Annotated in this window: 36 protein-coding genes (1 of these 36 running past the window's edge); 13 read left to right on the plus strand and 23 right to left on the minus strand. The window is 39.5% G+C overall.

The features are described 5' to 3' along the window. Window position 1: 1 nt before the first annotated feature. The 3 genes from WH223_RS19700 to WH223_RS19710 form a co-directional block, all read right to left on the minus strand. Window positions 2-730 carry a metallophosphoesterase family protein gene (locus WH223_RS19700; protein ID WP_340049587.1) on the minus strand — a complete coding sequence of 243 codons (729 nt, stop codon included), beginning with the start codon at window positions 728-730 and terminating at the stop codon, window positions 2-4. 11 nt (window positions 731-741) lie between these two features. Continuing rightward, entirely contained in the window at window positions 742-1,908 is a 1,167-nt protein-coding gene (locus WH223_RS19705; protein ID WP_340049588.1) for an MFS transporter, read from the minus strand. 114 nt (window positions 1,909-2,022) lie between these two features. Beyond that, window positions 2,023-2,796, minus strand: coding sequence for a helix-turn-helix domain-containing protein (locus tag WH223_RS19710; RefSeq protein WP_340049589.1), 774 nt, complete (start codon window positions 2,794-2,796; stop codon window positions 2,023-2,025). A 70-nt stretch (window positions 2,797-2,866) separates the two neighbouring features. Here WH223_RS19710 and WH223_RS19715 point away from each other — a divergent pair, with 70 nt between their 5' ends. Then, entirely contained in the window at window positions 2,867-3,535 is a 669-nt protein-coding gene (locus WH223_RS19715; protein ID WP_340049590.1) for a DUF1349 domain-containing protein, read from the plus strand. A gap of 86 nt (window positions 3,536-3,621) precedes the next feature. On the opposite strand, the gene WH223_RS19720 is transcribed toward WH223_RS19715, so the two are convergent. After that, window positions 3,622-4,191, minus strand: a complete 570-nt coding sequence (locus WH223_RS19720) for a TetR/AcrR family transcriptional regulator (RefSeq protein ID WP_340049591.1) — start codon at window positions 4,189-4,191, stop codon at window positions 3,622-3,624. 197 nt (window positions 4,192-4,388) lie between these two features. Here WH223_RS19720 and WH223_RS19725 point away from each other — a divergent pair, with 197 nt between their 5' ends. The 3 genes from WH223_RS19725 (at window position 4,389) to WH223_RS19735 (ending at window position 7,586) form a co-directional block, all read left to right on the plus strand. Beyond that, window positions 4,389-5,276 (plus strand): DMT family transporter, encoded by an 888-nt coding sequence (locus tag WH223_RS19725; protein ID WP_340049592.1) that lies wholly within the window; start codon window positions 4,389-4,391, stop codon window positions 5,274-5,276. Between the two features lie 103 nt (window positions 5,277-5,379). Further along, window positions 5,380-6,291: a helix-turn-helix domain-containing protein gene (locus WH223_RS19730; RefSeq protein WP_340049593.1), complete on the plus strand. Its 912-nt coding sequence runs from the start codon at window positions 5,380-5,382 to the stop codon at window positions 6,289-6,291. Between the two features lie 92 nt (window positions 6,292-6,383). Further along, window positions 6,384-7,586 carry an MFS transporter gene (locus WH223_RS19735; RefSeq protein WP_340049594.1) on the plus strand — a complete coding sequence of 401 codons (1,203 nt, stop codon included), beginning with the start codon at window positions 6,384-6,386 and terminating at the stop codon, window positions 7,584-7,586. A 103-nt stretch (window positions 7,587-7,689) separates the two neighbouring features. Here WH223_RS19735 and WH223_RS19740 read toward each other — a convergent pair whose 3' ends face one another. The 11 genes from WH223_RS19740 to WH223_RS19790 all read right to left on the minus strand — a co-directional run bounded on the left by WH223_RS19740 (window position 7,690) and on the right by WH223_RS19790 (window position 29,952). Next, a complete protein-coding gene (locus tag WH223_RS19740; RefSeq protein ID WP_340049595.1) occupies window positions 7,690-8,448 on the minus strand; it encodes a hypothetical protein in 759 nt (252 codons plus the stop codon). A 594-nt stretch (window positions 8,449-9,042) separates the two neighbouring features. Next, window positions 9,043-10,728 (minus strand): sodium/sugar symporter, encoded by a 1,686-nt coding sequence (locus tag WH223_RS19745; protein ID WP_340049596.1) that lies wholly within the window; start codon window positions 10,726-10,728, stop codon window positions 9,043-9,045. A gap of 393 nt (window positions 10,729-11,121) precedes the next feature. After that, complete coding sequence (locus tag WH223_RS19750; RefSeq protein WP_340049597.1) at window positions 11,122-12,381, minus strand: glycoside hydrolase family 26 protein; 1,260 nt, start codon at window positions 12,379-12,381, stop codon at window positions 11,122-11,124. Between the two features lie 89 nt (window positions 12,382-12,470). Next, the gene (locus tag WH223_RS19755; protein ID WP_340049598.1) at window positions 12,471-13,787 is read right to left on the minus strand and encodes a BT_3987 domain-containing protein; all 1,317 of its coding nucleotides are present in this window, start codon (window positions 13,785-13,787) and stop codon (window positions 12,471-12,473) included. A 22-nt stretch (window positions 13,788-13,809) separates the two neighbouring features. Further along, window positions 13,810-15,531, minus strand: a complete 1,722-nt coding sequence (locus WH223_RS19760; RefSeq protein ID WP_340049599.1) for a RagB/SusD family nutrient uptake outer membrane protein — start codon at window positions 15,529-15,531, stop codon at window positions 13,810-13,812. A gap of 9 nt (window positions 15,532-15,540) precedes the next feature. After that, window positions 15,541-18,444, minus strand: coding sequence for a SusC/RagA family TonB-linked outer membrane protein (locus WH223_RS19765; protein ID WP_340049600.1), 2,904 nt, complete (start codon window positions 18,442-18,444; stop codon window positions 15,541-15,543). A gap of 31 nt (window positions 18,445-18,475) precedes the next feature. Further along, window positions 18,476-20,254 (minus strand): RagB/SusD family nutrient uptake outer membrane protein, encoded by a 1,779-nt coding sequence (locus WH223_RS19770; RefSeq protein WP_340049601.1) that lies wholly within the window; start codon window positions 20,252-20,254, stop codon window positions 18,476-18,478. A 13-nt stretch (window positions 20,255-20,267) separates the two neighbouring features. Next, the gene (locus WH223_RS19775; protein WP_340049602.1) at window positions 20,268-23,552 is read right to left on the minus strand and encodes a SusC/RagA family TonB-linked outer membrane protein; all 3,285 of its coding nucleotides are present in this window, start codon (window positions 23,550-23,552) and stop codon (window positions 20,268-20,270) included. A 231-nt stretch (window positions 23,553-23,783) separates the two neighbouring features. Next, on the minus strand, window positions 23,784-27,992 hold the full coding sequence (locus tag WH223_RS19780; protein WP_340049603.1) for a two-component regulator propeller domain-containing protein: 4,209 nt from the start codon (window positions 27,990-27,992) through the stop codon (window positions 23,784-23,786). A 206-nt stretch (window positions 27,993-28,198) separates the two neighbouring features. Further along, window positions 28,199-28,852 carry a tetratricopeptide repeat protein gene (locus WH223_RS19785; RefSeq protein WP_340049604.1) on the minus strand — a complete coding sequence of 218 codons (654 nt, stop codon included), beginning with the start codon at window positions 28,850-28,852 and terminating at the stop codon, window positions 28,199-28,201. Between the two features lie 44 nt (window positions 28,853-28,896). Beyond that, the gene (locus WH223_RS19790) at window positions 28,897-29,952 is read right to left on the minus strand and encodes a helix-turn-helix transcriptional regulator (protein WP_340049605.1); all 1,056 of its coding nucleotides are present in this window, start codon (window positions 29,950-29,952) and stop codon (window positions 28,897-28,899) included. Window positions 29,953-30,047: 95 nt separating this feature from the next. Here WH223_RS19790 and WH223_RS19795 point away from each other — a divergent pair, with 95 nt between their 5' ends. Next, window positions 30,048-32,510, plus strand: a complete 2,463-nt coding sequence (locus tag WH223_RS19795; RefSeq protein ID WP_340049606.1) for a TonB-dependent siderophore receptor — start codon at window positions 30,048-30,050, stop codon at window positions 32,508-32,510. An 8-nt stretch (window positions 32,511-32,518) separates the two neighbouring features. After that, entirely contained in the window at window positions 32,519-33,694 is a 1,176-nt protein-coding gene (locus WH223_RS19800) for a PepSY-associated TM helix domain-containing protein (RefSeq protein ID WP_340049607.1), read from the plus strand. A gap of 160 nt (window positions 33,695-33,854) precedes the next feature. Here the strand turns inward: WH223_RS19800 and WH223_RS19805 are convergent, their stop codons facing one another. Together WH223_RS19805 and WH223_RS19810 are read right to left on the minus strand one after the other, a co-directional pair. Next, complete coding sequence (locus tag WH223_RS19805; protein ID WP_340049608.1) at window positions 33,855-34,769, minus strand: AraC family transcriptional regulator; 915 nt, start codon at window positions 34,767-34,769, stop codon at window positions 33,855-33,857. 57 nt (window positions 34,770-34,826) lie between these two features. Beyond that, window positions 34,827-36,395, minus strand: a complete 1,569-nt coding sequence (locus WH223_RS19810; protein WP_340049609.1) for an ArnT family glycosyltransferase — start codon at window positions 36,393-36,395, stop codon at window positions 34,827-34,829. Between the two features lie 259 nt (window positions 36,396-36,654). Between WH223_RS19810 and WH223_RS19815 the strand changes: the two genes are divergently transcribed. Beyond that, a complete protein-coding gene (locus WH223_RS19815) occupies window positions 36,655-37,527 on the plus strand; it encodes a hypothetical protein (protein ID WP_340049610.1) in 873 nt (290 codons plus the stop codon). 72 nt (window positions 37,528-37,599) lie between these two features. Here the strand turns inward: WH223_RS19815 and WH223_RS19820 are convergent, their stop codons facing one another. After that, window positions 37,600-38,634, minus strand: a complete 1,035-nt coding sequence (locus tag WH223_RS19820; protein WP_340049612.1) for a clostripain-related cysteine peptidase — start codon at window positions 38,632-38,634, stop codon at window positions 37,600-37,602. Window positions 38,635-38,875: 241 nt separating this feature from the next. Here WH223_RS19820 and WH223_RS19825 point away from each other — a divergent pair, with 241 nt between their 5' ends. The 5 genes from WH223_RS19825 (at window position 38,876) to WH223_RS19845 (ending at window position 47,214) form a co-directional block, all read left to right on the plus strand. Further along, window positions 38,876-40,471, plus strand: a complete 1,596-nt coding sequence (locus WH223_RS19825; protein WP_340049614.1) for a DNA/RNA non-specific endonuclease — start codon at window positions 38,876-38,878, stop codon at window positions 40,469-40,471. A gap of 41 nt (window positions 40,472-40,512) precedes the next feature. Then, window positions 40,513-41,973 (plus strand): fimbrillin family protein, encoded by a 1,461-nt coding sequence (locus WH223_RS19830; protein ID WP_340049615.1) that lies wholly within the window; start codon window positions 40,513-40,515, stop codon window positions 41,971-41,973. Between the two features lie 82 nt (window positions 41,974-42,055). Further along, the gene (locus WH223_RS19835; protein WP_340049616.1) at window positions 42,056-44,788 is read left to right on the plus strand and encodes a TonB-dependent receptor; all 2,733 of its coding nucleotides are present in this window, start codon (window positions 42,056-42,058) and stop codon (window positions 44,786-44,788) included. Between the two features lie 11 nt (window positions 44,789-44,799). After that, window positions 44,800-46,185, plus strand: a complete 1,386-nt coding sequence (locus WH223_RS19840) for a DUF5689 domain-containing protein (RefSeq protein WP_340049617.1) — start codon at window positions 44,800-44,802, stop codon at window positions 46,183-46,185. A 6-nt stretch (window positions 46,186-46,191) separates the two neighbouring features. After that, complete coding sequence (locus WH223_RS19845; RefSeq protein ID WP_340049618.1) at window positions 46,192-47,214, plus strand: endonuclease/exonuclease/phosphatase family protein; 1,023 nt, start codon at window positions 46,192-46,194, stop codon at window positions 47,212-47,214. Between the two features lie 79 nt (window positions 47,215-47,293). Here WH223_RS19845 and WH223_RS19850 read toward each other — a convergent pair whose 3' ends face one another. The 5 genes from WH223_RS19850 to WH223_RS19870 form a co-directional block, all read right to left on the minus strand. Beyond that, window positions 47,294-48,484 (minus strand): metallophosphoesterase, encoded by a 1,191-nt coding sequence (locus tag WH223_RS19850; protein WP_340049619.1) that lies wholly within the window; start codon window positions 48,482-48,484, stop codon window positions 47,294-47,296. A gap of 349 nt (window positions 48,485-48,833) precedes the next feature. Continuing rightward, window positions 48,834-49,130, minus strand: a complete 297-nt coding sequence (locus WH223_RS19855) for a hypothetical protein (RefSeq protein WP_340049620.1) — start codon at window positions 49,128-49,130, stop codon at window positions 48,834-48,836. A gap of 34 nt (window positions 49,131-49,164) precedes the next feature. Beyond that, window positions 49,165-49,812: a SatD family protein gene (locus tag WH223_RS19860; protein ID WP_340049621.1), complete on the minus strand. Its 648-nt coding sequence runs from the start codon at window positions 49,810-49,812 to the stop codon at window positions 49,165-49,167. Window positions 49,813-49,975: 163 nt separating this feature from the next. Further along, window positions 49,976-51,547 carry a RagB/SusD family nutrient uptake outer membrane protein gene (locus tag WH223_RS19865; RefSeq protein ID WP_340049623.1) on the minus strand — a complete coding sequence of 524 codons (1,572 nt, stop codon included), beginning with the start codon at window positions 51,545-51,547 and terminating at the stop codon, window positions 49,976-49,978. 46 nt (window positions 51,548-51,593) lie between these two features. After that, complete coding sequence (locus tag WH223_RS19870; protein ID WP_340049624.1) at window positions 51,594-54,578, minus strand: SusC/RagA family TonB-linked outer membrane protein; 2,985 nt, start codon at window positions 54,576-54,578, stop codon at window positions 51,594-51,596. Between the two features lie 412 nt (window positions 54,579-54,990). Between WH223_RS19870 and WH223_RS19875 the strand changes: the two genes are divergently transcribed. Beyond that, window positions 54,991-57,671, plus strand: the 5' portion of a protein-coding gene (locus WH223_RS19875) for a two-component regulator propeller domain-containing protein (protein WP_340049625.1). The gene runs 1,303 nt beyond the window's last position; the window shows 2,681 of its 3,984 coding nt (coding positions 1-2,681); its start codon is at window positions 54,991-54,993; the stop codon falls past the right edge of the window.

The raw sequence follows: 57,671 nt of genomic DNA on the forward strand, positions 1-57,671 counted from the left end.
TTTATCGTTGCAGTAAGAAATCTCCGTAGAAATCGGGGATTTCACTGCTATAGATAGCCTGTGCGACCTCGTCAATAGCGTAATCTACCTTTACAATAGCTACCTTAATTTCTGTTTCCGTCAATGTTACAATCGTATAGCAGGCCTTTCGGTCTTCTTCGCGACTACGTCCTACGGAACCAGCATTCACAAACAGCACCTCATCAAGCTCCTGCACATACGAAAGGTGGGTATGCCCCATGAAGACCGCATCAATACCACGCGCCTTAAGTCGGGCAGCCATCTCCTGCTTATCGTCTCCTTCATAAACATACTGATCGTTGCTGTCTAAATTCGCATGCACCAAAAGAATAGATTTGAACTGCTCGCCTACTTTAAAACGCAAGGTCATGGTATACGGCAAACTTGCCATCCACTTTTTATTATCGGCGGTGATATGTTCTTTACTGTATTGAATGGCTAAAACACGATTGGCAGATTCATGGGCATCATGATGCGGTAAAGCCACCACAGGTTCATCAAAAGCGATGCGCTCATCATGATTACCTAGCAAGGTTGGTATTCCGCGTTTACGAATGCGCTCAATAACTTCATTTCCCCAAGGGGCAAAATCTACCAGATCGCCCAAACAATAGACGGCTGCAATATGGCGCTGATCAATATCGTGGAGCACTGCTTCTAAAGCCCTACTGTTGGCATGAATATCACTGATTATAGCAATCTGTAGCATACTGTTTAATTTTATAATTTACCTTTTTTTGAAAGAAATACAATGGTTAAAGCGATCACACTCCACAGCAACATTTGCAAGAGTGCAAAATGCCAACCGCCCAATGACCAACTTAGTAGTCCAAAAAATGTGCCTATCCCTGCTCCCATGAAGTAAGTTGTCATATAAACCGTGTTTAGACGGCTATGAGCTTCCTCATCTAGGGCATATATACGTGTTAAATTCGTAATCTGCGTGGCCTGCACACCAATATCAAGAAAGAAGACGGCCCCTATCAATACCCAAATCGAATGCGGAAAGATGAGCATCGCCAGTATACTCACGATAACCAAACCAATGGTAATAAAAAGGTTTTTAAATACCTGCCCTTTATCGGCCAGCTTCCCAAAGTAAGGGGCTACTAAAGCACCACCAATGGCAATAATACCGAATAGGCCAATCGTTGAGGCATCATAATGAAAAGGAGCACCACTTAGGTGAAAGGTCAACGTTGTCCAGAAAGAGCAGAAAATACCAAAGGTGAAAGCCCCCAGCAGGGCCGCTTGTCGCAATGTTTTATAGCGTTTGATTAAAGCCAGCGTTGATTTCAACAAACTTAAGTAGCTACCTTTAAATTTCACCGATACTTCTGGCAAGAATACCCAAAGAAGCAAAATACTTACTAAAATCAATAATGCAGACACCATAAAAACAGCCTGCCAGCCCCACAGGTCGGTCACCCATCCGCTGAGTAAGCGAGAGCCTAATATTCCACATAGAATCCCACTAAACACAATACCTACATTACGCCCACGTTTCTCTTTATTTAAAACAGCAGCCATAGGGAGGATAATTTGTGCCGGACTAGCGCAAGCGCCTACAAAGAAACTAAGCAGCAAAAGTCCGGTTAGATTGGTCGTATTCGCCAGCATCAGCAAACAGGCCAGCAAAGCGAAGCAAATACCTATGATTAGCTTTTTACGATTTACGCGATCTCCCAAAGGGAGCAAGAAAAACATGCCTATGCCGTAGCCTACTTGTGCTAGCATAGCCATCTTCCCTACTGCCGACTCTGACTTCCCTAAGGTTTCGGCAATTTCTTTAAGAATCGGCTGACTATAATACACATTGGCAACAATAGTACCCGCCGAAAAAGCCATCACGGGAATGGCAAATTTATTTTTATCCTCCGTCAACATAAATAATTCCTATAATGCGCTGCAAACTTACGGGCTATTGCTTAGTTGACAATGGTATATTTTGTTAATAAATTGGTAATTATTATTCTTTTAATCTGCTAAAACAAAAGGTCACTAGCTCAGCCAACCAAGATATACCGCTTTGTAGCAAGCTTCTATAGAATTGCTAACTTGTAGTTTCTCTAGGATATTTTGTCGGTGCCTATTGACGGTATGCAAGCTTATGGATAGGTCTTCAGCAATTTCACGACTCTGCTTTCCATTTTTAATCAAACTTAGAATTTCATGCTCTCGATGCGACAAAATAGTATGCTCCTGCTGCCCATGTGTTTTGATGACGGCTCCTGTTTTGGTATGCACCACCTGCCCTTCATACAGCTCCTGCATCCCCGGAGGGAAAGATAGACTATACATGCATAATACTAACCCTACACTTCCATTGGGCATACTATCGAGGTAAAAAATGCGATGCCAAACGGCAAAATACTCACCTTTAACGTTGCACATCCGCACACGACTTGTCACATGGTAGTCTTTACGCTTATCAAGGGGAACGGTTTTCAAAAAATGAAAAAAGTAGAGTTCCATTTTATACTTTTCAAGCAAATCATCGGGATGGACACGGTCTAGCACTTCTTTTTCCCAAATGGACGGAATCTCTGTCTGGTCATTTTCAGCCTTTAGACCTAAGGTATCAGCCATACCTCCATAATAGATATAGCTACAATCTGCGGTAAGGTCGCTCAAAACAATCAATGCATTTTCCGTCTCTGCATAAAGCTGAGCTAATTGCTGACCACGCTGTAGCGACATTGTTGCTTTCTCTTTTTCAGCAAAATCCTGCTGTAGCAGTTGTTCGTTCAAGTCCTTTTGGATGCTTCCTTTCATAAAAATGGCTATTAATCAGTATTGACAGCAATACGCTAGTATGATAGCTTTGCGAAGCTAAGAATTCAAAATGAAAATATTTAAGACGATGCATAAACTACTTTTAAGCTTACTTCTTTTTCTGTGTACCCAAATTACGTTTGCTCAAAAGCTGGACAAGCTACAATGGTTTAATGAACCAGAAAAATGGGAGGTTACAAACAATGCTCTTCAATTCTTCGTTACGCCGCAAAGTGACTATTGGCGAATCTCGCACTACGGTTTCACAGTGGATGATGCTCCTTTTTACTATGGTGTTTACGGTGGTGAATTTGAGGTTAAAGTAAAAATTAGCGGCGATTACAAAGCACGTTTTGACCAAGCGGGTTTGATGCTTCGCATCGATAAAGAAAACTACATAAAAACAGGAATTGAATTTGTCGATGGCAAATATAATGTCAGTACGGTCGTGACACATAAAACTAGCGACTGGAGTATGATAAGTCTGGATAAACCTATTCCTTACATATGGATTAAAGCCGTTAGAAGACTCGATGCAGTAGAGTTATACTACTCATTTGATGATAAAGATTACCAGCTTATGCGCAATGCATACTTACAGGATAATAGCCCTGTAATGGTTGGTCTAATGGCGGCAAGCCCTGATGGAAAAGGCTTCACTGCACAATTTGAAAAGTTTACCGTAAAACATTTGCCAGATCAAAGACGTTTGAAATGGCTTAAAGAAAATGCCGAATAAGCAATAAACCTACACGTTTCTTTAAAGGGTTCTTCGGACTTGGCCGAATGAGCCCTTTTTTACTATTTAATAGGCACAGGTTGAAATTAATACAACAAAGTACCTACTATTTTCTTTGCCTGCACGAGGCTATCTCTTTTTTTCTTAATCCGCACATCTACCGTCGCTCCTTCCATTAAAAAGTAAATAGTCTGTCCTAGCACTTCTTTATGCACAGATACCCCTGTAGCAACCTCATGCTGCCCAAGCAGGTCAACGATGCGGTTCTGTAACCTCACTTTATGCTGACGAATTAATTCAGACACCGCCTGATCATCCGCAGAAATTTCTGCACTTAGCTTCACAAAAGCACATCCGCCGTAATCCTGCTCATCTTGGCGTTCTAGCCTAAAATCAAAAATCCCTAATATTTTATCCTTGGCTGTTTTCTGGAGCGACAGCTTTTCTTCCAAAGCCGCAAACCAAGCCTTATCTTTTTCGAGGACATAGGCATATAGCAAATCAGACTTCGCCGGAAAATATTTATAGAAGGAGGCTTTAGCAATAGCGGCTTCTTCAATTAACTGGTTTACGCCAGTCAAGGCATAGCCCTGTTTATAAAATAAACGAGAGGCTACTTGCAGAATACGTGTCTTGACAGCAGATGGCTTGGACATATAAGTATGCTTTGAAATAAATGATCAACTACGAAGCTAAAAACAAAAAACCAAAACAGACTTATCGTTCTCTATATTATTTATAAAAAACTCATTTGCGATGAAAAAAATTATTTTTAAAAATAAAAACAGACAGACTTGTCTATTTAATATTTTAACTATACTTTTGGTTTTCACCTTATCAATCTAAATAGCACATGGCTTTTCAACAGTTAAGAAAACAACTACCTCTCCTTGTTTTTTGTTCACTTGGTATCATCTGGGGTAGCAACTTTCTATACATGAAATATGCAGCGAAATACATCAGTGCTACGCAGATTGTGTTTTTAAGAGTAGTTTTGGCGCTTATCCCCATTTTGATTTATGCTTGGAGTACCAAGTCAATCAAAAAAGCACACCTGCGCTATACACATCACTTTTTAGTCATGTCGCTTTTAGCCACGGTGATTTACTATTTCTGCTTTGTGAAGGGGGCTTCCCTCCTCTACTCTGGGGTAGCTGGCGCATTAAGTGGCTCTGCTCCCTTATTTACGTTTATACTAGGCTTAATCTTCTTAAAAGAAGAAAAATGCACTTTAAATAAGGTATTCGGACTGATTTTAGGTGCGCTAGGCATTATCCTCCTGGCCAAACCTTTTGACGCCGCAGTAACGACCACGACTTGGCTCGGAATTGCCTATATGCTCGCGGGCTCGTTAAGCTTCGGCGCCTCTTTCATCTATACAAAGAAATATATCAGCCCTTTAAAGATTGCTGGAGAGGCTTTGGTTAGTTACCAACTTTTGGGAGCAGCACTTATCTTAGGCTGTATCACTGATTTTAAGGGAATCATGGCTATACTGCCACATACGGAGGCAGCACTAGGCTTATTTATTGGACTGAGTCTTTTAGGAACGGGCTTAGCTTATTTAATATATTATTACCTCATCGACACCTTTGGAGCAATTAAAGCATCTTCTGTAGCATATATCCCTCCTGTTGTCGCTTTGCTTATTGGTGCACTACTAGCACAAGAACCTATTAGCCTATCTGACCTTCTTGCTACGGCACTTATCCTCTTTGGGGTATGGCTCCTTAAAAAATAAGCCTAACAAAAAATAGGCATCATCCTTGACTACACCTACATACAGGATTAGTACTGCGTTAGAATACGATAAGTATATTATTTGAATTTCGTAGTTTTGCAAGATGGAAAAAGTAGAAAGCTTACGGGAGTATTATGATCGAACTGGCAGACAGGTTCCCAAAGACTTACGTTGCCCTACAGGGCCGACTCGACATTTCAACATCCTGAAAAGGATTAATTGTTGTTCGAGCCTTCCATTCCAGCGTAGAGATTACTACAAGATATGCTTGCTTAAAGCACCAATGAATCTACATACAGAAAACAATATTGTTGCAAGCAATGGTCCGTGTATCATTTTCTCTAATCCACAAACAAAATATGGCTGGGAATCCCTAGGCACTTCTTCTGAAGGATACGTATGCTTGTTTAATGAAAACTATCTTTCCAGTGAGCAGAAGGCTATTTTTGTAAAACTATTTAACCTTTTTGAGCAGGATAGCTATCCGTTAATTCCGCTACATGAAGAAGAGTACACACTCTTTTTAAACTATTTCCAACAGATGGAAATGGAGTACAACAGTCAATTTTCTTATAAAGATGAGGTGCTACATAGCTTGTTACGTCTTATCATTTTTGCTGCTATCAAAATTCGCCAGCAACAAACGCCGCCACAAAATGGGGAGGAATACCCTAACCGACTGAGCACACGTTTCATGGAGCTTCTGGATAGCCAATTCCCTATAGACTCGCCCATCCAATCGCTTCAGCACAAAAGCGCTGGTGACTTTGCTGCACAGCTCTTCGTACACGTCAACCACCTGAACCACAGCCTTAAGGAAACGATAGGGAAATCTACAACTCAGATTATCAATGAGCGTATGACTGCTGAGGCTATTGACATGCTACAGCACACAGATTGGTCTGTTACGGAGGTTGCCTACAGCTTAGGCTTTGATTATCCTCAACATTTTACGACGTTCCTTAAAAAACAAACAGGAAAAAATCCAAGGCAATTCCGAACCTCCTTGGTTTAAAAATATTTGAAATACGTAAAAACTTGTTTGAATAGGGTATTTACTTTCGAGCTAGCGGATTTAACTTTGCATGATCATTTTGATTGCAAAATATGAAAACGCTAAAAAAAGAAAATCACCGCATAAGCAGCATACTGGCTTTCATCCTCATCCCCCTATCGGGATTTGCTATTGACGTATATATACCTTCTTTTCCACACATGGCACAGGAGTTAAATACCACTGCCGACAATATAAAACTTACCATGACCATCTACCTGATTAGTTATGGTATATCGCAATTGTTTGTAGGTGTTTTACTGGATAGTTATGGCCGCTACAAAATTCATATCTGGTCTTTAATTATTTTCATTTTAACTTGTATCGGAATTATTTTCACCTCCAATATTTACGTTATCTTCTTGATGCGGTTTATTCAGGGTTTGGCTATCTCCTTTATTGTTGTTGCCAAAAGAGCTTTATTTATCGACATCTTTACGGGTGAAAAGCGTAAAAACTATACGAGCATGTTGACGGTTGTATGGTCTACAGCCCCTATTCTGGCGCCATTTCTGGGTGGCTATCTACAAACTTATTTCGGCTGGCGCTCTAACTTTATTTTTATGGCTATCTATGCTACAATCATGTTGCTACTTGAACTAAAATATAGTGGAGAGACTATTGTTAAGCGTCAAAAATTGAATTTTGATAACATCATAAATATATACCGTACCTTATTGACTACGAAAGAATATAGCATCGGTATTGTGGTGCTAGGCTTTAGCTATTCAATGGTGATGGTCTTTGGCATGAGTATGCCTTTTATTGTGGAGCATGAGCTTCATCTATCTCCAATTGTAACAGGATATACAGCATTGGCTTCTGGTGTAGCAATTTTCTTTGGCGGATTTCTCAGCAAGCGCACTGTCGACAAGCCCTTATCAAAGAAATTGTGGACGGCCAATTTAATGCAGCTAGCTGCAGTCACCATCATGTTGGCAACAGCGAATAACATTACGAATCTGATTGTGATAGGCGCCTTTGTGATGATGATTCACTTTTGGCAGGGCTTTACCTACAATGCTTATTTCACCTATTCTTTAACCCGTTTTCCAGAATATGCAGCTACTTCTAGTGGCTTAGCAAGTGGTGGCTCGTACATCTTGTTTTCTTTCTTGAGCTACTCTATTGTCAGCAACATCAATATTGATAATCAATTTAACTTGGGCATTTCCTACTTAATTTGTGTGGTCGCCATAAGCTTCATGCTACTTTTACTTGTGCGCATACAACGTCAACAAAGACAACTTGCATAAAACAAAAAAGAACCTCTCTGTGATGGTACAAACCAATTCCATCACAAGAGAGGCATCTGAATTATAAAAAACAAATATGTTGTAGCTGGTTTTCAGTGAAAACCTACTTCCTAAAGTAATAACGAGTGTTTAGCGCAAAGCCCATCTCTCTAAATTCCCAATTGTCACGTCTTGCCCCTACGGACTGTAATTCCAACTGCGGAAGTACATCTGAAAAATACTTTACGTCTACACGCAATTTATTCGTAATTGGGGAATAAAGACCAGCGTTGGCACCTGCTTGGAAACGATGTCTGTAGTTTACCGTATTAAGATAGCCTACTGTTTTTTCTAGCTTGCCTCTGTTGGAAATGTTGGATGATATTTGATAACGCAAATCAATCCCTGCCGTAGCCCCTATCCAGTCGAAAACTCTATAGTTTATAGCCAAAGGAAGCTCAACAGCCCAATATCGAAATGTTGTCAACCCACCGAAGTCCGGTAAAAAAAAGGCATCAGAAAATACTTCAGCTTCATTGGAAGAAGTCACTTTTGCTCCCATTCGAAAACTACTAGACCGTACATACAATCCTACATCCCATCCAAATGAGCTCTCTGGAGAAAATTCGCCTTCTACCCCTACTCCAAAACGAATCAGAGGACCTGAAACTTCATCCAAACGATATGTCAGATAACTATCCCCCTCAACAATCGTATGACTCACATCATTTAAAGAGCTGTTCAATCCCCTAGGGCTACTTAAGCCTACACCCAAAATTGTATAGTAACGTAATGTTGGCTGCGCAAAAGAAGCTTCAACAGTAAGTAAGGTAAAAACTAACATCATAGATAGTAGTTTCCACAGATAATTATATGCTTTCATTTCTCTTTTTTAAAATGATACAGATTGATTGGTGTAGAGAGCCGCTTTGAAGTATTTAAAATGTCGTAATATAAAAGGAAATCTAAATTGTCTCTTGGAGGATTACAGGCTGTTTTCAACACAACAGCAATTGAAGTCATAAAAAAACATAATGAAACGAGTTGTCAAACCATAAAACACATTTCTTTGGTTAAACATAATCGGGCGATTAACTAAAGCTAGATAAAAAAACGGTAACACGTAGGATTATACGCATTTTAAAACTCTCCATTCCTCATAATAAAGTTACTTACAACATTCATTACAAGCTAAGTAAACACAAATAAAACTCCTCTTTTCAATAGCTATAGTTTTTTAAAACCAACTATTTCGAGCTATAAGACAAACATCTATTTGAGTAAAAAAATGTAGTGAGTTGCTAAAAGCAGTACGTATTATTTTCCAACAATTGTATTGGATACATTGCCTTAAGTATAAAGATGATTACACGATAGGGAAGAATATCTTTACTCCGTAGCGTATTTATTAAACGACAATACGCTACGGAGAAAGATTAATAGATAGAAAAGTAGACGTACTACTTTTCCAAAAAGATTACCAATATAAGGTATACAATGCTGCAGTAAGCATGATAACAATTAATGCACCAACAAGAAAACCTGTATGCACTTTAAACATTTTGGTCTCAATGGTTAATCCATTAGGAACAATACCGCGTGCATTTTCCACTTTACTAATAATGAACATACCTACGACACAAATCAGAAAAACAAACCCCATACGATCAATGAAAGGAATTTCGTAAAAGCCCGTCGCTTTGTTTAAAACGGCAAAATTTGTCGAACTTAAAAAGGATAGGTCGACCCATTGCGGTAAGAACTTAAATAGTATGGAAAGAAAAAATCCACCTATCGTAGCAAATAAAGCCGCATTGGAGGTTGTTTTCTTCCAGAAGAATCCTAAAATGAACATGGCGAAAATACCTGGAGATACAAAACCTGTATACTCTTGGATATACTGAAATCCACCTTTTTTGTCAATACCTAGATGAGGTGCTATGATTACCGCTAGCAACATGGAAACGACAATAGTCACTTTGCCGACGCTAACGAGCTTTTTCTCGCTCGCTTGTTTATCGAAAATCTTACGGTACACATCTAAGGAGAAAATTGTAGCAATACTATTGGCTTTCCCCGCTAGGGAAGCTACGACAGCTGCTGTAAGTGCGGCAAAGGAAAGTCCTTTTAATCCGGCAGGCAAAAGATTCAACAAAACAGGATAAGCACGATCAGGATTCACCTCTCCCCCTTGCAACATCTCTGCTTGAAAATGGCCATCTTTCCATAACACATAGGCAGCAATACCTGGCAAAACAACGATAATTGGCATCAACATCTTCAAGAATGAAGCAAACAAAAGCCCATTACGTGCTGTTTTCAAATCGGCACCTAAAGCCCGTTGTGTAATGTATTGATTACATCCCCAGTAGTTAAGATTTACAATCCACATCCCGCCTATCAATACAGATAAGCCCGGTAGGTCTAAGTAACTTTCATTATCGGGCTCAAGAATCATATGGAAATGTTCCGAAGCTTTCTCGGTCATCACCTGATAGCCATACCAAACGCCCTGCCCGTCGCCGTAATTATCGGCCACCAAATTGAGCGCTAAGTAGGTTGTAGCCAAACCACCTAATATTAAGAAAAATACCTGTATAACGTCTGTATAGCCGATAACCTTCATTCCGCCGAGGGTTATAATAATGGCAAAAACAGCAATAGCATACATACAGAAGGTGATACTTAAGCCAGAGATACTGCTCACCGCTAGTGCGCCGAGGTAAAGTATCGATGTCAAGTTTACAACGATGTATAGAGCGAGCCAAAATACAGCCATAATCATTGCTACGGTACCGTTATAGCGCTGATGTAAAAACTGAGGCATCGTAAAAATCTTGTTTTTATGGTATACCGGAATAAAGAAAACAGCAACAACGATAAGCGTAATGGCAGCCATCCATTCATAGGTTGCAATGGCTAGCCCCATCTTAAAGCCTGAACCGCTCATCCCAATAAACTGCTCCGCAGAGATATTAGAGGCAATAAGCGACGCTCCAATAGCCCACCAAGTTAGCGAACCTTCAGCCAGGAAATAATCTTTTGATTCACCACCCGCTAGCTTGGTCCTCTTTTTATAATAGACCCAAAGGCCATAGGAAGCGACGATGACAAAATAAATAAAGAATACAATGTAATCTTTAGTAGATAAAATGTTGTTCATAAATTTTAATATAGGTTTAGACACAAGCGATAAGACAAATGCTATCGATTGTTTAGGTTTTGCGGTGGACAGTTAAATTTGCCCTCCATTGGTTGCTTACATACTACATGTATAACAAGTTTCAAAAGAAGTTATTCAAAAAACCGTTACGTAATGGTAATCAAAAGGATGAAAAACTATCTTTCAATTTTTGAAGATAAGAAGTTTTTTCTAAAAAATAGATGTCTTTAAAAATACTTAATCAATCAGATAGCTACTTTTCTAAGTAGAATAGCGTCGTTAAACCTATTTCGTCGATACAAGATATTACAGGATATAAATCCTAATAATTGGAAAGCGAAAAGCCCTAATAAATCAGGGCTTTTCTATTTTCTATAGGTATGTGTTTTTTATTTACGGCTGTCCCAATTTTGAATCTGTAAGAACCCGACCATTCGATAATCCTTTTTTAAAGGCTTCAACGCTGTTCTGGTTGTCCGTAAAGCGCCAGTCTGTTTCTTTATTAATATTAAACCAAACGAAAGCCTTCACATTAGGAAATTTATGCTCTAGTTGGTAAAACATATCCGTAATCCAAGCTGCTTTATCACCACCTGTCGCAGAGGTGCCCATTTCTGAAATGAAAATAGGCTTGTTAGGGTGCACTTTCTCTATCCATGTATATAGATCCCCAAATACTTCAGCGAAACTTTGCCAACGCGACCAACTTTGCGATGTACCAAAATTATAACCATCCATTCCAATCCAATCGACATAGGCATCGCCAGGATAGTAGTCTCCTAAATGAAGGTTATTTTTACCACCATTAACCACGTTTGGAGCCCACACCCACTGCGCATTCGTTCCACCTGCTTCTTGAATTTTTTGGTGTACATAACGATAGGCAGAAATGTAAGTCGTTGTTGGCACTAGTTTTTCATCTACCATGCTCCATGGGTACCAATCACCATTGAACTCATGTGCAAAGCGCAAAATAATAGGCTTTCCAAACTTTGCTATTGCCTGTCCATATTTTCGAATATCAGCATCATACTTACCCGACATTAACTCAGTTAGGCCCATCATAGGCTCCCAAGTGATATGCGGAATGTAGCCTCCAGCATCTGCCTGTTGACAAAATTCAATAGGGAAATCGCGGTTACCATTCGCATTCCATCCATGAAACATCATGGCCATACTTGGTTTTTTTCCAAAGCCGTTATAAAAAGACATCGCTGTTCCACTATCATCAAAAAATCCCCAATACAAAGGCGTTTTCGCAGCTTCTTTCTTTACTTCAACCTGCACCTGAGCGGTACGCGAACCGAAAGCAACCCCAAAAGTTGCTAGTCCTGAATTTGTAGCAACTCCTGTAAGTTGATATACAAGATGACCGATGCCATTTTCTAATTTCCCTGGCTGAAGAACAGCTGTTAATCCGGTTACACCTGTCGACGCGATAGCTGTAGAAGCTTCGTAATCGGCTCCATTTCCTCCCGAATAGGAGATATATAGTTTCCCAGTAAATGCCGTTCCAGCGATGGGGTCAGCGCTCGTACGTACGGATTCAACGTGCAAGTTAACGACGTCAGCAGACAGTTGAGGGTTTGCTTTATTTTTGGAACAAAAGCATAGTAATGTTGAAAGAACAAGTAAAAAAATATTTCTAACCATAATTATATAATTCGTGATTTCGTAAAAAAATTGAGTTTTAAAAATGTCCGCTAATCACTTATCGACAAACGATTAGCGAGACAAATCATCTATTTAACAAACAGTATATCGTCAAAGTAAACCGTTTCATTTTGGGGTACATTCCAGTTGTTGATGCGCCATCCAAACTTTCGGAATGTATTTCCTTTGCTCCACATAGGCTTACCTGCCGTTGGGCCAATCGGAATTTTATGATAGGTCCATACCGGAGATACCACAATTGGGATTCCTGCAAAGTCGTTACCATAACCATCCGGCATTCCATCGCCCATCAGCGACATCTGAATCCCCTCATTGCCAGTCCCATTGGTACTACTACGCACCCAGAAGGTAATGTATCGATATCCTTGGTTAACGAAGCCTTCTGTATTTAAGATACCACCAGGAGAGTAATTATTACCAAAGTAAGTGATTGCTAAAGAGGAAGTCCCACGTTTAAAGACTGTCGAAGAAACAGCTTGATTAGACCCATAATCATCTCCATCAGTATTAGCTCCGATGTGCGCACCATAATTATCGGTAAACACGTGCAGAGCATTATCTACATTTACAAGCTCAAAGCTACTCTTCGTAACCCCAAATGGTGTAGCTAAATCGATGGTACTCATGGTTAGCGTATTCATGTCTGGAATAGTTACCACAAGACTATTTTGGGATTGACTTACAATAGGAATAGCAAGCGTCGTCCCTGTAAAGTTAAGGGAAGTAACTTTATCTAAATTTTGTCCAGAAATGGTAACTCTTGTTCCTTTGGCGACATTTATTTCAGAAGTTGCAGATGCTACAGGAAATAATCCTGCAATGTTCAAATCCACAATCGTTAGCGCTTTTTTAGCATCTAAATTATATTTAGAAGGATTAACAAGCTGCACAGCTAATACTAAATGTTTACCGAAATAATCGGGATTCACAATTAGCTTATTATCGACTTCTAAATAAAAAGTACCGTCACCACTTTCACTAACGACTAACTGTGCTGGCAACGTAAAACTTGTTGCCGGCATAGCGAGGTAATTTTCGCCGAGCGTACCGGCTTCCAGCAGTTGTCTAACCGTATCTTGATGTACCTTTATATCTACCGTGTAAGCGCCTCTTACTGTTCCGGACAAGGAGGCTCCCAACATGATTTTTATTTTACCATTTTGTTCATCGACAGTATAATTTGAACCTGTCGGACTTACTCCGTTGGAGGAAGCTGGCACGGGATAAATTGCATTTAAGCCTAAAGAAAAGTTGACACTCTGTGGCATATAAATTAAAGAATCACCATAATCTTTTGCGGAGTCATCCTGTTCACAAGCGTTAAAGCCTACTAGCATTAGTATAGCTATGGTGAGCTGTAGGGTTCTGTTTTTAAAACGTTTCATATTGCTATTTTTTATCGACCGTTTACCAACCTGCATTTTGTTTCAGCATACCTTTAGCGATGCTTATTTCAGTTTGCGGGAAAGGATAATAATTCATTTTAGGAGCTGTAAAAACTCTTCTTTGCAAGGTTCTTGGCGTATAAACAATACTTCCTCCATTATTTCTACTTACCTCTACGCCTGTAACAGATTTGTTTAGCACAGTGGCCGCATCGCCCCAACGAATAAGGTCCCAATAGCGGTAATTTTCAAAAGCTAATTCTATTCTACGTTCATGCTTAAGAGCTGTTCTGAATGCATCTTGTCCACTAGCCTGTACCGCAGGCATATTTACGCCCGACCGTGCTCGTAACTTGTTCAAGGCCTCACGTGCCGTAAGCGAATAGCTATTATTTTGGTCAGGGCCAAAGGCCTCATTCATCGCTTCAGCATAAACTAACAGCAACTCGCCATAGCGGAATACAGGCCAATTATGCGGATAGACGGTATTGTTCACAAGGTCAGCATTGTCATTAACAAATTTTTTCAAGTAGTAGCCCGTTTTGCTAGCATTCATCCTCCGCATATCGTCGGGAGCGCCCAGCGACTGATCAATCACACGGTTGTTCCAGGTACTGCCATTTGTTACGATTGTAAAACCTAAGCGCGGATCCCGGTTGGCATAAGGCTGACTAGGGTTCACCGTTCCTATTGTTTCATAGGCCTGTACCAGATCATGGGTCGGCGTAATACCACTATTTCCTCCTGCAGTAGCAATTGGATAGTTGGCGCGTTCTAATACATTTCCTGCTACATAACGAATTGCCAGAATTGTTTCGTTGCTGTTTAATGTATTGTTCCCTAAAAAATAGTTACGATAATCATTATCTAAGCTATTTTTACCACCCGCGTCATCAGTACGTTGTGCAAAAGCTAAGGCTTCATTTGCAGCCTCAGCGGCACGTTTCCATTTCGCTTGATCGTTTGTCGGATTATGCAATGGACTGGCCGCATACAATAAAATACGCGCTTTCAATGCCAGTGCCGCACCTGTGGTAAAACGGCCGTCTTGATTACTAAAGGCTGACGTTTTCCAGTTCGGTTGTAAGCTATTTTTATAACGATCAATCTCTGTCACAGCAAACTGCACAACCTCATCGAAGGATGCTTGCGTGATTGTCTCTTTATCTGCAGGCAGGATTGTTTTAGTAATTAAAGGAACACTACCGTATCTCTTGATAAGTTCAAAATAGAAATAAGAACGTAGGACATGTGTCTCGCCAATAGCCCAGCCCATAAGCTTCACATCATTTAAATAGCGAGTTCTCGACTCCTCGGTGATGGTATCCCTATTTATTGCTAAAAGAGCACGATAATCACCACCTTTTTTCTCTAAATATTCAAGGAAATAATTGGTCGCATAAATACCTGCATAATAATGATTGTAGCGATCATCAGGATTGTTAAACTGATCCCAGTTCCCATTATTGAACAAGTATACATCCCCGGCATTGTTCGTTTGAATAGCCTCATCCGTTACCGCAGCAAATAAGTTTCCATCCAATGCTTGAAACTCATTTTTCTGCTGTAAAAATGCATAAGGCGCATTTGCTAGTTGAATAAGTGTATTGTAGTTTTCATTTATATTATGATCCACCGGCTGGGTATCCAGCTTGGTATCTAAGAAGTCCTTAGCACAACCCATCATGCTTAAGCATAGCAGACCGATTAAAGCTTTAAACGTATTCATATGTATTCTTTTCATAACCAATATTTAAAAGTTTAAGGAAAGCCCCATGTTGTAGGATTTCAATCCTGGGTAACCACTTGTTGTCTCTGGATCAAGCCCATACTCCTTATAAAAGGAAGACCATAACAGCGGATTAACGGCTGTAAAAGACACTTTGAGCTGTTTTAAATGGAGTTGGCGGGTTAATTCTTCTGGAATGGTATAGCTAAGTTGTAACGAACGTAACCTTAGAAAATCAGCATTCTTCATCCAAAAGGAGGAATTCCGGTAGTTATTGGTATTACTTACTGTGGTTAACCGTGGAAAAGTAGCTTGATTCCGCGTGTCTATTCCTTGGTCTGGATAATATGCCCAAGCATTTCCAGCAATAGGATATATTGTTCGATTACCAATAAAAGGGACAACCTGATTGTATGAGGCATCCAAAAGATTTACACTCATGCCTGCCGACCCTTGAAAAAGGGCAGAAAGATCAAATCCTTTATAGGCAACCGACAGATTGAAGGAATAATAGAATTTAGGATAATTCGGATTTCCGATGGCTGTAATATCATTATTATCAACAATACCATTTTTATCTAAATCTTGATATTTGATATCACCAGGCTGTACTGGTCCAAAAGACGGCTTAGCGATACCTTCACGTAAATTGCCTACGGCATCGAAATCCTCGAACTGATAAAAACCGTCAGCAATCAATCCTAATGGAGTCCCGATAGCACGTCCCGTACTATTGGAGAAATCATTCTTATTGGGAATTTCTGCTTGATAATTAATTTTATTCTTAGCGTATGTCCCCATCAGGTCAAGACCGAGTCCGACCTCTCCAACCTGATCTCTATAGCTAACACCAAATTCAAAACCTTGATTGGTTACTTTTCCTATATTTTGGAAAGGTAGCATATCTCCCCCTGTATATCCTAAATGCCCCGGTACAAGATTGTTCTTGCTGATAATACCTGAACGATTATCCTTAAACCAGCCGACATTGATATTCACCTTATTTAGCAAGGCCAAGTCAACACCAAACTCATACTTTACGCTCTGTTCTGCCGTAATATTTTCCGTTGCTAAGCGTCCTAAGCTGATTCCATTATTGTAGTTCAAGCTATTATTTCCTGTCACGCTTCCAGCGACATAACGATAATACTGTTGATATAGGTAACGCCCTTGAAAGGTTTGATCATTACCAACTTTGGCTACGGAGCCTCTAAATTTCAAGTAGCTGATGAGCGTATTATCGCGCAGAAAGTCTTCCTGTGATGCTACCCAACCTAAGGATGCTGCCGGATAGAATTTCCAACGGTAGGCTGGCGCATAGGAATCCGACCCACTGTAACCAAAGCCCAATTCGGCTTGATAACGGTCATTGTATACATAACGTGTTCTACCACCAAAATTCTGAAAACGATAATTCAATTTTGTAGCGTCTTCGTTAGCATCCGGAATCATATCACTTGCATAGAAATTGAAAGCCGCAGACAAATCATGGTCACCAAACTTACGATCATAGCCGGCAACGATATTCGATTGGCGCCAAGTCAACTGTCCGTACGGAGTATTGGCACCAAAAGTAATCGGTGTTGTTTTATCCGATGTAGCTTGATTGCCATTATAAAAACGGGCGTAAGTAGCCGTTTTGTTCTGAATCACGCGTGTCCATGTGTTAAAGGAAACCGATTGACTTAAGTATAAACCTTGGGTAATAAAACCGAGGTTTTCCTTTAAGAAAAAGTTCCCCTGCAGCGTACGATCATGCGAAGTATGCATACCCGTAGCATGTAACTGCGCAACAGGATTGTTGGGATATAATGTATTTCCAGACCAATTACCCGTTGTTGGATCTTTTACGGGGTAAATATTATTCGGATAGGTGGTCAATTCACGCCAGAAGCTCGCCGCTTGGTCATAGCTACCATGACTTAAAGGCTGACGGTAACTTTCTATGCGTCCTCCCAAATCGATGCGTGCTTCAAATATTTTGAAGAATTTTAAGTCTACATTGGAACGTATGCTATAACGACGCAACCCCGAATTGGTGCTTATTGCCGATGAACCAGGGACATCAAACAAACCATTCTGTGCGGTATGTCCTAAGAATAGGTTGTACTTAGCAACATCGCTAATTCCACCTGAGGCATTCACATGTACATCCGTGTAAGGCGTATTCTTTTTTAGCGCCTCATCCAGCCAATCAACGTTAGTTCCTGAACCATCTTGATAAGCTTTCAATTGTGCTTCCGTATACTGTGGCGACCAGCGGTACTGGTTTCCATTCATGAGGTAGCGATCATTGCTTATCGCCTGATTGTACAAATTGGCATATTGATATGAATCATAAGGCTTTTGAAGCTTAATTGCTTGCTGCACTCCTGAAAGCACCTGTGCGTCGATATTGAACGCACTACTTTTTGCTCTTTTCGTCGTTACCCATAAGACCCCATTAGCCCCCTTCATTCCGAAAGTTGCTAGACTTACTGGATCTTTCAATAGTGTTATATGCTCAATTTCATGTGGCGATAGGTATTGAAAATAAAACGATAAATCCACCTGAAAGCCATCTACATAGCAAACAATGGTATTATTATCGTAGGTACTTCTACCCCGCATGTATAAGGATGCTTGACCATAACCAGGCTGACCATTATTTTGGCGCACCATAAGACCGTTCAATTGACCATAAAGCGTATTCGTTAAGTTGGCTACAGGAATTTTTGCCAGTTGCGTTCCCGCAACACTTACATCAGGTCGTGCAGCTTGTTGGCGTTGCTGCTGCATAGCACGTTCTTGTTCCGTACTTATTGCCGTATAATTGGTATCGGGCAATAAAAACTTAGACACAGATTGCGCTTGTGCTGTTGACACGGCACCTATAGCAAAGCTGAGCGCAAGTTTTCCCACATTGTTTAGGTTTATATATTTTTTCATTTAAAGTCGTGCTAATTGGTAAATGCGTCGGTTAATAGCCTGGATTTTGAATTAAATAGCCCTTATTAACTTCGTTCTGTGGAAAAGGATTTAAAAATTGACGCGGGTGCCAAAAACCATTATAACGTACCGTATTGGTATAGTTAGCATTTCCGGATGGTAGCGCATCTCCCCCATTATTAAAGCCTAAGAAACGAATCGGTCCTCCAATGATTCCTTTGTCAATGTTAGGTTCTTTCCAATGTTTTAAATCGTTGAAGCGGTATTTTTCTTGGATAAACTCCACAGCCCATTCTCGTTTTATAATTTCGCGTAGTTTCGTGGCATTTGTCTCCGTTACCGCTGGAAGGCCAGCACGTTGGTGTACCACATTCAAACGTTTCAACGCTTCGCTAGGCATTCCTAGTTCATTATATGCCTCAGCAGAACTTAAGTAATACGCTGCCAATCGGAAAATGGGGAAGTCAAACCATTCACGGCGGCTAGCCATGTAGTAGAATTTAGTAGGTTGTCCTGCTCCAAAATGATTGACATCTTTAAAATGTTCATTCATGTGCCAAAAAGAATCACCCGGATTATTAGCAGCTTGCATTTCCCATCCGTTAAAATCGGCTTGTAGACGAGGTTCCATCTCTTTGAATTTGGTTAGATATTCAGCGAATGGTTCGTGTTCACCAAGCTTAGGCCAACTCTGGTTGGTTCCATCTGCTTTATAATAATTTTCCAACATACTGCTTGCAAGTACTGCCCCGTTGGCTTGGTAATGCCAGTTAACAATATTATATATATTATAAGGACCTTGGCCGCCTGAAGACGACACCTGCTGCTTGAATGCTAGAATAATCTCTTTATTACTAGGCGTGGAGGTCGCTGTGCCGTAGTCAGCCAACGGCCGGCCGGTATTAATGATACCTAAACCACTACCCTCAGCTTCTTTGATAACAGCCTCACTGGCATCAAGGGCTAATCTCCAGCGATTGGCATCAAAACCTCCAAATGAAATAAGGTTATTTTGTGCACCCAAATCCATGTAAGGCTGTGTGCTATTAAATAGTGGTCGAGCAGCATACATTAAAGCTTTGGCTTTGATGGATAATGCCGCACTCTTTGTCATGCGTCCCAACATATTATCGGACCATTTAGCGGGCAATATTGCTGCTGAGGCATCACACCAAAACACGATGCTATCTAAAACATTTTTCAAGGGTGCGCGTGGAATTGCTAAAGAGTTAATATCATTTAGAGATTCCAAGGGAAAGGTGCTTGATATAATGGGAACACCACCATACATGATAAACATTTGTGTATAGCGATAAGCCACTAAAGCCTGCATCTCGGCTTTGACAATTTCTTTTTCATTAGCCGACATATCTGGTACGCGGTCAATATTTTCTTTGACGAGGTATGCTTTACGTAAACTTTGAAAGTTATCCGTGTAACCATCATTACCATAGCCGCCATTAGACCCCATATCCTGGCTATTCATATTTGAGGTAAAACCGCCTCCAAGGATGGCCACCGATGCAACACTTCCTGGTATCTGTACCCAAAAAGCTTGACTCCCGGCCAATTGGTCGTCGGTATTTGGGGAATAATAGCCCGACCAATTTAATCCTTGGCGCAAGGATGAAAAATAAGCCGAAGCAATCGCATTCATGGCGTTGCTCGCACGACTGAAGGTGGAGTCTACGGTTGGGCTTCCGCCTGGAGGAAGCTGTAAGAAATTCTTTTCACATGATGCTAAACCTGCGATAAGGCTAATTCCTATAAACAAAGGAATGCATCGACGAAACAAGGTATACATATTCATATCGCTATTTTTTTTAGAATGAAATATTGGCTCCAACATTGTAGGTCTTCGTTAATGGGAAGATGTAGCCGTTACTATTTTGACTGGTGGACTCAGGGTCTATACCTTTCACCAATTTGGTCCAGGTAATCAGGTTATTCCCGTTGGCAAAAATGCTTACACGATTTAAGCCTACTCTTTCCATCCATTTATTATTGCGGAATGAATAGCTCACGGAAAGATTCTTTAAGCGGACAAAATCGGTGGAACGTAACCAAAAGGTGCTCGTTAGTTTGGATGCTTCGGAAACACCCCCGATAGCATTGAATGCCGGATAGTCAATGGCCGACCCATTGTTGTACTTCTCTTGTGTCCATCGTCCATCATTAACAGCCTCTACCACACGGTTGCCCCCATAGTATGTCTTGCTAATGTCGTATGAACCTTTTGCTGTACCGATGAAAAGGGCGGATACATCCCAGTTTTTATAGGATAGTCCTACACGAGCATTAAAAGAAATTAACGGAAAAACAGGGTAACCAATTGGAACCATATCACTGTTATCAATTTTACCATCACCATTAATATCACGGTAGCGTAAATCGCCTAAATCAACAAGGTTACTAAACGTATTATTAGGTCTATTGGCTAATTCTTCGGCGGTGTTGTAAAAGCCATCAGCTATCAATCCTTTTGGCTGTCCAATCATAAAGCCTGTTTGGTTCATCCAGCTATATGGGTAAGGCGCTTCGGCCATCGCATCAATCTTATTACGGACGTAAGAGAAGCTTGTTTTCACAAAATAGCCAACCTCCTTACCTATTTTATCATCCCATCCCAACTCAAACTCCCAACCTTTATTGCTTACTTCTCCTGCATTGGAAACGGGTGTTCCTGAAACGCCTAGATTGGCCGGAATAATTGAAGGCTGCACTAAAATATTATTTCTTTTCTCTGTAAAATAAGCCGCCGACATCGACAGTCTATTGTTGAAAGTTTTTAGATCTAGCTGTATATTGCTTTTCTTAGCTCGCTCCCAGGTGATGACAGGATTTCCTAAAGATGACTCTATAGCTCCTGGAATATGAGGGTTGGCTGTTGAGCCATCAGTATTTCCAAAATTATAACCATTGTTCCAGTCACTGAGGTTCCATGAGTTCGGCAAGTATAGGTAGCGTCGGCTACCAATCTGGTCATTACCAACCTCACCATAGGATGCTCTAATTTTTGCAAAACTCAACCAAGCATTACCTTTTAAGAAAGATTCATTCGAAAGAATCCATCCGGCAGAGAATGCTGGAAAATAGCCAAATCTATTTCCTGGCGCAAATTGCTCCGTACCGTTATAAGCCATGTTTACCTCAGCAAGATAGCGCTCATCATAATTGTAAGTTGTTCGACCAACGACACTCATCAACCCGGAAGGTGTATTGAAAGATAGACCATTATCCGTATAACGTTGTGCATTACCTAACAACAAGCCCGATACATTATGCTTAGCAAAGCTCCGTGAGTAGGCTAGTCCTGCTTCGAGGTAAATTTTCCTAAACGCCGAGTTGTACAGATAGTCTGTCAAACTATTATCGGCATTAAGCGCGCCCCCAATGAATACAACTTGGTTCGGGTCTTTAGGATCCCGATACGCAGCATAGGTAGGCACAGAAGGTGTAACAGCGTAGCCTTTTGCATAATTATCATCATAAGCAACGGTGAAATGGGAGTTCAATCCTTTAGTTAAGTAATCCATCGTGTGCTTTAAGACCATTTGCGTGCTCAGGTTGGTTCCTTGCGTAACGCCATATCCTCTCGTCACCAAATTCAACGGATTAATTACCTGGCTTGGGAAGCCTCCATTACCACCACGAACAGTTCCTACTGGATTCGTTGCACTACGGTCTGCGCCGACGAAGTTCAAGACAATACGGTCCTGAACAATACCAGGTGAAATAAATGGACCATAGCCAATACTGAACAAAATCGCCTGATAACGGGCCGCCAAATTAGAGGATTCTACATGACTAAAATTATCGGACTTCGGGTTAGCGACCTTATTTTTCAAAAACTGCCCACTAACATTGACACTTAGTTCAAAGTTTTTGGCCACTTGTATGTCAAAGTTATTTCTAAAGGTGTACCGTGAAAATTTAGGATCTACATTGGCGCCGGCAACCTTTGTATAATTTAAAATACTGCTCTGATCAAAGTAGCCCAACGAACTAGCATACCTAAATTTGGAATTACCACCAGATACGTTCAAGTTGTACTGATTTTGTCGACCTGTACCATTAAACAACTCTTGATACCAATCATGACTGGTGTAATACAATGCTGGACTATCTCCTAATGTATGTTTCTGCGCTTCCGTCAAATCCATCGCATTGATTTCATCGGCGGTGTAATCTCTATTATTTTTGAACTTCCACAATTCATCTTCTGAAAAAAGCATGTTATTAAAGGAACCGTTTCCGGAAGCCTGAAGCTTGAGGATAGACTCATTTCTGCTTAACGCGAAGTCGTGCGAATTGGTTAAGGGAATTAAGGAGGTCGCCGCCGTATTTCCGCGGTTCATCGAGAAGCTAAAGTTTGGACGTCCAGCTTTTCCTCTTTTTGTAGAAACGATGATAACGCCATTTGCTCCACGAATACCATATACAGCGGTCGCTGATGCATCTTTTAGAATACTGATATTATCGATATCATTCGCATCGATAGCATTCAACATCGTGAAAGGATTTTCTGCAGCTTGCTGTACCCCATCAATCACCACCAACGGGTTTGCTCCGTTGAGCGTAGCAACGCCGCGTATTCTTAAATTCGTCGTATTCTGGCCAGGCTCTCCACTACTTTGAATACCTGAAATACCAGGAGCCATTCCCACCAACATATTGGTGACGTTGGCAACAGGCGTTTGTACCAAATCTTTACCTGCGACAACGCTTACAGCTCCTGTTACCGTAGGTTCTTTCTGTTTACCATAACCAACAACGACAACCTGCTCCACCTCAAAAGCTTCCGCTATTAGTTGTACTTGCAGTCTATTTAGGCTTAATATCCGCAGTTCCTGCTTTAAAAATCCGACAGATGAAAATACTAAGGTGTCATTCAGCGCAGCTGAAATGGAATAGCGCCCCAAGGAATCGGTATACGTACGTATCTCTTTATGCTTCACGGCTACCGTTGCTCCCCCAATGGGTTGCAATTTATTATCGGTTACAACTCCACCAATACGAGTTTGTGCTTGTGCCGAAAAGTTAACGACAATAAGCAAGACACCTAAAGGGAATAGTTTTCTGAATAGAGATACTTGCGTAGATGCCAAGCAGCGAAAACAATGATCTATTGACAAGCTAATCATAAAACAAGTAAGGGTTTAAAATGGTTTATATTGAATTCAGTTCATAGCCACAAACGCCAGTTGGAAATAGGCTCTTGCAACGATTCAAAAGTAGGGGGTGTACGTAAACCAGAGGGGAGATTATTTGCATAAAATAGGGGGATAAATGTTTCACCCCCCTCTATACAGCATTAAAAAATGCACTTTTTTTATATTTTAGTCTTCTTTTTTTCGCTTTGCTTGTTGATAAGCTGATGGCGTATACTGAAAGGTTTCTTTAAACACTTTGGTAAAATATTTAGGATCTGTAAACCCTACTTCATAGGCAATTTCTGCCACCGTAAGTTGACCTTTTTCCAAAAGTTGCTTTGCTCGTTGCAAACGAATAGAACGAATAAACTCTACCGGCGTTTGCCCTGTAAGTGCAAATATCTTACGGTATAACGTAGCGCGACCTAACAGTAATTCCTTACCTAGCTCTTGAACGGAGAGGTCTGAATTTGCTAAATTCCTTTCTACATAAACTAAGGCCTTTTGAATAAATTCGGCATCGGTAGAATCTTCCGCTGGCTCGGCCGCAGCAACGCGAACCTGCTTTTGATAGGTCTCTTTAAACTTATCTTGCTGCGCAAGTAGGTTACGAATTTTCAAGACCAAGAGGTCGGCATTAAAAGGTTTCGTGATGTAATCGTTGGCTCCAAAATCTAGACCTTTTAACTGGGTAATTTCCGACGCCATCACGGTCAATAGTATAAAAGGAATAAAAGAAGTACGGCTATCCTGCTTTACTTTCTGACAAAGTTGCATACCATTCATTTCGGGCATATCTACATCCGACACAATTAAATCAGGATGCTCTGCCAAAGCTTTCTGCCAACCTTCTTTGCCGTTGGAAGCCTCAACAACATTGAAATATTCCTTAAGTGATTCCTTAATGTAAAAACGATAATCATCATTATCCTCTACAAGCAGAATAGTTTTATGAGCCCATTGCTGATGAATTAGCCTTTCAGCAGGCTCCGCTTTGGTAATAGACGGCTCAACTAAGGCTAACGGCTCCAATACGGCAACCGTCTGCACAAGCTCTTGTCTGTTATGTTCAAAAAAGGCCTTCCCTATGGGTAACAACAAGAAGAATGTCGCCCCATTTCCTTCTTCACTTTGCGCATACAAGCGACCTCCATGCAGTTCTGCAAATTCTTTGCTGATGGATAAACCTATGCCACTCCCTTGGTTGAGCATATTTCCAGGAAGCTCATGCTGAAAAAATCGTTCAAAAACCTGTTCTAATTTATCACTAGGAATTCCTATTCCCGAGTCTTGCACTTTAATTTCAACGAAGTCTGTATCCTCATAAATGATTCGCTGCACAACCAGACTAACGGATCCACCATTCGGAGTAAATTTAAAGGCGTTTGATAACAAATTAAAAAGAATACGCTCGAGCTTATCCGCATCGAAATAGCCCATCAATTCACTATCATCACCTTGAAAGGTAAAATGAATATGCTTCCGTTCGGCGACTTCAACAAAAGAATCATAGACCTCTTTACCAATCTGCATAACAGACACTTTTTTTATATTAAGCTTCAGTTCTCCCAGCTCCAGTTTTCTGAAATCCAACAGCTCTTCCACCATGTTTAAAAGTCGGCGTGCGTTACGGTGAATTAGCTTAAATTGTTTTTGTTCTCGTTCTGGAAAATATTGACTCAGCAACTTTTCTACTGGAGCTAAAATCAAAGCCAAAGGGGTTTTAAATTCATGACTCACATTGGTAAAAAAATGTAACTTCATCGCGTTTAACTCTTCCCTTCTTCTACCTTCTTGAATTTCTTGTTCTTTCTCAAACTTCAGCTGCGCCTTACGCACAATACGGTAACGTCCATAGAACAAAGCACCAAGTATACTCAACACATAGATTCCATAGGCCCAACCACTGGCCCAAAAAGGAGGTTTAATTAGTATGCGTAAGTTGGCTGATTCGGGGTACCAATCTCCATTTTCATCACGCGCTTTGATTGACAGGGTATACGTTCCAGGAGTTAACCCTGTGAAACTAATCTTTCGATTATTTCCATCGGTATTAATCCACGTATTATGAAATCCCTTCATCTGATACGCGTAATTCACCTTTCCTGCATCAAGGTAATTTAATGCCGCAAACTCAATAGCAAAGGCATTTTGGTCATGATTTAAAACTAACTCCTTTATACTGGTAATACTTTCGGGCAATATTTCTCGTCCATCATAACGCTGTCCCACCACGACACTATTGTTAAACAGCTGTAAATCCGTAAAAACTAAAGCTGCTCCTACTTTTTCTACATGATTAAAAGGAGGGTGTAAAATATTAAAGCCATTACTACCTCCAAATAATAGTTCTCCTTTTCTAGTGAGCAAAGCCGCGTCATCATTAAAAACACGCCCCTGCAACCCATCAGTTTCATCATAATTCCGGAAAATAAAAGCCGTACCTCCAGGTTTAGAAATCATGTTACATATCCCGTTGGGGGTGCTTAGCCAAAACTGCTGCTGCTTATCTTCTAAGATACGTAGGATGGTATGATGTGGTAGTCCATCTTCTGTGCGGTAGCGTACAAATTTGTCTGTTTTAGGCTGATAAATATTCAATCCATCACGTGTACCAATCCAGATAGATCCTTTCTTATCCTCTAAAATATCCAACACGGTATTATTACTCAAACTATTTGTATCGTTTTCAAGATGTGTAAATCGACGAATAAGCTTACCTACGGGGTTATATAGTTCAATTCCTGCCGTACCTCCGGCCCAAATATTCCCTTTTCGATCCTCCATGATTGTATTGATTGAAAAAGGAAATGGGTGTGGATAACGATAACTGATAAACTTTTTTTGTGCACGATCAAACTGTTGCAAGCCATTACGCAACGTACCCAACCATAAACGGCCTTTGCTGTCTTCAAAAATCTCCCAGATGCTATCGTCAGATAGTCCTAAGCTATCATTTTTGGTATCATCATATCGTGTAAAATTATTTCCGTCATAGCAATTAAGCCCACCGAAATAAGTACCTATCCATAGTTTATTATCACGATCAACAAATAGGCTTGATATCACATCATTAGATAGGCTATTTTTTGAAGCACTATTGGATAAAAACTGTCTATAGGTTTCAGTTTTTCTATCATAATAAAGCAATCCACGTCCGTTTGTTCCTATCCATAAATTCCCAACACGATCTTCTGCGAAGCAATTTACATCATCAAAAGGAAGGCTATTTTTATTTCCAGGTTCATTCTGCACGTGAAAAAAGGCAGACTTTCTTTCGTTAAAATAACTTATACCGGTCTTAAAAGTCCCCATCCAAATAGTACCTCTATCATCTTTCAAGATACTTTGGATAGCATTGCCATAATTAGCTCCTTTTTTTGTTCCTACATTATCAAGATAACGCACGCCATCCTTTTTTTTATCAATAAGGTTAACACCGCCATGATCTGTAGCAATCCATATTGCCCCTTTATCGTCTTGCACAATTCCATTCACAATATCATTGTTCAAGCGCCATTTTAGCGATCGCGTGTTCACCGCTTGTAGGTTTCCTGTTTCTGGATTAAACCACCAACTACCCAACTTCTGCCCTGGAACATAAAACCACAATTCATTTTCCTTATCGACAAATAAACGGTAATCAATTGGTATCGCACCAGGCGTGAACAATTGGATATTTTTTAATAGCCGATAGTCATGTCCAGCACGCAGCTCCAACATACCATCCGCATAGATTAACCAAAAATTCCCCTGACTATTGAAGGCCATCGCCGCAATACTATTGCTGTGCAATGGCGTCTTTGTACTTTTAACGTTGAGGGACTCTGTTTTTCCAGTTATAGAATTGTACTTATACAAACCTTCTTTATAGAGAAACCAATAATTACCTTTACCATCATCCACCATGGTTTTAAACCACTCATGGGGCATTCCTATACTTTGCAAAAAAGCTTTAGGACGGGAGGAAAACTTCTCCGTTCGGGTATCAAACTTATTCCATCCTTTAGGTGTATAAACCCATAAAGAATGCATTGGTCCCGTTAAAATTTGGTCAATAAAATTATCATTGATGGTCGTGCTATCCCCTTCTTTATGAAGAAAAACCTTAAAACCATAACCATCATAACGATTTAACCCCGAAGCGGTGCCAAACCATAAAAAGCCTTGAGGTCCTTTGGCTATTGCTGTAATCCGGCTACTAGAAAGCCCCTTATTGAGACCAATTTCATTAAAACGATAAGAAACTGGCTGCGCCAATAATAGATGACTACAGGATAAACTGTATATAAAACAGAAATAGAGTAAATAAAAAATCGGTTTATAAATACGCATGTGAATACGACTGGATATTTTAAACGAAAAATCCAAACTCAACGATTTTAGAAAATTCATTTTAACGGCCTAAATATACAAGTATATTCTATAGCTATAACGTTTTCGTAAAAAACAATTCGACGGTTAAAAGGATATAAGCAATAACCTCGGGATACCTAGCTATTGCTTGAGAAGGATGAATCGGTAAAATCAGAATAGCACTCTTAATTTTTGAGAAATTAAGAGTGCTATTTTTAACTATAAAAGCACGTAAAGGCTATATATTATCTACTGCTCAACATTTTCCTAAATTCTGGGTCTACACTAGCGCTATCAATATTTTCGGCCATAGCCAAATATTCCTTCGCTTTTTTAATATTGTCAAGGTGAAAATAAGTTACAGAAAGTAAAAAATAGATTTTTGGATTCTTATCATCCAGTTTCAGGCCAGCCTCTAAGTCTGCCAAACCCTTATCGCGATTTTCAACTTTTTTATCGGCTTGAAAAGTTTCAAAATAAGCAGATGCACTAGAAGTATAAAAATTAGAATTTGTCGGGTTATGCTGCTTCGCCATTTCAAAATACGTAATAGCCTCTTTAGGCTTTCCACTACCAGCCACTAGATTTCCAAAACCCCAATAGACTTCATACGAATCCGGATTTAGCAACCAAGCTTGATTAAATCTTTTCATCGCGTTTTCATAATCCTTCGTAAACAAAAACGACCATGCCCTTTCAACGAGAAGGCGCGCTGCCTCCTTCCGATTTGGATAGACTTGATCAATTGAGGCTAAAAAGCTCTTATCTATTGCGAGTTGTTCTGGGCATTTTTCAACACCACCATACATTGGTAAAAGGCTAATCTTTTCTTGGCAATCCTGTCCACGGCAATTGAGGAAGAATACCACAAAAAACAGCGGTAATAACTTAAATTTCATCGTTTATAAAATTGGTTAACTTCCTCTAATATAGATAAAAAAGTTTACTCGATGGTCTGCTGTATTTTTTTTGGCTTAACGCCGAAATGCTTTTTAAAGCTTGACGAGAAGTGGGCAGGGGTAGTATAACCGAGGAAACGAGAGATCTCATTTATCGTTTTTTCTCTCTTGTGCAGCAAATCCATGGCTGTTTGCATCCGTATATGCCGTACATATCCGTAAATTGTCATATGGTGGTACAATTTGAAATACTTCTTCAGGTAGTTCTCATTCGTTCCTAATAGAATCGCGAGTTCAGCAATCGATGGCGGATTGGCTTTTTGTTTATCCAACAACACTTTTGCTTTTTCCATCAGCAGTTGCATCTCTTTAGGTATACTATCTGCCGTAGCGGAAACTCGATTTATATTTTCCTCTTCTAGAATATAAGCAAATAGCTCGATAAGCTTGGCCTTCGTCAACAGCGGCAATAAGTTTTGTTGAATAGAAGACTGCCCTAGTTCCTCCAAAATTCGATATTGATGACTATTCATCTGCTTAGCTTTGGTGAACAAAGCACCTGAGGATTTTTGATCCAGCAGCTTATCAATTTTTAAAGATAAAGGATGCGTTATCGGAAGTAACGATTCAAAAAAGGTTAAGTCGATATTGATTTCCACGAAGTGGTCATTAGGCAGTGTATGCCATATCGCCGTCAGTTCCTCCTGATGGAATAAATAAAGTTGAAATTCTCCGGGGTGTAGTTCCTCCAGCAAGCTATCTTTCGCATAATACGACCGATTGTTATGTATAGCAAAGTATAGGTGAAGGTATGGGCGAGCAGATGTAATCTGAATATAACCTGAAGTAGCTGATTGCAATCGGGCTTTCATCACGTGTACACCTTCAGGGATAGAGAACTCTTGGCATTCCATTTCGGACTGATAGTCTGAAATAGTTCCGTTATTCTGTTGAAAGCTCTTCCCTTTAAAAGTCTCCATATCAAATGTGAAATGAGGCGGTCTTGCCGAATATTCTTCATGCAAGGCATCGTTGCCTTTCCATCGTAAGGAAAGACTCGGATATTTTTCAAAGAGCGTCGCTAAAGTACGGATGGGCATGACTTCAAAATTCCGTTGTTTGATATTTTTTCTCCGACAAATGTAATTTTTTTGATTCACATTTGCGCTTATTAAGATTAAATATAAATAAGAAAATGAATTCACGCTCCATACATTTACTTTTACTCCTCAATATATTAGTTTTCACAGCCTACGGGCAAGCCTCTAAAAGCTACTATGGGAAAGTTCTTAACCAAAGTAACCAGCAGGCTATTGCTGGGGCTACGCTTGCGTTACCACAAGGACTAAGCCCTGTGGCAAGCGACACGTTAGGCTTCTTTTACATCAAACAATTGCCAACAGGCGAATATACTGTCCAATTGAGTGCTATAGGTTTCCGCAGTAAAAAAGTAAAAATAAAGGTTAGCGCAGAACAATTAAACTTAGGTAGTTTTTACTTAGAGCCTTCACAAGAGATGCTCCAAACGGTGGAAATCTATGGGCGTAAAGAAAAGTCATATAGCAATGCTAAATCTTTTTTAGGTAGTAAGACTGAAACAAACTTGCGCGACCTACCACAGTCGGTATCCTTCGCTACGAAGGAACTTATTGCTGATCAAGGGTTAATGCGTGTGGGCGAGATTGTTAAAAATTTCAGTGGGGTAAATCAATTTACCGTTTATGATGATTTGTCTATCCGAGGATTCCGCGTAAATGGTGGTAGTAGCACGCAATTGGTCAATGGCATGCGCAGCACCACTGGTTTTTGGAAGCAACCATTAGCAAACTACTTAGAGCGTGTAGAAGTACTAAAAGGACCTTCGTCTGCTTTATTTGGTAATGCTAGCCCCGGAGGTGTTATCAACCGAGTAACGAAAAAACCATTGGATGAAACCAAGAGATCCTTATCCTTCGGCATTGGTAGTTTCAATAATTTTAGAGCTTTAGCTGACTTTACAGGACCTATCACCAAGGATAAAACCTTGCTATACCGATTAAACATTGGGTATGAGGATGCGCAAAGCTTTAGAGATCTACAGTTTGATAAAAACGTAGTTTTGGCTCCTTCGTTCTCTTTCATTCCGACAGAAAACACCCGTTTAAACTTCGACATCGTTTACAACGATTCTCGTTCCCGTTTAGACCGTGGACAATCGGTATTTGCTAATGGCGATTTACATTCAACACCTATCAGCTTATCCATGAATACGACGGGGGATTATCTCAATGAGCAAACCTATATGGTGACGACGAGCTTAAACCATAACTTCTCCAAAAACTTAAGCTTTAATGCTTCATACATAAAAACAGGCTACGCAGAAGATCTCAATGAGCATCGTTCTAGTAATGCATATGCGGTAGATGGTAATGGTAAAGAGATTCAAAATCAAGTGGCGCGTCAAGTATTTCTTCGAAAAAGAAAACGTTTTATGGATAACCTATCGGCCTACTTTAACTATCAAATAGAAACGGGCAAATTACAACATAAAATTATTTTAGGCTATGATTATGCACAAGAAGTTCTTCCTGTTGGTGGGTCACAACTGACTGCCAATGGTTTTAGAAATAAAGACAATACAGGATCTATTAGTAAATATGATCCTAAGAAAAAAGATCTATACAAATTAGATGACAAAGGGAATCCGGTACCAAACGTTTCTAACTTTGACCTTACTGATAGGCTGAAAAGTCAGCAATTGCAGGATATATCGAAGTATTTCTACACCTCTACTATCGTAGCACCGACCTACTACAACCTCAATGCTTTTTACCTACAAGAGCAGGTAAGCTATGGTGCTTTACAGGTGTTGTTGGGTATGCGCTACGAGTCTTACAAAGATATAACAGGTTACAAAACCGATAAAGAAACCAATGTATATCAGCATAAATTCTTACCACGGATTGGGGCTGTCTACACCGTTAACCCACAAATTAATGTGTATGGTACCTATGTGCAGGGCTACAACCCGCAAACAGCCTCTGCTATTGCAAACCCTAATGCTGGAGGCCCATTTGATCCGCTGGAAAGCGACATGACAGAGTTTGGTGTGAAGAGTGCTTGGTTAAACGGAAAGCTACAGATCACAACGGGTATTTATCAAATAAATCAAAAAAACTCCTTATTCCCATCGCCAACGGTTGACAACCCAGACTTACTCGTGCAGATTGGAAAAGAACGCTCTAAAGGAATTGAATTTGATGTGCATGGACAAATCTTGCCCAACTGGAGCATTATTGCTTCCTATGCCTACAATGATGCGCAAATTTTGGATAGTAAGAACCAATATGAGGTAAACAGACAAAAACCTAATGCGCCTCACAACACCGCTAATATATGGACACGTTATACTTTAAAACATGGTCAACTAAATGGACTAGGTATTGGTTTGGGGGCAAATTATGTAGATAAAAGAAATATCTCTTTAGAACAAAACCAGTCTATTCCAGGATTCACACTGGTTAATGCTGCCTTATATTACACCGTAGGTAAAGTTCAAATTCAAGCCAACTTAAATAATATCACGAACAAAACACATTGGATTGGTGGTTACGACTACATCCGTCTGTTCCCTGGCACGCCGCGTAATTTCCTATTTACATTAGGTTATACTTTCTAATCCTGTCCATGAAATTCAAAAAAACTGCACTCTTCTTACATCGCTGGCTCGGTATTATTACCGGGCTGGTGGTTTTTATAGTCAGCATCACGGGAGCGACCTTTGTGTTTGAGGAGGAGCTATTCGCGCTATTTAATCCGAAGCTATGCACAGTAAAACAACCTATAGATAAAGAGCTACTCCCCTTTTCTACGCTATACGAGAAGGCACAAACGGCACTAGGAAAAGACAAGCCTATTACAGCGATACGTATTCCGGCGACAGCCGAAAAAAATAAATCTTATGCGTTTGATGCGCGTGAACAAATGGATAAAGAAAATCTCGGCAATCATTTATTCATCAACCAACAAATCCACCATTGGGATCGCGTCTTTATCGACCCCTATACAGGAGCCTTTTTGGGAAAGATTGATATGGAGACCAACTTCTTCTGGATTGCGAGGCAGATTCACCAATTTCTCTACCTTCGCAGTGATGTAGGTAGTATTATCGTCGGTACTTCCACGCTGTTATTTATCATTATCTCTATCACGGGGTTAATCTTATGGTGGCCCAAGAATCGAAAAGTCGCCATTAAAAGACTTAAGATAAATCCTAAAGCCAAATGGAAACGACTGAACTACGACCTTCACCAAGTACTTGGTTTTTATGTATTCTTATTTACCATGCTCATTGCTATCACGGGGCTTGTATGGTCATTCAAATGGTGGGAAGGTAGCATATACTGGCTCTTAGATGGGAAAAGACCGAGCTTCAAAATAGCAAATCCGAAAGGCACGGATACCGAAAAGATAAGTCAAACCGCTAATAAACCATTGGATATCCTTTGGGAAGATTTACAACATAAGCATGCTTCGCATGAAGGAATGAATGTTACGGTTAATAAAGAGAACAACCAAATCAGTACGTCAATTTATTTTAAAGATGGCTCCGGCTGGCATGCATCCGATGTATATGCCTACGACCTTCGTAATGGTGAGAATTATTTCAAGAGGCTTCAACAGGATAAGACATTAGGTATGAAATGGCGAAACTCCAACTATAACATACATGTTGGAAAAATAGCAGGTTTACCTGGAATGCTTTTCGCTTTTATAGGCAGCTTAATCTGCGCTTCTCTTCCTGTAACGGGTTTCATCGTATGGTACAATCGCACATTCAAGAAGAAGAAGAGTAAACGTTAACTATAATTTCAGTAAAATTTTAATACATCTACCTATGACTGTGTCCCATCCCTTGGGCGCAGTTATTTATGTATAATAGTCGTGCTGATAGTTTCTCTTTTCGCAGTAAAAAAGAAGTCGGAATAGGTTTCAACCTCTTCTTCCGACGTCTCCATAGCCATTAATCTATAGGAATGTAAAAATCTACCTTTGCCCTTTTCTCTGGATGTTCATTAAAATTATTGTGGTACAACTCAAAAGGATGACGGTCTGCTTTTTTATAGCCATGCTCATGCATCCACACAAACAAGCCTGTCCATGATTTTTCAAACTCATCAATTCCGATTTCGAAGCTTCCAACAATAAACTTCCCTTGCTCGATGCTTGTTAATCCAAATTCTCCATCCACAGCAACGGACTTCGTCAGCACAATACAAGCATCCAATCGGGCTTTATCTGCTTCAGTCACAAGTAGGCTATCATGATAAATGGTAACCATCTTCGTATTATCGTCCAGCAATCCTTTTGGGCCAGCCCAGCGTACTAACTTCTGATAGGTAGCTTCTAAATTACGAGTTCCAATACTCGGCACATAAGCTAAATTTAGCTTTTCAATTTCTTTAACTTCAATTTTTGCATTCATCTGTATCCATTTCTTAAGATTATCAATGATGCAAATATATTTCTCAAAATCAGGATAGATTTGACCATTCTTGCTTTCGATTTGTCGAATCTTGCTAAACTTATTTGGGTTTTCCTTTTTGAAGGCTGTAGGACTCACGCCATAAAACTTTTTAAAAGCTCGTGTGAAGGATGAGTTATCGGGAAAGCCATAGCTCCTATATATAGTACTTAACGACACATGTTTATGCATCAAGTCGGAGGCTGACTTTTCTATTCGACGTCTAATAACATAATCATTCAGCGTTTCGCCCGTGATCGATTTAAAAACACGATGAAAATGAAAAGGCGAGAAGAAGGCAATGTCGGCCAATATTTTCAGTGTAAGAGCGCCATCTAAATTTGCATCTATATATTCAAAGACACGATTGATTCGCACCTTATAGTCAATCTGAATTTCATTTTCTATATGCATTGTCCCAAAAACTAATAATTAAAATAAAGAGCGATTGGATAAGCATATGCTATTTACTTATCGGCCGCTTTCTTGTGCTATCTCGTCTCGAATTCTTTTATTGATATCCACCTTTGCTTCACGAAAGCTAAAAATAAGTGTTCCATGCTCACGCGCATAGCTATTTTCAACAGAATCTACTAGTTTACCCGTTTCAAAAAAAGCTGAAGTTTGCTGGAGCTCACGCTCTTTCTCTCCGCTATATTTCACCCGAATAAGGTTCTTATAAGGCTTACTAAGATCAAACCAATTGATATAGTCTGCACTAAAAGATGTTGCTTTCACACCTTTTTTTGAATAGTAATTAATAGCTCCCGCCTGACCATAATTGTCACACAAAACAAGTGTATGTTCCTTATCTGGTATTTGCGCGTAGACACTATCAACTTTTCGTGCTAACTCTTTCCATCCCAACATATCCGCAAAATCCTGAGGCAATGCATATTCCTTACCGTCTTCCCAACGCAACATGCCTAGCCGTTTATACTTTTCGCTATGTGTTGCAATATATTCAGGTGTTTTATTGGGAAAAGTAATACGATACACAGGCACATAAAATAGCAAAGACAAAAGGATACAAATAGGTTTTAGTACCCTCCCTACTCTATTTTCAAGTAAGCTAGCTAGGTAAACGGATCCAAAGGCAAAATAAACCGGGTAAAGGCCTATGGCATAATAATCTTTAGCTTTTAACAAAAGAAAGACCGCTAAGGTGAATAAGAAAGAACTAAAAAAGACACTATACTTTTTAAAGGGAGCATAAGCTACTAAGCCCAATAACCCTAGGATAATGACGATAAAAGTGCCAAAAAAGAAGAAAAACTGCGCTTTCAAAAAGCCCCAACGTTCCACGTGTACCAACTGTGTATCAGCTAACTCACGCATATGCTTTACCACGGGGAAGCCCTCCTGATATTGCCATATTAAATTGGGACTGATCAAAATCAGTGCAAGTAAGGCTGCCAAATACAGCTTCTTTTCCAAGAAAATCTTCCGCTGCGCGGATACTAAAAGTGCAGGCACCAAGCCTAGCAATAGAAAACCAATATTGTACTTATTCAAAAAACCAAAGGCAAAGGCAATAGCTAAATAAAACAACCATTTTACAGCATGGCTATTCAAATATTTAAGCAGTAAAAAATAGCATAATGTCCAACACAATGCATCTAAAGAATTTGGTTGGTATAAGATGTTTAATCGAAAAAGTGTCGAAAACGTGATACAGCCCGTTCCTAAAATAAAAGCAAATAGATTTCCTTTTAACTCATCGATGGTTTTCCAAACTACAAAAATCGTTAAAGCACCAAATAGAACAGGAAAGAACTTCACCCAGAATAAACCATTACCAAGGAGCTTGATGAGGTAAGAAATCCAAGAAGTCACTGGCGGTACGGAGGTATAGCCCCATGCTAAGTGATTTGCCTGATCTAAATGTAGGTATTCATCGCGATGCAAATCATACACCGCATCAATCAAGAAAAAATGGATGATAAATTTACAGGCTAAGAAGAAAAAAAGAACACTATATTTCTGCTTATCAAGAAAATCTGAAGGGCAAGATTCACCTTTAAAAAGTACACTATTCATTTATTGGTTTTAGGGTTTGGCTAATCATATACTCAAAAATACAAATCCTTCATAACATCATAAAGTTCATTTCGCAGTAACTCAACAAAAAAATGGACTCAAACTATCGAGGTTGATATTTCTCAATTTCTCAGCATATCAAATTCAAGTTCACCACATTAAAATAGCATTAATTCTCTGTATTTACTTGTGAAAAAGACACATCTTTCTTATATTTAACTACCTATTCAACTATGAAGCATATACCTAGTTTATTATTATGAAGAGCATCCGTCTATTTACGCTATTTTTACCTATACTGTTTTTAGTTTTTTCCTGTAGTTCTCCGCTAGACGACGATCTTATTGAAGATGGCGTAAAAGAGCTTAAGCTTTCTGTTGTCGAAGGGAAAAATGGGTTTGTTGAAACGAATGAAGTCGACTACGAATTCGAAATTATCGATGGAAATGGAACTTACAATATAGATGTATCAAAAACAGATGGCGATGAAGATGCTAAAGTTACGCTCAACGGCAATAGGGTAAAAGTCAACCTCCTTGCTGCTGCAGGAACAGAACTCACCATTACCGATAAGGAAGCACAAAAAGCTACGCTTAAAATTAAATCGACAAGTAGATTACTGGAGGTGCCACGTTTCAGCCTGATGCTTGCTTCCGGACAAAGTTATATTATCTCAAATTTCAGCTTTGGCGCTGGTGCTCCTTATACTTTAGAGACACAAAAAGGAGGTGCGTCGACCGCTAAATTTGTGGAAGAAGGGATAAAAGTAACCTCAAATACGCTTGGTAACACGTACTATAAGATTAAAGACAAACGTGGAATGACCGCTAAACTGAAAGTTGAGAACATTTTGAATTCCGAACTAACAACCAACTATTTGGAACTAGAAGGTTTTAACACGATGAGTGCCACGGTAAACCTTCCAAAAAATGAAGAATGGTTTATTCTTGACAACAGTACCAAGGTTATCGGAAAAACATCCTTAGCGCGACCTACAGATATTAAAACTGGAAAACCGGTAGACTATGAAGTGTTGTTTATTGAAACCAATGACACAGGCAAAGGGTCTGATGTAATTACCTTAAAAAATAAGAAAGGTGATTTAGCAGTGGTCAAATTATGGGTTCGATAAGGTAGCCTACTCCGCATAAAAAAATCCCATCACACAATTTGTGATGGGATTTTTTATATATAGATTATCATCTTAAAAATTAAAGAAGCGATCGAAGCCACTATCCTTAGCCCAAATTAGGCTTTTATAGTAGTCATGAACCCAGTTATTTTCAACCGTAGGCACATAACAAGATAAGCCCGAAAAAGTACGAATAGGTTTTCCTAAAAAATTAGGAGTATGTGCTTTATAAACAACTAACCTGTCAAAAGCTTGACTCAGCCTATCCACAGTCCCATACTGTTGTTTCATAAAATCCAAATAATCGTAACCTACAGATAAGGATGCTGGGTCAAAGTCAAGTCTCTGTAAATTAGAACGATTGACCTGCAAACGAGGATTACTATCCACCATTTTTTTATTCTCTTGCACAACATCGGCCCAGTAAGCATTGTTTATTATACTAATCGATGCCGATTGATAATCGCCCCCTTGTCCCAAATAATACTGATAATAGGTTGTTGCAGCTCGCTTAAGGCCGGTTTCTAAATCGTCAGATACGAGATCCGCTAACACCAAGTCGTAGGGCATACCTGTCGATAATACTTCCGTTGGAGAAGCTACTGCATACTTAGCTTTTTGACGCAGCTCATACAACACCTCCACGCTAGCCATAGAGCAAGCATCAAACATTAAAAAATCAAGACCTGCCGGAACAACTTGTACTAAATCTTTAAGATCTGTTTGCTTCCCGTTATCATCGTTAAAGGAACGTAATTTGATACGCGTATCTGGCAACCAATTGCTGGCGTGGGACCATAAAATAAGGCCGGTCGATTTCCCCCTAGCGTAGCCGCGCATCGTGTTTATAACCTCTCCCATAACCGCCGGATCGGCAGAATTATGTTCGCTATAGCTTTTCAAAACCGTGCTTTTAATCGAAGGACTACGATCCGCTTGAATACGGTAAATCTGAGGCTTCGCACCGGCTAATCGCGCATATACAATAACATCAGCATCCAGCGATGTTAATGCTTCTTCCATCTTATTAATGCTGTTATAAGCATCCGTTACTAAATTATTATTGGCTCCTATATAAACCAATATTGTCCGATTAGCAATGCTCATCTCTGCATCATCCTTGGCACAAGAAGCAAAAAAAAGCAACAAACAACTGCAAACAAACAACTTACAAAAGCCCTTCATAATCCTATTTTGAAACAAAATTAGTAAATAGATATTAACATTAACTATTTCTAATGTAAAGTAACAATAACTTAACTTTGACCTAATTATAGAGCAACACAAAACCGCTAGGTTTGTAGTCGTTTAATGCTCGTTCATTAAAGGAATAAATTAAAGTGTATAAATGAGAAAACAAATTACTAACAAGGCGCTCAACGCCTGGACGAGGGTTTTTCCCCTGATTTTACTTATCGTAGTAACTTCCAGTTGTAAGCGTAACAATGATCTTTTAACCGATCAACAATCCATCCATTTCACCTCTACAATTGCAGGACAAATTACCACGAAAGCCAATGGAATTTCATGGGATCAAGGAGATAAAATTGGTGTCTTTATGGTGAATAATGGACAAGAACTTTCTGCTACTTCTATTGTAAACAATGTAAACAACATCCCGTTCACCATCAATGGTGCTATCTTTCAAAGTGCGATGCCGGTATATTTACCAAAAACGTCTGTTGACTTTATTGCATTTTACCCGCACAAAGCCGTAGATAATTTTACGTATCCAGTTGACTTAACAGACCAAACAAACCAAGCAAATTTAGATTTAATGTATACCAATGGTGCTAAAGGCATCAATCCGGGAACGCTATCCATTCCTTTGGTATTTAATCGTCAATTATCGCGCTTAGCAATCAACCTTACCATTAATAACACCGATGCTTTAAAAGCTTCTCAGCTTAAGGCAACGCTTTCTGAAGCCGCGACAAAAGCAACTTTTGACTTGCGCAATGGTACCTTAACATCGGCTCCAGATAAACAGGCATTACAAGCCAGTGTAACGATAAAGTCGGATAACAATGCTTTAGTAGAGCTTACCTTATTACCGGGTGAAAATATCAGCGGTAAAAAAATCAAGTTTGAGTCACCTAGTGGCGAGAGCTTTACATGGACCATCCCGACATTTACAGCCCTTGAAAAAGGAACACGCTACACGGTAAACATCAATATCAACAATGGCGATGTTACGGGCGGAACTCCACAAACACAAGCCTATCAAGAGATTCCTAAAATGGAAAACTTGACCTCGAAAATGACGTTTTTATTCAAGCAAATGCCTCAAGATCCGTCAAACCGTAATTTTTCGATGCTTTTTGACTCCGATTTAAAATATGCTTACTGGGTGGCTTATCCTTTACACAGAACGCATATCGGCTCGGTGAGTCGTACAAACGCTTGGGGTTACGATCCACAAATTAGTTCTTCTTTTCAAGCTAACTTGACAAAAAGTTATGGTGGCGATTATGACCGCGGACACCAACTGCCTAGTGGTGACCGTACGGCAAATGCAGCCGCGAATAGAACGACATTCTACTACACCAATATGACGCCACAAACGGCAAGATTGAACCAAGGGATTTGGGCAAACTTGGAAAATCAAATCCGTACGTGGACAACAAAAACGGAATGTGACACCATGTATGTGGTAACTGGGGCTATGCCTTATCCTAATATTAACGATAGAACGACAACAGATGGGGCGGGTGCACGCGTACCGATTCCTAAATACTACTTCAAAGCTTTAGCCATGAAAACTAAAGACAATAAGTTCTATACCATCGCTTACAAAATGGATAACGAAGTTCCTCCTGGAGGAGCTAGCTTTAACACCTATAAAACGAGTGTAAAAGAGCTAGAAGCAACAACAGGATTTACCTTCTTCCCGAATTTAACGGATGCACAGAAGAATACCGCTACCAATGCTGTCTGGAATTAAATAAGAGCTTAATTCATAAAAACAACATATAATTAACAATTATGAAAATTAACAATTTCCTTTTCGCAGCTGCCGTGTCAGCTGTGGCGCTAACCACTTCGTGTGAGAAAGGCCCGACTCCGGAATCTGAACTAAGCTCAACAGTGAAGTTCTCTTCCAAAATTACGGACCAAGTACTTACGAAAGCAACAAACAACACTTGGGATAACAATGATGCCATTGGTGTTTTCATGAAAAAAGGTACAGCTTTAACCAATATTATTGCTGGCAACAAAAAGTATGTGACGCCTAATGCTAGTGGCAATTTCCAAGCTGAATCTGCAGCGGAAGAAATTAGCTACCCTGCTGATGGTTCACAAGTAGACTTCATCGCGTACTACCCGTACCAAGCGGCTGTTGCAAACAATGCTTTAGCACTTAACTTAGTGGATCAATCACAACAAAACCAAATTGATGTGATGTACTCCAACAATGCAAAGAACTTTAGCAAAACTTCAAGCAACGCACAGTTGATCTTCAACCACGTTTTAAGTAAAGTAGAGCTAACGGTAAACAAAGGTACTGGTGTTACGTCTTTAGCAAACTTAAACGTACAATTTGACGGTTTCAACACAAAAGCGAACTTCGATCTAGCAACTGGTTCATTAACTACTGCTGATGCAAAAAATCTATTCAACGCTAAAGTAACTGCTGGTGCTGACAAATTTGTAGCTGAAGCTATCGTATTACCTGTTGCATCTGCTGCTGGAAATAAAATCGTTTTCAAATTAGCGCAAGGTGATTTCACATGGACTTTACCTACACCAACAGCTTACGAAGCTGGTAAAAAATACCAATACAGCGTTACGTTAACTACAGATGCTGCTGGAAACAACAAAGTATCTGTTACTTCTACAATTGTTGATTGGACAAATGTTCCTTCAGGAAACTACGATATCATCAAAGATGGTAAAGACGAAACACCAACTGATCCAGGAAACCAAGAAAAAACATTACAACTTATTTCAAAAGAGACTTTTGGGACACAAGATGTTAAAGATTCTAAACCAAAAATCGACAAGTATACAGATTGGACTATAAAAACACAAACTTATGCTGACCGTTTTGGAACGGTAGATGTTCGATTAACAAGCACACTAACAAACCACCTTTGGTTTCCTTTAGGAAAAGATGGCGAGTTTAAAATCTCAAACATTGATACAAAAGGTTTCGCAGATCCTACGTCGTTCAAAGTAAACTTCAAAATCTCTGGTAACCAAACAGGATCATTAACATATGATATTTCCAATGTTAAAATCACTTTAAATGGCGTAACAGTTAGTCCTAAATCATTCAATTTGGTTGCTGCAGAGGCTAACAAATGGAGAGATGAAGAAGTAACTTTTGATATTCCAAAAGGAACTACAGTACCAGAAAACTCTACCTTGACTTTCTTAGTTGAAGGTGCAGCAAACAAAGTAGGAATTCGTATTGGTGACATTGCGATTTCCGGCTTAAAATAATATTTAACCTAGGTTAAAGTCCGCCAAGGGTGAAAACTCTTGGCGGTTCTTTGCCTTTTACTGTTTTACACAAACAACTGAAATGTATAAAAAATACATCTTATATTTTCTCACTTTTCTTATTGCTATCCCCGCATTTGCCCAATCTACAGCAGTTAAGGGCTCTTTGCGTATAGCAGGCACGAACGATGCTTTCGCTTACGTTCGCGTTTATTTTGAAAAAAACCAAGTAGCTGTACAGACGGATGAGAAGGGGGGATTTACAGCCCAACATTTGAACGCAGGTAAAGAAACGCTTACGATTAGCGGTTCCAATATCCAGACTAAACAAGTAACAATCAACATTCCAAAATCAGGATTGTTAGATGTAGGCGAGATTGAAGTATCTCTGCGCATAGATTATGAAAATAACCAAGCCCTGATCAATGCGTCGGAAGACATGTTGGATGACGACAATGAATCGGCGGCACAAAATATATCGGCCAAGGTAATCCTGTCTAACGACGTATTCCTTAATAAGGTTGGTTTTCAGCTATCTCCTTTCCGCTTTAGAGCACGTGGTTACCAAAATATACACGAACAGAAGTATATCAATGGTGTAGCCTTCAACGATCAGTTACGTGGCGTTTTCAACTTTGCATCCATTGGAGCAATAAACGACCTAACGAGAAACGGAGATAATGACAACTTTATGTCGGCCTCTACCTTTACATTTGGATCTATCGGTGGTTCAGAAAATATCAACATGCGTGCTGGTAGCTTTGCTAGAGGCGCAAAAGCAACCGTCACCTACACCAACCGCAACTACTACAGCCGCGGTATGTTTAGCTACTCTACAGGTATGCAAGACAATGGATGGGCTTTCACGGCTCTTGTTGGTGGACGCTATGCCGATAAAGGAAATGTAGAAGGTACTTTCTACCAAAACATGTCCTACGCTTTCTCTGTAGAAAAGCAATTCAAACAAGGTAAACACAGTTTATCGTTTGTAACATTCGGTTCGCCCGTATCACGTGGACAGCAGTCGGCTTCTTTCCAAGAGGTATATGACTTGGTGGGCAACAACCTATACAACCCAAACTGGGGTTACCAAGATGGTAAAATCCGTAACTCACGCGTAGTAACGGCTTATGACCCTACAGGTATTCTTTCTCACGTATGGAAAATCGACCGTGATACACGTTTAACGACTGGTGTATCTTTACATTACGGTAAATATGCGACAACATCGCTAAACTGGTATAATGGTCCAGACCCACGTCCAGACTATTATCGTTACTTGCCTTCCTACCAAACGGAAGATATCTCTAAACAGTTTTATTTAGATTTATGGCAAAATAACAATACTGATTTCACGCAAATCAACTGGAATAAAATGTACCTAGCCAATAAGCTAGAGAACAAAATCAATGATGGCGCTGCTATCTACATGGTAGAAAAAAGACACAGCAACTTATTAGAAGCTTCTTTCAACAGTACGTTAAACAAAACCATCAACGAGCATTCTAAACTTACAGCTGGTGTTTCAGCAAGAGCTTCCCAATCGCAACAATACAAAACAGTAGATGATTTATTAGGCGCTGAATATGTATTGGATATCGATAAATTCTCGGAGCGTGATTTCCAAGGAAATAACGATATCATTCAGAATGACATGTACAACCCGAATGCTAAAGGCTACAAAGGAGATATCTTCGGATATCGCTTCAATATCAATATGAAATCGGCCAATGCATGGGTACAAAATGAATACAGCTATGCTAAAGTAGATTTCTACTATGGTACGCAGATTTCCTACAACCAATTCAATCGTGTAGGTTTCATGAAAAATGGTCGCTACCCAGATAATTCATATGGAGAAGGTAAAACTTTCGACTTTGTAGATTACGCTTTTAAAGGTGGTGCTACTTACAAAATCAATGGTCGTCATATGTTAACGAGCAACATCAGTTACCTGACAAAAGCACCATTAGCAAACAATGCTTACATCTCGCCACGTATCAACGACCGTACAGTTGAAAACATGGAGAGCTCTAAAATTTTCAGTACGGATATCAACTATATTTTCTCTACACCAAGAGTTAATGGTCGTCTTTCGGTATACCAAACGAACTTCTCTGATCTATTGGATCGTAAAAGTTACTACCATGATGCACAACGTACATTCATTAACCACGCAATTAAAGGTCTTGACCAAACAAACCGTGGTGTAGAATTAGGCGTATCTGTGAAGGTGGATAACAACTGGACGATAGATTTTGCGGGTACAAAATCAGAGTTCTACTATGCCAACAACCCTATGGGTATTATGAACTCTGAAAATGGTGTTATCAACAATGTGGAAGAAACAGTTTACTTAAAAAATTACCACGTAGGTGGTATGCCGCAAACAGCAGCAACTTTAGGTGTTCGTTACTTCTATAATTTCTGGTTCTTTGGTGCAAATGTTAACTACGCAGGAGACAACTATGTAGATTTAGCACCATTGAGAAGGTTAGCATCTAACTATACTTCGATCAACCCATATGATGAAAACCTGTTTAACGTGTACAAATCGCTTACTCATCAAGAGAAGTATGATGATTACTATACGCTAGACCTTTCTATAGGTAAAATCTTATACTTGAAAAACCGTAAATCGATGAACTTCAATATTGCTGTAAACAACTTATTGAACAAAAAAGACATCAGAACTGGCGGATACGAACAAGGTCGTTTAGATGCAGGGGCAACAAATGCAGCTACTAAATTCCCTTCTAAATATTACTATATGCAAGGCATCAACTGTTTTGTAAACGTAAACTATAAATTTTAATACCGAATAACATGAACACTACATACCATAAATTCAACTTCAGTTTCTTATTCCGCACCTTGTGCTTAGGACTGGTTTTCTTAGCGACTTTCGCTGCTTGTAAGCGTGATTACGAAGCTCCTCCCCTTACAGAACCTAAATACAATGGTCCTTCAGGAACAATTACGCTTGCGCAATTGAAGCAAAAATATGCAGATATTAAAACGCCTACGGTAATCGAGGAAGATCATATCTTACGTGTTGTCATTAGTGGAAATGATATCTCTGGTAATATTTACAAACAATTGTATGCTCAAGATGAGACAGCAGGTATCAATATTGGTATAGACCAAAATAGTATGTATACTACTTACCGTGTTGGACAAGAGGTATACATTAAATTGAAAGGTCTTGCCATGGTAAAATATGGTGACGAGCTTCAACTTGCTTTTAACGGCACCAATGCTAACCGTATTGCTTGGGAAATCTTCAATAAGCAGACCTCATTAAGTGGATGGCCAAATGCACAAAATGTACAACCTTTAGAAGTTGATCTTTCTAAATTGGATGCTTCTATGGTTAACAAATTAGTAATCATCAAAGGTGTACGCTTTGTAAATGAAGGTAAAAAGAACTTTACAACAGGCGATGCAACGACCAACGAACAGATTAAAGATGCTAATGGTAAAACATTAGATGTACGTACAAGTAACTTCTCTACCTTCGCAAAAGATAAATTGCCTGTAGGTAAAGGTACATTAGTTGGTATGCTTGGTCGTTTCAACGGTGGATGGCAGTTATTCTTGCGTGAAAAAACAGACATTAAAGACTTCGATGGCAAGCCGAGTGAAGGAACAACACCAACTGATCCAACGGAAGAAATCATCTTTAAAGAAACTTTCGGAACAGGTACATACCCATCAACCAATAGACCTAAAATCGCTGACTTCAAAGATTTCGATATGAAAGCACCTGTAACGTTCGCAGATGCATCTGGATTAGCAGATATCAGAAGTATAGCTGGCGACAATGGTGCACATATCTGGTTGCCGGCAAACAAAGATGTAACAATTGCGATTAACGGTATCCAAACTAAAAATGCGGAAGGACTTATTTTAAGCTACCAATTAGCTGCCAATATATTTAATGCGAAAGAAGCTATGAACTTAAATGCTGTTAAAGTAAAAATTAATGGCACGACTTACAATGTACCAAGTATACCTGTATCAAACGAAAATGGAGATAACGCTAAATTTTATACAATTACTATCCCTAACATTGCAAAAGCGGAAACTTCAACAATTGAGCTACAAGTAGTGGGAACAGAAAATACTTACGGTCTTCGTTTAGACAATATTATTATTAAAAAAGTAACAAACGGTGGCAACTCTGGTGGTGGCATTATCGTTACTAAATAAGTAAACATGAAGAAATCACTTTTAATAGCTTTATTATTCGTTGGCTTTTTTCAGTTAGGAACCCAAGCGCAAAGCAACAAAAGAATCTATCCTGTTGCTTTCTACAACTTGGAAAACCTCTTCGACATCTACGATGATCCAGCGATCAACGACGAAGAGTTTACCCCTACCGGAGGCAACAACTGGACATTAGGAAAGTATAACCAAAAGGTGAGCAATATGGCACGTGCAATACGTGCCATTGGCTCTCCTTATTCGTCTTCTGGCCCATCTGTTCTTGGTGTTTGTGAAATCGAAAACAGACGTGTTTTGGAAGACCTTATTGCTGACCCGCAATTACGTGACCTTAACTGGGGTATTGTACATTACGATTCGCCAGATAAACGTGGGGTAGACGTGGGCTTACTATACAATAAAGACCATTTCCAACCCTACAATGAGGTTGTATACCCATACACCCTACCTGACAACCCTGACTTCCGCACACGCGATCAGCTGATGGTATCGGGTACGATGGCGGGCGATACGGTACACATCATCGTGAACCACTGGCCTTCACGTTATGGTTCAAAATCGTCTTCGCTGCGCGAGCATGCAGCAAGCATTACTAAGTCGATTTGTGACTCTTTATACCAAGTGCAACCAGACGCTAAAATTGTAATCATGGGCGATTTAAACGATGACCCTACAGACAAGAGCGTAAAGGTAGTATTGGAAGCGAAAAAAGATATCAAAGATGTTCCTGAGCAAGGTCTATACAATACCATGTGGAAACACTACGACAAAGGTATCGGTTCACTAGCTTACCAAGGTAAATGGAATCTTTTTGACCAGATCATCATCTCAAGACCTTTGATTGATAACAAAAACAAAGGATTACGTTTTGTAAAATCTGAAATCTTCAACCGCGATTTCTTAATCCAGCATGAAGGAAAAAACAAAGGTTATCCACACCGTACATTCTCCGGAAATGTATTTATTAATGGATACTCCGACCACTTCCCTACTTTAATTTTCTTAGCAAAATAATAGACAAGGAATAACATAAAACAGGGCTCGTTTTCATCAAACGAGCCCTGTTTCTTTTTATACAATAAATTGGATGGAACTATCCCTTGGATGTTCCTTTTTTCAATACGATAACCGTAATTTCCGGCCATACCCCTACTCGTCCACGCAAAGCATGGTAACCAAAACCGCGATTTACATACAAGTATTTTCCGCTTCGCGAATAAAGGCCTGCCCATTGTTTATAGAAATACTGAATAGGACTCCATTTAAAACCGAATAACTCAAAGCCAAACTGCATACCATGTGTGTGTCCTGCTAGTGTCAGATGTATAGGCTTAGGGTGATCTAAGGTCACCAATTCCCAATGTGAAGGATCATGCGACAGCAATACCTTAAACGCATCAGCAGGAACTTGCTCCGTCGCTTTATTCAAATCACCATATTGATGAAAACCACCTTTACCCCAGTTTTCAACACCAATCAATGCAATGCTCTGCCCATCTTTTGTAATGTTGACAGACTCGTTCAACAACAATTTAAAACCAATTTCACCATGAACGGCTTTCAATCGTTTCAGGTTTTCGGCTTTCAACGCTTGATTTTCCCAACTCGCATAGTCACCGTAGTCGTGATTCCCCAAAACTGAAAATTGCCCATAAGGAGCCTTTAACTTCGCGAAGTCAGCCATCCATGGATCCATTTCAGAAGCATAGTTGTTAACCAAATCGCCCGTAAATAGCATCAAATCGCTATGCTGTGCATTGGCCAAGGCAATTCCTTTTTGAACACCTTTCACATCGGATAAACTACCGGAATGGATATCCGACAATTGCGTAATTTTAAATCCATCGAAAGCATCCGGAAGATCAGGAAAATATAAAACCTCTTCCTTCACTTTATAGAAGTGTCGTCCTTTAGTCAATCCAAACACAAGAAGTAAAATAAAGAGTAAGGCTAAAACTAAAACAGCCTCACTAATCCCTAAAATACGATCAGGAAAACCTTGAAACAAACGAAAAACATCCTCAACAACCAGTAAAGGAAAAGTGAAAACTTTAGGAATAAAAACCAATAGAAAACTAGTAATTAAACCCGCGGAAAGATTTTGCACATCGCGTCCTGCGCGACGTAAAAATATCAAAGCAAAAATCCCAGCGAAAAGTAAACCATCGACTAACCAATAGAGGCTATGCGCATATGCTTGTGGGAAAACTGTACTAAAAGCTTGGTAGAAATAAATATCACCAACGATAAACAGTATTAAAATAAGAATTAATCTTTTTGTCATGTTCTATGTATGTGTAAACCATTTGACCAATCTTGTGCCAAAGTCAGCTTTAAAGAGCCACTCAACAAGCTCACCATAAAAAATAATAATCCCATGACAATCGATTACAACTATAATTAAAATCGAACGTAAAAAAGGACTTTAAAGCTATAACTACAGCCATAAAGATTTACAATGCCAGAATGGCAGATTTCACCAATAATGCAATAAAAACAGACGAGATACTGGTTAGAAAAATTGAAAAGAGAGGCCCCTCCTCTACTGTGGTTATAGATTATGAGGTAGTTAATTACCCTAAAAACTATATATGAAAAAGAAAATAAAGTTTGCGTTCAGCGTTATTATATGCTCACTTAAGCAGGTTATAATAAACAATACTTAATGCAACAGATATGAAATTGCCAATCAAATAATAATCATTATAGCTGTCCTCCTTCTGTCTTCCTTCTTCAGTTTGTTCATTATCGGCACTTTTCAACCTTGTTCCTAGCTTTAATGCACCAAACAAGGTTAATACATGTGGAAATCCATTTAACAACCCATAGGTTAAAAATGCTCTTTCTATTAATCCTTTTGCAATAGATTTAAAATCAAGATATTTAGTTTTTCTATCCTTTGGGGTAATAATTGTATAAATAATCGTCAATATAAGCTGTAAAAAAACGATTAAAAGTATAATCTTACAACTGATACTCATGTTCAAATTTAGATATGGTATATAAAACTTCTTTAACGGAGTGATAAGAAGACATATTCAAATTTCGATTCCTCTTCCAAACTAGGGAACGATCTTTATGGAGCTTTTCCGATACTATCTTATAATCGTTAAACTCAATCAGTGCGCTAATCAATTCATAATCTCGATTAATTTTCCATTGATCGACAATATTTTGATAGATATTGAAACTATTGTTGACAATGTTGTTTTTAGGAGAGTCTTGTACGTCAACATAAAATCTGACATCTTTATCCTTCAAACTATTCAATATAGATCGGGCTTGCGTCAACCCTTTCCCCAGCATTTCATAAGCAATATAGTTATTTATATCGGTCTCAATGTCACCTAGATATACGACATACCGAAGCTTTAATGGAAAATTATTTTTAATAATGAATTCTTCAATATCTAATATCACTTTTATAGAGGATTCAAAGTTGTCCATAATCCCTTGAAACTCGTCCCCTAAGGTTATAGTCAATGGTGATAAAATTATATCTCGGTATTTTTCATTGATATAAGTAGTACACAATCGGAGATTGTTAATTAAAAGTTGTTGGTCCTTTTCACCACTTTTTATGACATCACTCATCAAAATATACTGTTCCATAGTATAAATATACTTTTTTATTTCACCAATGATGCAACAATAACAAAAATTGCACGAATCATGCAACAAACTCAATTATTTCACTAATCATGCAACAAACAAAAAAAATCCCCAATAGACATTACATCTATCGGGGATAACCTATTAATAAACCACTACTAACCTAGTATCCTGTATTCTGCTTTAAATTTGGATTAACCGCAATCTGCTGACTTGGAATTGGATATACCAAAGTCTTCGGATCAGGATCGGCAGCTTTCTCTTGCCAAGCCAATAAAAACTTATTAAAGCGAATTAAATCTTGTCTTCTCCAACCTTCCCAATATAACTCACGAGCACGTTCGTCGAGTAAATTGTCTAAGGTCAATGTTCCTAACCCTGTTACGCCACGATTTGTTCGGATGCTATTAACAAGTGTTAAAGCATCGGCAGCACTTCCGGCTCCACCACGTAAAATCGCTTCTGCCTGCATCAACAATACATCCGCGTAGCGAAAAACAACCCAATCGTTATTCCGTTGTCCTGTAACGCTATAGTCAAATGCATATTTCACCGGACGAATACCTGCCGTTTCTAAAGTTGCCCCAGAAGTTCTTATCGTCACCTCACGTGTGAAAATCAATGGCGCGTTTAACGGATTTCGAGCCACCAAAGGCTTGTTGGTTGACCAATTGTACTGCTGACCGGCAAAGAAACCTACGTTCTGACGTTTAAAACCTTTGGTACGGTTAGAAGTCGTATCTGCAGGGTAATCGTAGTAGATACCTCTCCGCTCATCATCTGCCGTAAACTTATCGTAATAATCAGACAATGTACACCAGCCGTTCCAGCCTCCCGGATTCATGTTGTAATGAGCTACCGTATTCCAAGCACGGTCCACATTACCGCCGCGCTCTCCATTCTTATTGAAAAGGGTATAAATATTTTCGGTCGACTTCACATCATTATCTGGTGCAAAGTTGTCAAAGTACTTTCCTTTGGCTGCGATAGAATAAACTCCGGTAGCGGTAATTTCTTTAGCCAGTTCAATAACTTTATTCATATCGGCAGCCTCAAATTTTGGAGCTTGTCGATTCAAGTAAGCCCCTTTATTCAAGTATATTTTCATGAGCAAAGTCTTTGCAGCATTTCTATTGGCTACAAAAGCATCCTTAGGGCCATTCGCCGGCAGGCTATTCATAATCTCCGTTAAATCTTTAATGATATAATCCATGGCCGCTTGCGGCTGCAACACTTCTGGAGCAATACGAAAATCCTCTAAAGACGCACCCTCGCGAATAGGCACTACGCCGTATAAATCCAACAAATCAGACATCGCTAATGCACGAATAAAGCGAGCCTCAGCTCCTTGTTGTGCATTAGGTTTATAGCGTAAAACATTCGCCGCATTGTAAACCGCAGTTCCCAAGCTCACAAACGTATTGTTCATATAGCCATTATCGGCATTCCAAGTATGCAAGTGTATAGCACGGTGCATCCCATTATCATCCCAGTCACCACCACGCGTAGGCGCCATGGCCGCATCGGTCGATATCTCTTGCATCACCCAGCGCTGCTCCTGTTGATAAGGAACATTCAACGAGTTATATGCCGTAACGAGCAAACCTCCTGGGTCTACATTCGAAGTCCCTTCCTCTAACTCGCTTTTAAACTCCTCCTTAAGCTTTGTGCAGGAGGTTAAATTCGTAACAAAAAATCCCGTAATTGTTATGTATAATAAATATCTTAGTTTCATCTGTTTAGTTTTTATTATCAATTATGCACTACTATCTTTCGCTCCGTTAAAGGGAAAAGTTAACCCCTAATAATATGTTTCTAGCTGGTGGATAAGGCAGATACTCTATACCCAACGATGGAATACCGTTGTTAGAACCATCCGTGTTAACCTCTGGATCAAAGCCTTTGTATTTAGTGATGATAAAAAGGTTCTGTCCTGTCAAGGAAACACTGAAGTTTTTGAAATTCTTACCGATATCACCTACCCGATAGCTTAATGTCATATTCGCTAACTTCAAGTAATCACCCTTCTCTAAAAAACGAGTCGATGGTGCAGAAGAGTTTGATGTAGACTCTTTTACGGAAGTATCAAAAAATGCAGAACCAATATTTCTAGACGATAAATTACTCAAACCTAAACTTGTTGCAGCCGAGTTATTGAAAAGGTAATGCCCTAAAGCACCATTCATGTTCACGGCAAGCGATAAGCGCTGGTAAGCAACATTCGTAGAAACACCTAACAACGTTGTTGGATTTGGACTATTCGCATAAAACTTATTAGTAGCAGGATCATTCGAGCTACTAATACTACCATCAAGACCACGATACATACTCATACCTGTTTGCGGGTCGATACCTTCATATTGCGCCAAATACCAAACATTAAGTGGTTGTCCATTCGTCATACGCTGGCCCAAGACGCCAGAAAAACCTTGTCCGCGCAAAGCACCTGTCTCATAATACCCGACCAAACCACTCACGCTATTTTTCAAGAAGGTAGCATTCGCACTCAAATCCCAAGTCCAGTCTTTATTTTTCACAATCGTTCCCGTCAAAGCAATCTCCACACCTTTATTCACAATCTCGCCACCTAGATTCACCCAGATACGACCTGCTGGTGCAGGCTGTGCTAAGGTCTGCTCAAATAAGGCATCCGTTGTCTTTTTATTAAAGTAATCTATTGATCCATAAAGACGATTGTCTAGAAAAGCAAAGTCAATACCGGCATTGATAGTCGTTGAAGTTTCCCATTTCAAATCATCATTACCAAAATTTGCTTGGCTAACACTTTGGTTTGCAAAAATAAACTTGTTTAAAGATGCTCCAGAAGGGAACTCTTGATTACCTGTTTTACCCCAACCTACTCTTACTTTCAACTGATTAACAAAGCTGTTAGATTTCAAGAAATCCTCTTCAGCAACATTCCATGCCAAAGCAAAAGAAGGGAAAACAGCATACTTGTTATTCGCTCCAAACTTAGTAGAACCATCTCTACGTGTTGTCGCTGTAAACAAGTAACGATCGAGGTAATTAACACCAGCACGAGCAAACATAGATTGCAACTCATTCGTAGGGCTACGGTAAGATGATATATCACGTGTTGCAATAGATGAGTATTGCATATAATCAAAATAATCAAGCCCCATGTAACTAAATCCGCCACCGAAAGAAATATTATTCTTGAAATTATAATCTAAATACTCATAACCAACGACCGCATTAATATTCCAATCTTTACTAACCTGCTTATTATAAGAAAGCATATGCGTCATCTGTAAATTTGTCTCGCTATTATTGGAAATAAAAGCTTGTTCATTATTTACCTGTGAAGGATCAATAATCCCTGCACGGTACATCCCTTCTCGATTTCCCGTTTGACGCATAGCACTATAAATAAAACGGTACTCCAAATCGTCCGTAATTTTATAATAAGGCGCTATATTGAACACCATGGTATTCGTTGTCGCTAGATCCTTAAAAGCTTCTATACTTGCCAACGGATTTCGCGTATTGGTATTTATAAAGGTCAAGTTTCCATTTTCATCACGAAGCGGGCGTGTTGGGTTCCATTGCAATGCTTGCGAAATGACATTCCCTTCAGCTCCTACTGATGCATTAATAGGTGAATACTTATTATCCATCTGCGTTAAGAAAATAGATACATCAAGACCTAGTTTCTTACTTTCTAAAAAGCGATAATTACCCGTAAAATTAGCGGTATACTTTTTTAGCTGTGAACCTAAAATAATACCATTTTGATTCATGTAGCCACCTGAAAGACGGTATTTACCATGCTCCGTTCCTCCAGCAACATCACCATAATAATTTTGCGTAGCAGCATTACGTGTGATTTCCTTAAAAGCATCCACATTACTACCAAAGTCAGCATTTGCCGCTTCCGTTGGCGTATAGTATTGTAAAGCTTCTCTAAAACGAGAGGCATTCAGCACATCTGGAAATTTACGCATGCTCGAAATTCCCGCTGATGCACCAATAGACAATACTGGAGGGCCTACTTTTCCTTTCTTAGTGGTGATAATTACAACACCATTAGCACCACGAGAACCGTAGATAGCTGTAGCCGAAGCATCTTTCAAAATATCCATACTAGCGATATCACCCGGATTTAAATACGTTAACGGATTACCTCTGTCGGATGAAAATCCTCCTCGTCCCTCTGGCAAAGGTGAATTTCCTGACATAGGAACACCATCGAGCACAAATAAAGGATTGTTACTTGCTCTGATGGACGAGTTTCCACGAATACGAACTGTAACCGATCCACCTGGTTGTCCTGTATTATTAATCACCATCACCCCTGGTGTTTTCCCTTGAATCAATTGATCAGGACTCGTCATAATACCGCGATTGAAGTTCTTCTCGGCAATAGTAACCATAGCACCTGTAAGGTCTTTTTTACGTGCCGTACCATAACCGATAACAACGACCTCATCCAAATCTTGATCCGCACTCGGAACAAGCTTAATAAGAAGCTCGCCACCTGCAATGGGCACTTCCTTGGTTGTATAGCCAATAAAAGAAACCTCTAGCCATTGAGCCGTTGTCGGAACAGTCAACGAGAAGTTCCCCTCTTGGTCGGAAAGCGTTGCCTGCGTTCCTCCTTTTATTTTCAATGTGGCTCCCGCCAAAGGAGCATCTATCTCGTCAACAACCTTTCCGCTCAAAACCCGTGTTTGGGCCATGACCATACAGGATACGAGCAGTAATGTAAAAGTCATTACGTAGCGTGCAAGTAGATTATTTTTCATGCATTTTTAGATTAATGAATTAATTGATTAGTTACTCCTATAGATTAAATACAGTTGTTTATCATGTTTAGTAGCTTGTTCAAGAAATTCTATTTTTCAACCTTTCAAATACATTTGAAGACTTTGACTTGTTAAGATGACACATTTACAGCAGCTACTGCAAGTGCAATCAATTCGAAACGTCAGGATGAGCAGGAGCTCATTGTCTAAAAAAAATATTTTAACAGTAAAAAAAGATCAGCTTTATGCTGGTAAAATTTCTTGAGAAATTATATGTTTATATTTGGTAATTACAATCACCTAAAAATGAGAAAAACATAGTCATCGCTTCAATCACAGCGTCTCAATTTTATATCATAGCGTATCAGTGATAAACTGTTTGTATTAATCCAGTAAACCGAAAGAAATTAAGATGTTGAAAAGCACTATCCTCATCTGCGTCATTTATGTACTACTTGCCTTCAACAAAGGGCAGGCACAGCCTGCTTATTTTAAAAATTATCAAACAACAGATGGCTTATCTAACAATACGGTAACGAGCATCACACAGGATAGACAAGGTTTTTTATGGATTGGTAGCCGTAATGGCTTAAATCGCTTCGATGGCAATCGATTTAAAATATTTAGGCATCAGGCTACAGATTCGCTGAGTCTAGGAAGCTCTTCCATCTTAAGTTTACTAACTGATAGTGAAGGTAAAATCTGGGTAGGAACCACCCGAGGTCTGTATACCTACAACCCTATAAAGGAAAATTTCAACCTGATAAAACAAATCCCGCAAGGAGAAATACGTTTTATAAAAGCATATGCCGGCTATATATGGGTCGTATACAAGAACACACTATATCAATACAGTGTGCAGCGCAATCAATTCACGGCCTTCAATGATGATAAAAATATTACCGCCATTAACAGTTCTCCACATGGAGGCCTTTGGATACTTAACAATAATCAGGTACTAAAGAAGTATAACCAAAGACTGAACCGCTTTACAGAAGTTGATTTACAGAAGATAAACGTTAAAATACCGACAAGCATACGTGCGATACACGGCATTAATGACTCATTAGTACTCATCGGAACCAACCGTACCGCCTATTTGCTTGATATTAACAAAGGAACTTTAAAAGACTTGTTCACAAAAGAACAGCATCAAGCGAGTATCCAGATAAATAGCATAAGCCAGCATAGTGCTTCTAACTTTTGGTTTGGTACCGAGACGGGTATTTACACCTATGACTTACAAACGCACAAAAGCCAACATATAAAAAAGGATGACCGAAACCCATTCTCCATCTCTGACAATGTTGTCTATGACTTTTATACAGACAAGGAAGGGAACACATGGATAGCGACGTTCTTCGGTGGTCTAACGCAGTATAGCAATCACTTTGACAATTTTAAAAAATATTTTTCAGGCTTTGGCAGTCCCTCCCTCTCGGGAAATATTGTTCACGAAATACAAAAAGATAAAGAAGGTAAACTTTGGGTAGGTACGGAAGATAATGGATTAAACAGAATAAACCTACAATCTGGAGCAATCGAACATTTTATAGCTAATGGAAAACCAGGAAGTATTACCTACAATAATATCCATGGACTTGCAACGGTAAATGATGAACTATGGATTGGGACAACCACCAACGGTTTGAATATTTTAGACCTCCAGACGGGAAAATTAAAACGTAGCTATCCTGAAATTGCTGATGGCGACGTACGTAGCAAATTTGTAGTCTCTCTTTACAAAACAAGTAATAATAAGGTATACATAGGTACCGACAACGGCTTGTTTACCTATGATAGTAAAAAGGAAACCTTTAAGTTACTACCCCTAAAAACAGCCTGGATTCAAGGTATTTATGAAGATGGAGAGGGCCTTCTTTGGATTAATACTTATGGCAGTGGCGTCATTATTTTAAATCCGAGGACGCAGACGACGCAGAATATCCTTGCGGATGCTAAAAAACCAGATCAGCTGATTAACAACTATGTAAACGGGTTATTTGAGGATAGTAATAAAAATATTTGGTTTTGTACTGAGGGTGGAGTAACTCGATATCGTAGAGATGGGCAGTTTAAAAATTATCCAGATATACCGAGCTTATCCTCCAATCAAACTTTTAAAGCACTCGAAGATGATAACCATAGCATATGGATATCAACAAGTAACGGCTTAGTAAAACTTAATGACAAGGAGGATAAAGCCGTTCTCTACACGGCCAAAGACGGGCTTCCAACAGACCAGTTTAATTACAATTCAGCCTACAAGGATACAGATGGCACCTTATATTTTGGTACACTAAAGGGAATGATAAGCTTTAATCCGTCCAAATCTTTCAAAAATGACTATGTACCACCCTTGCTTATCAGCGATATACAAATTAATAATAAAGAAGTTCTTGTTGGGGGAAATAGCCCTTTACAACAATCTATCTCCTTGACGAAAGAATTACGCCTAAGCTACGATAAGTCAAATATTAGCTTTGCCATAGCTTCGTTAAGCTTTGTATCACCAGAGAGTAATGTGTACAGCTACATCATGGAGGGCTACGACAAACAGTGGACAACCATAAAGGGGAACCAAAAAATTTATTACAATAAGCTTCCTCCAGGAGATTACACCTTTAAATTTATCGGCACCAACAATAATAATGTATGGAATAAAGAGGTAAGGCAAATCCGCATTTTTGTATCGCCACCATGGTGGCAAAGTAGGCTTGCCTATGGCCTATACGCGATTTTTATAACGGCTATTATCGCGCTTATTCTACGGTACTATTTCCTATGGATGCAGGCCAATCAAAGCCGTAAAATGGAGTTATTTGAACATAAAAAAGAGCAGGAGATATACAACCTGAAATTAGAGTTCTTCACCAATTTAGCACATGAAATACGCACACCACTGGCATTAATAAAAATGCCTTTAGAAAAAATTATACGCACCGAAAAGAATTTAAACCATGATACGATAAAAGACCTTGCTCTTATGGAGCGAAGCACCACAAGACTGATTCGTTTGACCAACCAATTATTAGACTTTAGAAAAGCAGAAAGCAACGCCATGAACCTTATTTTCACGAAAACAGACATTAA

It is taken from the genome of Sphingobacterium sp. MYb382 (genome assembly GCF_037572665.1).
In the GTDB taxonomy this organism is placed as follows: Bacteria; Bacteroidota; Bacteroidia; order Sphingobacteriales; family Sphingobacteriaceae; genus Sphingobacterium.

Excerpts from the sequence above, each read along its gene's own strand:
- WH223_RS19700 (WP_340049587.1), bottom strand. The coding sequence starts at position 730 with ATGCTACAGATTGCTATAATCAGTGATATTCATGCCAACAGTAGGGCT.
- WH223_RS19705 (WP_340049588.1), bottom strand. The coding sequence starts at position 1,908 with ATGTTGACGGAGGATAAAAATAAATTTGCCATTCCCGTGATGGCTTTT.
- WH223_RS19710 (WP_340049589.1), bottom strand. The coding sequence starts at position 2,796 with ATGAAAGGAAGCATCCAAAAGGACTTGAACGAACAACTGCTACAGCAG.
- WH223_RS19715 (WP_340049590.1), top strand. The coding sequence starts at position 2,867 with ATGAAAATATTTAAGACGATGCATAAACTACTTTTAAGCTTACTTCTT.
- WH223_RS19720 (WP_340049591.1), bottom strand. The coding sequence starts at position 4,191 with ATGTCCAAGCCATCTGCTGTCAAGACACGTATTCTGCAAGTAGCCTCT.
- WH223_RS19725 (WP_340049592.1), top strand. The coding sequence starts at position 4,389 with ATGGCTTTTCAACAGTTAAGAAAACAACTACCTCTCCTTGTTTTTTGT.
- WH223_RS19730 (WP_340049593.1), top strand. The coding sequence starts at position 5,380 with ATGGAAAAAGTAGAAAGCTTACGGGAGTATTATGATCGAACTGGCAGA.
- WH223_RS19735 (WP_340049594.1), top strand. The coding sequence starts at position 6,384 with ATGAAAACGCTAAAAAAAGAAAATCACCGCATAAGCAGCATACTGGCT.
- WH223_RS19740 (WP_340049595.1), bottom strand. The coding sequence starts at position 8,448 with ATGAAAGCATATAATTATCTGTGGAAACTACTATCTATGATGTTAGTT.
- WH223_RS19745 (WP_340049596.1), bottom strand. The coding sequence starts at position 10,728 with ATGAACAACATTTTATCTACTAAAGATTACATTGTATTCTTTATTTAT.
- WH223_RS19750 (WP_340049597.1), bottom strand. The coding sequence starts at position 12,381 with ATGGTTAGAAATATTTTTTTACTTGTTCTTTCAACATTACTATGCTTT.
- WH223_RS19755 (WP_340049598.1), bottom strand. The coding sequence starts at position 13,787 with ATGAAACGTTTTAAAAACAGAACCCTACAGCTCACCATAGCTATACTA.
- WH223_RS19760 (WP_340049599.1), bottom strand. The coding sequence starts at position 15,531 with ATGAAAAGAATACATATGAATACGTTTAAAGCTTTAATCGGTCTGCTA.
- WH223_RS19765 (WP_340049600.1), bottom strand. The coding sequence starts at position 18,444 with ATGAAAAAATATATAAACCTAAACAATGTGGGAAAACTTGCGCTCAGC.
- WH223_RS19770 (WP_340049601.1), bottom strand. The coding sequence starts at position 20,254 with ATGAATATGTATACCTTGTTTCGTCGATGCATTCCTTTGTTTATAGGA.
- WH223_RS19780 (WP_340049603.1), bottom strand. The coding sequence starts at position 27,992 with ATGAATTTTCTAAAATCGTTGAGTTTGGATTTTTCGTTTAAAATATCC.
- WH223_RS19785 (WP_340049604.1), bottom strand. The coding sequence starts at position 28,852 with ATGAAATTTAAGTTATTACCGCTGTTTTTTGTGGTATTCTTCCTCAAT.
- WH223_RS19790 (WP_340049605.1), bottom strand. The coding sequence starts at position 29,952 with ATGCCCATCCGTACTTTAGCGACGCTCTTTGAAAAATATCCGAGTCTT.
- WH223_RS19795 (WP_340049606.1), top strand. The coding sequence starts at position 30,048 with ATGAATTCACGCTCCATACATTTACTTTTACTCCTCAATATATTAGTT.
- WH223_RS19800 (WP_340049607.1), top strand. The coding sequence starts at position 32,519 with ATGAAATTCAAAAAAACTGCACTCTTCTTACATCGCTGGCTCGGTATT.
- WH223_RS19805 (WP_340049608.1), bottom strand. The coding sequence starts at position 34,769 with ATGCATATAGAAAATGAAATTCAGATTGACTATAAGGTGCGAATCAAT.
- WH223_RS19810 (WP_340049609.1), bottom strand. The coding sequence starts at position 36,395 with ATGAATAGTGTACTTTTTAAAGGTGAATCTTGCCCTTCAGATTTTCTT.
- WH223_RS19815 (WP_340049610.1), top strand. The coding sequence starts at position 36,655 with ATGAAGAGCATCCGTCTATTTACGCTATTTTTACCTATACTGTTTTTA.
- WH223_RS19820 (WP_340049612.1), bottom strand. The coding sequence starts at position 38,634 with ATGAGCATTGCTAATCGGACAATATTGGTTTATATAGGAGCCAATAAT.
- WH223_RS19825 (WP_340049614.1), top strand. The coding sequence starts at position 38,876 with ATGAGAAAACAAATTACTAACAAGGCGCTCAACGCCTGGACGAGGGTT.
- WH223_RS19830 (WP_340049615.1), top strand. The coding sequence starts at position 40,513 with ATGAAAATTAACAATTTCCTTTTCGCAGCTGCCGTGTCAGCTGTGGCG.
- WH223_RS19835 (WP_340049616.1), top strand. The coding sequence starts at position 42,056 with ATGTATAAAAAATACATCTTATATTTTCTCACTTTTCTTATTGCTATC.
- WH223_RS19840 (WP_340049617.1), top strand. The coding sequence starts at position 44,800 with ATGAACACTACATACCATAAATTCAACTTCAGTTTCTTATTCCGCACC.
- WH223_RS19845 (WP_340049618.1), top strand. The coding sequence starts at position 46,192 with ATGAAGAAATCACTTTTAATAGCTTTATTATTCGTTGGCTTTTTTCAG.
- WH223_RS19850 (WP_340049619.1), bottom strand. The coding sequence starts at position 48,484 with ATGACAAAAAGATTAATTCTTATTTTAATACTGTTTATCGTTGGTGAT.
- WH223_RS19860 (WP_340049621.1), bottom strand. The coding sequence starts at position 49,812 with ATGGAACAGTATATTTTGATGAGTGATGTCATAAAAAGTGGTGAAAAG.
- WH223_RS19865 (WP_340049623.1), bottom strand. The coding sequence starts at position 51,547 with ATGAAACTAAGATATTTATTATACATAACAATTACGGGATTTTTTGTT.
- WH223_RS19870 (WP_340049624.1), bottom strand. The coding sequence starts at position 54,578 with ATGAAAAATAATCTACTTGCACGCTACGTAATGACTTTTACATTACTG.